Genomic DNA, 57,671 nt, shown 5'->3' with positions numbered 1-57,671 from the left:
CGGTGAACAGGCGCTGATCCGCCATTTGGCCGAGCGCCTGAGCAGCACCCAGGATGGCGGCGAAGAGCAGGTAGTGCGGCTGGAGAGCGACGAGCAGTTGGTAAAAGTGGTGACTATCCACAAGTCCAAAGGCTTGGAGTATCCACTGGTGTTTTTGCCCTTTATCTGCAGTGCACGGCCGGTGGACGGCAGCCGCGTGCCGGTGACTTGGCACGACGCTGACGGCCAAGTGCGGCTGTCGATGGCGCCGGACGACGAAGCCATCGCCGCCGCGGACGATGAGCGCCTGGGCGAGGATCTACGGTTGCTCTATGTGGCCCTCACGCGCGCCCAGTACGCATGTTGGCTGGGTGTGGCCGACCTCAAGCGCGGCCGCGAGAGCAAATCCGCCCTGCACCGTTCGGCAATAGGCTACCTGTTGGGCGGCGGTGAGCCTTTGGCCGAATCCACCGAGCTTGGTGCCTGGCTGGCTGACGTTCAGGCGGGCGATCCGGCGCTGGCGCTGCTCCCCGTACCCGAGGCCAGCGAGCAACTGTATGTGGCCCCCCGCAACGAGCGCCAGGCGCAGCCCGCGCGTGAACCAATCAGGCGCGCGGCAGAGCATTGGTGGATCGCCTCCTACAGCGCCCTGCGCATCGCTGACACCGTCGATGGCGGCCAGGCACCGGACAGCTTGCAAGCGCAGAACCTGATGGATGACGAGCCCTTGGGCAGTGCCCTCACAGTGGCGCCGATGCAGGGCTCTATTCATCAGTTCCCACGAGGGCCGCACCCTGGGACGTTCCTCCACGGGCTGCTCGAATGGGCCGGGCGCGAAGGCTTCGGCGCACTCGGCGCGCAACCGCAAGTGCTGCGCGACACTCTTGCCCGGCGCTGTGCCACCCGCGGCTGGAGCGGCTGGATACCGACCCTGGAGCAGTGGCTGAGCGGCCTGCTGCACGCGCCCTTGCCCTTGGGCGAAGGCCATGAGATGCGCCTGCACGAGTTAGCCACCTACCGTTACGAAATGGAGTTCTGGTTCGCCAGCCGAGACGTGGACGTTCACCGCCTGGACGCGTTGGTGCGCCAGCACACCCATGGCGGCGCAGCGCGGGCGGCGGCCGAAGGGCATCGGCTCAATGGCCTGTTCAAAGGCTTTATCGACCTGTGCTTCGAACACGAAGGCCGGTATTACGTAGCCGACTACAAGTCCAACTGGCTAGGCGCAGACGACGCCAGTTATTCACCCCAGGCCATGGAGTTGGCGATCCTCGAACACCGCTACGACCTGCAATACGTGCTCTACCTGCTGGCGCTGCATCGTCAGCTTCAAGCGCGTTTGCCTGGCTATGACTACGACCAACACATGGGGGGCGCGATGTTCGTATTCCTGCGGGGCTTGAGCGCGCGCAGCCGTGGCGTTTATTTCAGCCGCCCGCCGCGGGCGCTGATCGAACAGCTGGACCTGCTGTTCCAAGGCAAGCTGCTTGAGCCCAGCGCCGGCGCCCAGGCCGACCTGTTCGGAGGCGCACCGCTGTGAGCGATACCATGACCCACGCCGAGGCCGCCATCACGTTGCCCCCGCTGGAATCCACCGAAGGCTTGTTCCGTTTGCTGCACCTCTGGGTTGCACGCGGCTGGCTGCGCCCGCTAGACGAGGCGCTGGTACGCTTCTTTGCAGAACGGGTGGCCATGGCCGACCCGCTGGTGCTGCTGGCCGCCGCGCTTACCAGCCATCAACTGGGCCACGGCCATGTGTGCCTGGACCTGGCGCAGGCCCTGCTCGAGCCGGACTTCGCGCTCTCCCTGCCACCCGAAGGCGAGGCCAGCCTCAACAGTGAGGTGTTGCCTTCCGTGGTGCTCGCTCGGCTTGACCTGGCCAGCTGGCGGCAAGCGCTGCTGGCGTCGCCGCTGGTGGCCGAAGGCACCGGAGGCGAGCGCAGCCGGCCGCTGGTGCTCAGCGGCAACCGGCTGTACCTGCGACGCTACTGGAACTACGAGCGCGCGGTGGACGTGGCGCTACGGCGGCGGCTGGCCGAGGCCTCGGAAGCCCCCGCGGACCTGCCCGAGCGCCTGGGTGCGCTGTTCCCGGAGCAGGTGCCAGGGCATGTGGATTGGCAAAAGCTCGCCTGCGCCCTGGCCACCCGCGCGGCGCTCAGCATTATCACTGGCGGGCCGGGCACCGGTAAAACCACTACCGTGGTGCGCCTGCTGGCGCTGCTGCAGGGCCCGCGGGTAGAGGCCAACCGGCCGCTGCGGATTCGCCTTGCCGCGCCCACCGGCAAGGCGGCCGCCAGGCTGACCGAGTCCATTGGCTTGCAAGTGCAAGGCCTGAACGTGGCGCCCGCGGTCAAGGCGCGCATCCCCACCGAGGTGACCACAGTGCATCGCCTGCTCGGCAGCCGGCCCGGCACCCGGCACTTCCGCCATCACCGAGGTAACCCGCTGCCGCTGGATGTGCTGGTGGTCGACGAAGCCTCGATGATTGACCTGGAAATGATGGCCAACCTGCTCGACGCCCTGCCGGCCAGTGCCCGGCTGATCCTGCTGGGCGATAAAGACCAGCTCGCCTCGGTGGAAGCCGGCGCGGTGCTTGGTGACCTGTGTCGGGATGCCGAGCAAGGCTTCTATACCGCGCAAACCCGTGCCTGGCTCGAAGCCATCGCCGGAGAAAGCCTGGCTGCGGCCGAGCTGAGCGAAGGTCGTGCCGACGAACATGCGCTGGCTCAGCAGCTGGTGATGCTGCGTTACTCGCGGCGCTTCGGTGAAGGCAGCGGGATCGGTGAGCTGGCCCGCTGCGTCAACCAGCAGCGGCCGGAAGATGCCCGTCGGGTGCTGGCGGACCGCGCCTTCGAGGATGTTGCTACCTGCCGCCTTCAAGGTGAGCACGACCAGGCACTGGAGCGGCTGCTGCTCAACGGCGCGGCCCGAGGCACGAGTGGCGCGCGCGGCTACCGTTTTTACCTGGGCGTGCTGCGTGAGCAACGCCCGGCCGCCACTGCTGACCTGGCCGACCCCGCCTGGCTGGCCTGGGCCGGGAACGTGCTGCAGGCCTTCGACAGCTTCCGCCTGCTCTGCGCCGTGCGTAAGGGGCCTTGGGGCGTGGAAGCGGTCAACCAGCGCGCCACCCGCGCGCTCTACGCCAGCGGCTTGATCGAGAGCGACCACCATTGGTACGAAGGCCGCCCGGTATTAATGACCCGCAACGACTATGGCCTGGGCCTGATGAACGGCGACATCGGCATTGCCTTGCGCCTGCCTGAAGCCGAAGGCTCGTCACGGCTGACCCTGCGCGTGGCGTTCCCGCGCAACGATGGCCAGGGTGGCGTGCGCTTCGTGCTGCCCAGCCGCCTCACGGACGTGGAAACCGTGTACGCCATGACGGTGCATAAGTCCCAGGGCTCGGAGTTCGAACATACCGCGCTGGTGCTGCCCGACGCGCTGAACCCGGTGTTGACCAAGGAGCTGATCTACACCGGGATCACCCGCGCCAGGCGCTGGTTCAGCTTGATCGAGCCGCGCCCGGGAGTGTTCGAGGAAGCCGTGCGGCGCAGGGTGCGCCGGCTCAGCGGCCTGATGCTCGAGCCCGCAGGTTAAGCGCCAGCGCGCCGTCTTCGTCCAGGCCAATGAAGCGCCGCACCCGCCGCGCGTCGGCGTGGGTGCGTATCGCCTGGGGCGGGCCGTCGAAGGCGATGACGCCGTTCTCCATGAAGATCACCCGGTCCGAGATCGACAGGGCAAAGTCCATTTCGTGGGTCACGATCACCAGCGTCATGCCCTCGTTGGCCAGGTCGCGGATCACCTTCAGCACTTCGCCTACCAGCTCCGGGTCCAGCGCGGACGTGGGTTCGTCGAACAGCATGATCTGCGGGTCGAGCGCCATGGCGCGGGCGATAGCGACCCGCTGCTGCTGCCCACCGGACAGCTGCTGCGGATACTTGTGGGCGTGGGCCAGCAGCCCGACCTTGTCCAGCAGCGCCAATGCCCTGCGCTCGCTTAGCGCCCGTGGCTGGCCGTGGTAGCGCGGCGCGAGCGTGAGGTTGCCCAGCAGGGTGCGATGGGGGAACAGGTTGAAGCTCTGGAACACCATGCCGATGCGGCGAATGCCGCAGCGGACTTGCGCAGTGTTGAGTCTGTTTCCTGCGTTGATATAGCTCTGGCCGAACAGCACGATCTCGCCCTGGTCGATGCCTTCCAGGCCATTGATGGTGCGGATCAGCGAAGTTTTACCCGAGCCAGAAGGGCCAATGATCGAAATCACCTCGCCGGCGCCTATGCTCAGGTCGATGCCCTTGAGCACGGGATGGTCGTCATAGCGCTTGTGCAGGTTGCGCAGCTGCAAGGCGGGCGCCGCACCTCGCCCGGGGGCTGGCTTGTCGGCTGGGGTAGCGGGCGGTTGTGCACCGCGCAACTCGGCGACCGCCGCCTCGCTTAGGGTTCGCGGGGTGCGCCGGCTCAGGTCCAGCGAGCGTTCCAGCCACTGCAGCAGCCAGCCAAACACCGTGACGATCAACACGTAATAGGCGGCCACCGCCGCCAGTGTTTCCATGACCAGGAAGTTTTGCGCATACAGCCGTTGGCCCACCGTCAGCAGTTCGGTGAGGGAAATCACCGACACCAGCGAGGTGAGCTTGACCACCGTGATGTATTCGTTGATCAGCGTGGGCAGTGAGATACGAAACGCCTGCGGGATCACGATCAACCGTTGCAGCCCCATGGTATGGATGCCCAAGGCGCGGCCAGCCTCCCGCTGCCCTTTGAGCACGGAGATCAGCCCACCGCGGTGGATCTCGGCCATGTACGCCGTCTCGGTGACCACCAGCGCCAGCAAGCCGGAGTAGAAGGGTTGTGACAGCAGCGGGCCGCTGGCCGGGAACAGCTGCGGCAGGTTGTACACGAACACCACCAGCACCAGCAGCGGGATGCTGCGGAAAAACCATATATAAGCGCTGGCCGGCAGGCGCAGCAGCGGCGAAGGCGAGAGCTTGGCCGAAGCCACCAGCAACCCCAGCAGCATTCCGAGCAGCCAGGCGAGGGTGCTCAACGCGATGACTGTGACGCAGGCTTTCCAGAAATCGGCCATGGAAAACAGCGAAACGAAGTAACTCCAGTCGAAGGGCATAGGCACCTCAGGTGCCGCCCCCGGAAGGGCGGCCGATGAACATCAGTTAACCGCTTCCAGGTCGTACTTTTTCAAAATGGCTGCGTATTCACCGTTCTCTTTGCTGGTTTTCACCGCCTGCAGCAGGGCGGAATAGGTGTCAGCGTTGCCTTTCTTCACATAAATGCCCAGGGTTTGTGGGTACACCAGCTTGTCTGAAGTGACCACCACGCGGCCATTGGTGCGCTGGGCGATCATGTGCGCCGCGCCGGCGATCTCCACCTGGGCCTGCACGTTCTTCGACAGCAGGGCCTGGGTCACTTCCGGCGCCGAAGGGAATTCACTCACGCTGATCTCGCCTTTCTGGTTAGGCACGCAGTAGCTGGTGGACAGCTCGCGGAACTTGGCCACCCAGGTGGTGCCTTGCTCCAGGCCGATTTTCAGCCCGCACAGGTCTTCCGGGGTTTTCGGGCTCAGCTCGCTACCCTTGGGCACCATGATCGCCGCGCCCGTGTTGGCATACGGGATCGCCTGCGCTTGGGCTTCTCGCTCCGGGGTGATGTACATGCCGGAGATGATCGCGTCGTAGTGCCCGGCGTTGAGCCCATTGATCAGGTTCGGGAACTTGGTGTCGACGAAGTCTGCCTTACCGCCCATGGCCTTGGCCAGCGAATGCGCCAGCTCTGGGTCCGAGCCAACCACCTGCTTGTTCTCGTCGTAGGACTCGAACGGCGGGTAAGTGATCTCCATGCCCACCTTGAGTACGCCAGGCGTGGCGGTGGGCGCTGCCAGGGAGGCGGTGGCGCACAGCAAGCCTGCGGCGAGCAGGCCGAAACGGGTGACGTGATGCATGGGCGAAGGCTCCTGGTGTTCGAGTAGTAATGGCTGGGCGATCACAACGCGGCTGCCTGGTTCTTCAGGTGGCCGAAACTGGCGGGCTTGCGCGCATGGCTGGGCAGCTGCAACTCCCCTGCGGCAACCTTGCGGCGCAAGTATTGGTAGGTTTGCAGGGCTTGGCCCCACATGTGCTCGCCAATAGGCAGCGCTTCGTATTGCTGATGGCCCTTGGCGAAGTTGGGCAGCGGGGCGATGTGCGTGTGGTAGTCGCAGGCGTAGAACAGCGGGAAGGCATAGCGCTCCGCCGCCACCTTGCGTACTCGGTGGGCGGTGGCGACAAAGGCCCCGGCGGTCATCACTTCGAGCATGTCGCCGATGTTCACCACGAACGCCCCAGGCATGGGCGGCGCGTCCACCCATTCACCCTGGTCGTTCATGACTTCCAGCCCCGGCTGGTCGGCGTGCAGGATCGTGAAGCACTCGTAATCGGTATGCGCGCCGATGCCCGGGGCGTCCACCCGCCGCGCATCGAAAGGGTAATGGATCAGCCGCAGCTTGGACGGCGGGCGGCTGACCATGGGGGCGAAATAACCTTCAGCCAGGCCCAGGGCGAGTGCGAAGCCGCTGAACAGCTTGCCGCCCAAGGCGAACACCGCGGCGTAATACGCTTGTACCGCCGCCTGGAACCCGGGTACCTCAGGCCAGTGGTTGGGGCCCAGCAGCGGCGTGCGTGCGAGGAACAGCGGGTCGTCCGCCGGCACCTCGAAGCCGATGTCGAACGCCTCTTTGTGGTCGGGTTCGCCTTCGCCATACACCTCTTCACCCTTGGGCACGAAACCCTTGTGGCTTTCCGAGGCGCCGATGTAGTGCTGCATCTTCGCCTCGAGCGGTTGCGCGAAATACGCCTTCGCCGCCTGCTGCAGCCCGCTGACCAACGCCGGGTCTATGCCGTGCCCGGTGATGTACAGAAAGCCCACCTCGCTGGCGGCCCGGCCCAGCTGCTCGGCGACGGCCAGGCGGTGTTCGAGCTCAACGCTGAACAAGCCTGCGATGTTCACCACGGGGATACTGCTGAAATTGGCGTTGCTCATGCCGCTTGGCCCTCCTCGAGAAAGCGTTGGAAATGCGCGCGCTCGGCGTTGGCCATCCACTGGTTCACGGCCCAGAGGTCTGCTACCGGCACGTTGGTGAAAGGCAAATGATGCAGGTAGCCGTCCGCGCCGAACTCAGGCGTAAGCGTGGTGACGGTGCGGCCGCGGGCCTGTTGTGCCCGCCACACCGCCTCCCAGTGGCGCTGGTGGAAGGCCAGCGCCGTGGCGTATTCCGGCGCGCCTGGGTGCGGCACCTGCGGGCCTTGGTCGTAACCGACGCGCGCCTGTATATGCTCCACCCGCTCAACGAAAGGGCTGAGGTCATCGGCGGGGTCGTCCAGCAGGCGCTCACAGCACACCACCCAGTGGCTGATGTCGCTGGTGAAGCGCAAGGCCGGCAATTGGTGGATCAGTTCAAGGGTGACCCAGGGGTTGAACAACGAACGCGCCCGGTGGGTTTCTACCAACACCGGCACGCCTTGTTCATGGGCCATGGCCAGCAGCTCGCCAAAGAACTCGACCTGCTGCCCGAGTGGCCAGCGGTCATTGCCGGCCAGCACGTTGACGAAGCGCGGCGCCAACTCCGTGGCCCAGCCCAGCTTGCGCCGAAGGTCATCCAGGTGCTCGGCTGGCAGCGCGGCCTGCTTGGGCAGCACATCGTAGGCGGTAAAAACAGTCGCAATATAGGGCACGCCATTGCTGGCGAGAAAGGCAGCGAACTCACGGCGTTGGAGGGCATCCAGCGGTAACCGCGCCTCCATGCCCTGGAAGCCCGCGGCCAGCAGCTCGTCCAAGGCTTGCGCCTTGCTGGCGGTATAGCCCCAGAGGGAGCGGAAGATTTCCAATTGCATCGGTACACACTCTCGGCTGGCGGCTACGCGGGCCCACGGGCAGGGCCGCGGGCGGTGAGGGCAGTAGCAAGCGAAAACCGAGGCCAGGCCTCTGCGGGCCCGATCCGATGGGCTGATGTTAGGCAGTACGCAGCGGGAGAATGAATAGGCTGCGGCAAATGATTAGTTCAGGGTTTTGTGAAGTGATGAGCGCCTTGGAGGCCGTGATGCCACTGACTAGGCCCAGCCGTTGTTTAATCCGCAAACCGCAGGGCTTGCGTTTCGCCCAGCAAAAACGGGCGGTTGAGTTCCGTCTCCGCCCGTATGTAATCCCACAACAAGGTAATCCGCTTCAACTTGCGCAGGTCCTCCCGGCAGTACATCCAGAACTGCCGAGTGATGTTCACCTTCTCGGGCAGCACCGGCACCAGCTCGGGTGCTTCGGCGGCGAGGAAGCACGGCAAGATGGCCAGCCCGTGGCCCTGCCGGGCGGCGATCATCTGGGCGACTACGCTGGTGCTGCGCAGGCGCGCGCTGGCGGCCGGTAGCAGGTGGTTGAGGTAAAGCAGTTCGGAGCTGAACGCCAGGTCATCCACATAACTGACGAAGGGGTGTTCCGGCAGTTGCGATAGCTCGGTGATGGGCGCGTGGCGGGCGAGGTAATCGGCGGTAGCGTAGAGGCGCAGGCGATAGTCGGTGAGCTTGCAGCACACATAAGGGCCGTGCTCGGGGCGCTCAAGGGCGATCACGATGTCTGCTTCACGCTTGGACAGGCTGATGAAATGCGGCAGCGGCAGGATGTCCACCGAAATGGCCGGGTGTTGCTCCACGAAGCGGCTGAGCAATGGGGTCACGAAAAAACTACCGAAGCCTTCGGTGCAACCCATGCGCACATGGCCGGAGGGCGCGAGGCCCGAGCCCGTCACTTGCTCACAGGCCATGTGCAGGGTGCTTTCGATGGCCTCGGCATAGCCGAGCAGGCGCTGGCCCTCGGTGGTGAGGCTGAAGCCATTGGTGCGGGACTTTTCGAACAGCAGGGTGCCGAGCGACGCTTCGAGTGCGTTGATCCGCCGCGACACCGTGGTGTAGTCCACGCCCAGCCGCTTGGCCGCGCTGCTGGCCTTGCGCAGCCGTGCTACCTCGAGAAAAAACTTCAGGTCGTCCCAGTTCAGCCCTGCCAGGGACGTAATGTGTTTTTGCATGATGGTCCGGCTTATATCTTGGTTTTTGTTGGAAGTTTGCATACCTATACTTCAAGCAGGCCCCATACGCCAGTTTTCGCCCATCCTTATCCTGCGAATAACAACAATCACGCGGAGGTTTACATGAATGCGTCACTTCCATCCGACACCCAGGCTGCCACGGTCAAGCTGCTGATCGACGGCGAATGGGTCGAGTCCCGAACGACCCACTGGCAGAACGTGGTCAATCCCGCGACCCAGCAAGTGCTGGGTCGTGTGCCCTTTGCCACGGCAGAGGAAGTGAATGCCGCCGTGGCCGCCGCCGAGCGCGCGTACGTGCAATGGCGAGCCACCCCGATTGGCGCCCGCATGCGCATCATGCTCAAGCTACAGGCGTTGATTCGCGAGCACAGCAAGCGCATCGCTGCCGTGCTCAGCGCCGAGCAGGGCAAGACCGTGGCCGATGCCGAGGGCGATATCTTCCGTGGGCTGGAGGTGGTCGAGCACGCTTGCTCGGTTGGCAGCCTGCAAATGGGCGAGTTCGCTGAAAACGTGGCGGGCGGCGTGGACACCTACACCCTGCGCCAGCCCATCGGTGTGTGTGCCGGCATCACCCCGTTCAACTTCCCGGCGATGATCCCGCTGTGGATGTTCCCCATGGCGATCGTGTGCGGCAACACCTTCGTGCTCAAACCTTCCGAGCAGGACCCGCTTTCCACCATGCTGCTGGTGGAGCTGGCCTTGGAGGCCGGTGTACCCCAGGGCGTGCTCAACGTGGTGCATGGCGGCAAAGAAGTGGTCGACGCCATCTGTACTCACCCTACGATCAAGGCAGTGTCCTTCGTGGGCTCCACCGCGGTGGGCACTCACGTGTACGACCTGGCGGGCCGGCACGGCAAGCGCGTGCAGGCGATGATGGGGGCGAAAAACCACGCCGTGGTGCTACCGGACGCCAACCGCGAGCAGACGCTCAACGCCTTGGTGGGGGCAGGCTTCGGCGCGGCTGGGCAGCGCTGCATGGCGACCTCGGTGGTGGTGATGGTGGGCGAAAGCCGCAAGTGGATACCGGACCTCAAAGCCTTGGCGCAGCAGCTCAAAGTGAACGCCGGCAGCGAGCCGGGCACCGACGTAGGGCCGGTGATTTCGCCCCGGGCGAAGGCGCGGATCGAAGAGCTGATCGAGAGTGGCGTGCAGCAAGGCGCGCGGCTGGAGCTGGACGGCCGCAACGTGAGCGTGCCGGGCTATGAGCAAGGCAACTTCGTGGGCCCCACGCTGTTCACTGGCGTGACCACGGACATGCGCATCTACACCGAAGAGATCTTCGGCCCGGTGCTGGTGGTCCTCGAAGTGGACACCCTCGACGAGGCGATCGCGCTGGTCAACCGAAATCCCTTCGGCAACGGTACCGGCCTGTTTACCCAGAGCGGGGCAGCGGCGCGCAAGTTCCAGAGCGAGATCGACGTGGGCCAGGTGGGCATCAACATCCCTATCCCGGTGCCGGTGCCCTTCTTCAGCTTCACCGGCTCGCGCGGTTCCAAGCTGGGCGACCTCGGGCCTTATGGCAAGCAGGTGGTGCAGTTCTACACCCAAACCAAAACCGTGACCGCGCGTTGGTTCGACGACGCCAGCGTGAACACGGGCGTGAACACCACCATCCATCTGCGCTAAGGGGTAGGCCATGCGAATTGCATTTATCGGTTTGGGCAACATGGGCGGGCCGATGGCGCGCAACCTGATCAACGCCGGCCACCGGCTGGTGCTGGTGGACCTCAACCAGGCCGTGCTGGCCGAGCTCGGGGCGCTCGGCGCCGAGGTGGCGCAATCGCCACGGCAAGCCGCGGAGCAAGCGGAACTGGTGATCACCATGCTGCCGGCGGCGGCTCACGTGCGGGCCGTGTTCGAGCAGGAAGACGGTGTGCTGGCCGGTATCCGCGCTGGCACGCCCGTGGTGGATTGCAGCACCATCGACCCGCAGACGGCCCGCGACATGCACGCCGCCGCTGCCAAGCAAGGCGTGGATTTCGCCGATGCGCCCGTGTCGGGTGGCACTGGCGGAGCACAGGCAGGCACCTTGACCTTCATGGTCGGCGCCAGCGAGGCGCTGTTCGCCACGCTGCAGCCCGTACTGGCACAGATGGGCAAGAACATCGTGCACTGCGGCGAAGTCGGCACTGGCCAGGTGGCGAAGATCTGCAACAACATGCTGTTGGGCATCTCCATGATCGGCGTGGCCGAAGCGATGGCGCTGGGCAGTGCCCTCGGCATCGACACCCAGGTGCTCGCTGGCGTGATCAACAGCTCCACCGGCCGCTGCTGGAGCTCTGAAGCCTATAACCCCTGGCCCGGTATCGTCGCCACGGCGCCAGCCAGCCGCGGCTACAGCGGTGGCTTCGGCGCACGGCTGATGCTCAAAGACCTGGGCCTCGCCACGGAGGCGGCCAAGCAGGCCAACCAGCCAGTGGTGATGGGCGCGCTGGCCCAGCAGCTGTACCAGGCGATGAACTTGCGCGGTGACGGCGGGCTGGATTTCTCGGCGATCGTGAAGGGGTATCAAGGCGAGTAGGGCTGGGCACAGGCTCCGTTCGCGGGCTATCGCCCGCTCCTGCACGTCAATGTAGAACCTGGCGAAGCCTGGGAACTCGCGGCCTGAAAGCGAGTTCGCGGGCTGGCGCCCCCGCCCGCAAGAGAAGCAGGACCGGGGCCGGCCATTCAGCGAAGCCCGCGAAGAGGCTGCCTTAACCTCGCGCCGACGACGGGCTGAGCATACGAATACGCTGGATGTCGAAGTCCCGCTCCAGATAATCCATGCGAGTGTCGAAAAACGCCTTCATGTGCGCCAGGCCTGAGTGCACGTCCAGCGCCTCCTTGCTCGCCCACACTTCGAAGAACACGAACAGGCTAGGGTCCTGCTCGTCTTGCAGCATGTGGTATTCGACACAGCCAGGCTCGCCGCGGCTGGCGGCAACGTATCCCAAAAACAGCGCTTTGAACGCCTCCGCCTGCTCAGGCCGGGTTTTGGCGTAAAGAATAAAGCCGTAAGCGTCGCTCATGTGTGCACCTCGCAAATGTAGGTGCCCAGGCTAGCGCAACAATCCAGTTAATATCTTTGCGTTTACGGAACAAGCCAATTGCGCCAACGCGGGTTTTTCTGCGATGGCTGCCTGCGTAGCCTGCGCCTCATTGATTTCTTAGTGAGGTTGTTCCATGAAGGTTCTTTTGCTCAACGGCGGCAAGCAGTTTGCGCACTCCGACGGCCGTTACAACGAAACCCTGCACGACGCTGCGCTGGCGTGGCTCGATCATGCCGGCCACGAAGTGCAGACCACCTTTATCGACGGTGGCTACGACATCGAGTCCGAGGTGCAGAAGTACCTGTGGGCCGACGTGGTGATCTACCAGATGCCCGGCTGGTGGATGGGCGCGCCTTGGACGGTCAAGCAGTACATCGATGAAGTGTTCACCCTGGGCCACGGCAGCCTCTACGCCAACGACGGCCGCACCCGCTCCGACGCCTCCCAGCGCTATGGCAGCGGCGGCTTGATCCACGGTAAGCGCTATATGATTTCCGCCACCTGGAACGCACCGCAGCAGGCGTTCGATGACCCGCAAGACTTCTTCGAAGGCAAAGGCGTGGATGCCGTGTATTTCCCCTTCCACAAGGCCAACCAGTTCCTTGGCATGCAGGCGCTACCTACCTTCCTTTCAGTGGATGTGATGAAGCGGCCAAACATCGAGGCAGACGTAGCCCGCTATCAACAGCATCTGGAGACTGTGTTAAAAGGGCTGTGAACACCACCAGAGCCCTGTATGTGAAAGCCCGATCGGACGAACTGCAACTCTTTATCGCGGTTATCGAAAGCGGCTCCATTTCCGCCGCCGCCGAACAGGCCGGGCAGTCTCCCTCAGCGGTCAGCCGCACGCTGGCGCGGCTTGAAACCAAGCTGGGGACCACCCTGATCAACCGCACCACCCGGCGGATGAGCCTGACCGAGGAGGGCAAGTATTTCTTCGAGCGCGCCAAGGCCATCCTGCAGGACATGGAAGCCCTCGAAGAGCACCTTGCCCTGCGCCAGCAAGCGCCGTCCGGGCGGTTGCGCATCAATGCCGCGTCGCCGTTCATGCTGCATGCGGTGGTGCCTCACGTGGCGGAGTTTCGCCAGCGCTACCCCGACATCCTGCTCGAACTCAACACTAACGATCTGATCATCGACCTGCTTGAAGAAAGCACCGATGTGGCCATCCGTATCGGCGCCCTGGCCGATTCCACCTTGCACGCGCGGCACCTGGGGAGCAGCCCGCTCAACCTGCTGGCCAGCCCCGCTTACTTGCAGCGCCATGGCATGCCCCGGTGCGTGGAAGACCTGCTCTCGCACACGCTGTTGGGCTTTACCCGCAATGAAGGGCTCAACCAGTGGCCGCTGCGCCATTCCGGCGGTGACCGCTGGCCGATCAACCCCGCGCTCGGCGCCTCTAGCGGCGACACTCTGCGCGAGTTGGCGCTCGCCGGCGAAGGCATCGTTTGCCTGTCGCACTTCATGACCCACCACGACATCCGTGACGGCCGCTTGCAGGTGCTGCTCGCCGACTTCAACAGCGGCCACCGCCAGCCGATTCACGCGGTGTATTACCGCAACACCCAGCTGGCGCTGCGCATCCAGTGCTTCCTGGACTTCATGCAAGACAAGCTCAGGATCTACGCGCAGTAGCCTGCTTTTTTGCTGGTGCGGGATTTATGAGCCTTAATTGAAGCCAGAATCCCCCACCACAAGGACAGCCGATGCGTCTTGTACTGTGCAAAACCCTAATAACAACAGTGGCGCTGGTAGCAGCAACGGGCAGTTGGGCGAGCGCCTTACCCGCGGGCGCGGTCGCCTCGCCGGACCGCTATGGCGCGGAGGTCGCCGAGGCCATCCTCAAGCGTGGCGGCAATGCGGTCGATGCCGCCGTGGCCACGGCCTTTACCCTGGCGGTGACCTACCCCGAGGCCGGTAACCTGGGCGGTGGCGGCTTCATGACGCTTTTCGTCGACGGCAAACCCTACTTCCTCGACTACCGGGAAACCGCGCCAAAGGCGGCCAGCCGCGACATGTATCTCGATGCCAAGGGCGAAGTGGTGCCGGACCTCAGCCTGGTCGGCGCCAAGGCGGCCGGAGTGCCGGGTACGGTGATGGGCCTGTGGGAGGCGCACAAGCGCTTCGGCAAGCTGCCCTGGTCCGAGCTGCTGACCCCCGCCATCGGCTATGCCAAGCGTGGGTTCATCGTGGCCGAGGGGCAGTACCAGTACCGCGAAGACGCGCTGGGCCTGTTCAAGGACAGCACCAACTTCCGTGATTACTTCGGCGCGATGAAAATCGGCGAGCGCTTCACCCAGCCCGAGCTGGCACAGACCCTGGAGCGCATCGCGAGCCATGGCGTCAGTGAGTTTTATCGCGGCAAGACGGCCCGCCTGCTGGTCGCGCAGATGCAACATGACAAAGGCCTGATCACCGCTGCGGACCTGGCCGGCTACAAGGCCCACTGGCGTGAGCCGCTGCGCATAGACTGGCGCGGAAACGCCATCTATACCGCGCCCCTGCCAAGCTCCGGCGGCATCGCCCTGGCCCAGTTGCTCGGGATCAAAGAGCGCCGTGGCAGCGACTTCGAAGGGGTGCCGCTCAATTCGGCGCGTTACATCCACCTGCTGGCGGAGATCGAAAAGCGGGTGTTCGCCGACCGCGCCGATTACCTTGGCGACCCGGACTTCAACAAGGTGCCGGTGAGCAAGTTGATCGCCCCAGCCTACCTGGACCAACGCGCCGCGCAAATAAACCCCAAGGCCATTTCCCCCACCGAGCAGGTGCGCCCGGGCCTGGAAACCCACCAGACCACGCACTTCTCGGTGATCGACAAAGACGGCAATGCCGTGAGCAACACCTACACGCTCAATTTCGACTACGGCAGCGGCGTGGTGGTCAAGGGCGCGGGCTTCTTGCTCAACGATGAAATGGACGACTTCAGCGCCAAGCCGGGGGTCGCCAATGGGTTCGGCGTAGTGGGTAGCGATGCCAATGCCATCGCCCCGGGCAAGCGGATGCTCTCCTCGATGAGCCCGACCATCGTCACCCGCGATGGCCATGTGAGCCTGGTAATCGGCACGCCCGGTGGTTCGCGGATCTTCACCAGCGTGTTCCAGGTGCTCAACAACCTCTACGACTATCACCTCTCTCTGGTGGAGGCAGTGACCGTGCAGCGTGTGCATCACCAATTGCTGCCCAAGGACACTATCTACTACGACGCCATGGCGCCGCTAACCGGGCAGGTGGCAGACGACCTCAAGAAGATGGGCTACACCCTGGAAGACCAAGGTTGGCTGATGGGCAACGTGCAAGCCATCCGGGTGCAAGACGGCCAGCTGGAGACGGCGAGTGACCCGCGCGGGCGGGGAGAAGGGCGGATAGTGAAGTGAAGGGTACGGCCACCGCCGCTTTGAGCGGTGGCCGCGCTGTGCATCAGGCGATCGGCTGGCTGCTCCACTCGCCGTTCACCAAACGCTGCAGGCCCAGCGGGTTGGCGTTTTGCAGAGCCTCCGGCAAAAGCGCGTCCGGGTAGTTCTGGAAGCAGATCGGCCGCAGGTAGCGGTCGATCGCCAAGGTGCCCACCGAAGTGCCGCGCGCATCGGAGGTCGCCGGGAAGGGGCCGCCATGCACCATCGCTTCGCACACTTCCACGCCGGTTGGGTAGCCATTCACCAGAATGCGCCCCACCTTGTGCTCAAGCAGCGGCACCAACCACTGGTAGGCCTTCAAGTCTGCGGTTTCGCCGATCAGCGTGGCAGTCAGCTGGCCGCGCAGGCCCAGCAGTGCTTGCTTGAGCTCGGCATCGTCAGCTACTTCCACCACTACGGTTGTGGGCCCGAACACTTCTTCCTGCAACAGCGCATCGCCGGTGAGCAACAGCGACGCGTCCGCTTTGAACAGCTGCGCCTGGGCCTGGCCGCCTTCCTGGGCGTTGCCGGCCAAGTGAGTGATGCCCGGATGGTCGTGCAGGTGCTGCACGCCGTGGCTGTAGCTGCGCAGCCCGCCGGCGTTGAGCATGGTCTGCGGCGCCTGGCCGGCGATTTCCGCTTTCAGCGCATCCAGGAACTGGCTGAACTCGGCCGATTTAACGCCGATCACCAGCCCAGGGTTGGTGCAGAACTGCCCGGCACCCATGCACACCGAGCCTGCCAGCTCCTTGGCTACGGTGGCGCCACGGGCTTTCAGGGCTTCGGGCAGCAGGATCACCGGGTTGATGCTGGACATCTCAGCGAACACCGGGATGGGTTGCGGCCGCTCGGCAGCCATCTTGCACAATGCGGTGCCACCGCCCAGTGAGCCGGTGAAGCCAACCGCTTGAATAGCCGGGTGTTTGACCAGTGCCTCGCCCACGCGGTTGCCGAAGATCATGTTGAACACGCCCTTGGGCATGCCGGTGCGCTCCGCGGCGCGCGTGATCGCGGTGCCGACCAGGTCTGCGGTGGCCATGTGGCCGCTGTGCGCCTTGACCACCACCGGGCAACCGGCGGCGAACGCCGAGGCGGTGTCGCCGCCAGCGGTCGAAAACGCCAGCGGGAAGTTGCTGGCGCCGAACACTGCCACCGGGCCCACGCCGATGCGGTATTGACGCAGGTCCAGGCGGGGCAGTGGCTTGCGCTCAGGCAGTGGCAGGTCGATGCGGGCGCCGAGGAAGTCGCCACGGCGCAGCACCTTGGCGAACAGGCGCATCTGCCCGCTGGTGCGGCCACGTTCGCCCTGGATGCGTGCGGCGGGCAGGGCGGTTTCACGGCAAACGATGGCGACAAAGTCTTCACCGAGTGCATCGAGCTCGTCGGCGACAGCTTCAAGGAACTCTGCGCGCCGCGCGGGGCTCAACTGGCGGAACTCGCTGTAGGCGCTTTCTGCGGCCTTGGCGGCGTAATCCACTTCAGCGTCGGTGGCCTGATAGAAGGTATAGGGCAGCGCTTCGCCGCTGCTGGCGTCTATGCTCTTGAGGCTGGGGTCGCCAAGGGCACTACGGGCACCGTTGATGAAGTTGTGTCCGAGAACGTCAGGCATTGTTGTCTCCTTGTTCGGTTAACGGGGAAGCGTGAGGTGCCGGAGCGGGAGGGTGAAGCGATGAAAGACTTCGGCATGTCGTTGCCGGACATCATACAACTGCATGGGGATATGTCCAAGCCGATGCGCGAACCGCATTCACTATAGAAGCAAGCACCCGCTATTGTTTAACGCAACAAGGCTGGTTTTGACGCAGATGTACCAAAGGGCTGGCGTAGTGCCATCTACTCTGTTTACAGTGCCGCTGGTCCGCCCCCGCAGGCATTCAACCGGGACGAAAATCTCAATGGCTGTTGTACCTTTGCTGATTTGTGACGACTCCAACATGGCCCGCAAGCAGCTGCTACGGGCACTGCCCGATGGGCTCGGGGTGTCGGTAACGCAAGCCGAGAACGGCCGGCTTGGCCTGGAGGCCATTCGCAATGGCCTGGGCGAAGTGGTGCTGCTGGACCTGACCATGCCAGAAATGGACGGCTACCAAGTGCTTGCCGCCATCCGCGAAGAAGGGCTTAAAACCAAAGTGATCGTAGTGTCTGGCGATGTTCAAGACGAAGCGGTTCGCCGCGTGCTGGCCCTTGGGGCGACTGCATTTCTGAAAAAGCCCGCTGATGCCGAACAACTGCGCAAGGCGTTGGGGCAATGCGGGCTGGTGGGCGAGGGCGAGGCCCCTTCTGGGTTCGCCGCCGCCGACATGATGATCAACTTCAACGACGCCTTCCGGGAAACGGTCAATGTGTCCATGGGCCGCGCCGCGGCGCTATTGGCCAAGGTGTTGAATGTCTTCGTCGAGCTGCCCTTGCCCAACGTGAACGTGCTGGAGGTTGGCGAGCTGCACATGGCGTTGGCCGACGCCCAGCGAGGGAACCAGCTCACGGCCATTTGCCAGGGCTATATCGGTGAAGGCATCGCTGGCGAGGCGTTGCTGATGTTCCACGATAGCAGCATGGCGGACATGGCCCGGCTGATGCGCCAGGAACACCGCGAAAGCAGCCAGTCGGAAATGCTCCTGGACCTCTCCGCCTTGCTGATCGGCGCCTGCCTGAGCGGCATGGGCGAGCAGATCGACGTCACCTTCTCGCTTAGCCATCCTCAGGTGCTGGGCGAGCATGCCCGCATCGAAGACCTGATCAAGCTCAACCGGCATCGCTGGAAACAAACGCTGGCGGTGGAAATCAGTTACAGCGTGGAAGGGCACGACATCCATTTCGACCTGCTGCTGCTGTTCACCGAGACGTCGCTGGCTAGACTCCAAGGCAAGCTCGCGTACATGATGAATTGATATGAACAGATCCCTTGACCTTACCGAGCTTCACTGGCTGCTGGCCATTACCCAGAGCATCGACGTGGGCGTGGTCGTTTTCGACCGCAACTTCACCGTGTCGGTCTGGAATACCTTCATCGAAAACCGTTCTGGGGTGCCCGCCAGGGAAGCCCAGGGCAAGCCGTTTTTCGAGCTGTTCCCGGAAGTCGACCAGGCTTGGTTCACCCGCAAGGTAGAAAGCGTGGTCACCTTGGGTTCGCCATCGTTCACCATCTGGGAGCAACGCCCGTACCTGCTGAAGTTCGAAAGCTATCAGCCAATTACCGGCTCCGAGCCATTCATGTACCAGAACACCACGCTGTTTCCGCTGCGCTCGATCAACAACGTGGTCGAGCACATCTGCCTGGTGATCTACGACGTGACGGAAGTGGCGACGAACCGCCGCGAGTTGCAGGCCGTCAACGTGCAGCTGCAAAAGCTTTCCAGCACAGACCGCCTCACTGGCTTGTACAACCGTGGCCACTGGGAGGAGTCGCTCAAGCACGAATACGCCCGGCATACCCGCTACGGCAACGATTGCACCCTGATCATGTTCGACATCGACCACTTCAAGCAGGTGAACGATAACTACGGCCACCCCGGTGGGGACCGGGTGATCCAGCGGGTGGCAGACGTAGTGCGCGAGCACGTGCGGGACTCGGACATCTGCGGGCGCTACGGCGGCGAGGAGTTTGCGCTGCTGCTGCCCGACACGGACAAAGAAGGCGGGCAGATCCTCGCCGAGCGTCTGCGCGCGTCCATCGAGGCGCTGGTAGTCACCCACGACGGGCAGGCCATACGCTTTACCATCAGCCTGGGCGTGGCAGACCTGCAGCGGCCCGCCGCCGATTACCAGGAGCTGATCGAACGCGCCGACCAGGCGCTGTATACCTCCAAACGCAGCGGGCGCAACCGGGTCACTGTGTTCGCCTGATCACGCTGATCAACCCGATCAAACTTTCCGCTTGGGGCCGGGGTCCACCAATGACCTACGGCACCAAGAGGAAACATTGATGAGCCTGTTCAAAGATATTCTGAGCAAACTGGGCATTGGCCACGACGACACCCAGCCTGCGTCCACTACCGCTCCCACCACCGCGCCGGCAGGCAGTGCGCCGCCGGTGAACAACGACGGGCTCGCGCCGAGCATTACCGGCACCAGCGTACCTGCCACTGGCAGCACCGTAGACGTGGGCGCCAAGCTCGATGGGCTGGCCGCCAATAGCGCAGAGAAGCTCAACTGGCGCACCTCGGTCGTGGACCTGCTCAAGCTGCTCGGCATCGACAGCAGCCTGGAACACCGCAAGCAACTTGCCACCGAACTCAACTGCCCGGCCGACAAGCTGAGTGATTCGGCGCAGATGAACATGTGGTTGCACAAGGCCGTTCTGCAAAAAGTCGCCGCCAGTGGCGGTACCGTTCCGCAAGACCTGCTATGAGGAGCACGCCGATGGTTGTCATGGTGAAACGACTCGAAGACCGGGAAACTCCCTGCGAAGCGCAACGCACCGACCCGTCGGCGAAGGCTACCCCAGCCCCTGGCAAGCCCGAAACCAACGGCCGTGATGAGTATCGCCACCGCGAGGGCGAGACGGGCCGCCGGCTGGTGGAGAACACCGGGCGCGGGCGCGCCGAGTACACCGGCCGCCATTGACGTTCGGGTAATACGGCGCCGGGCCGCATGCGGCCCCGGCGCCGCCCTGCGCTGTTCTACGCCGCGCTGCATAGCGGCACATGGAGCCGACAGGTGATCGACCTCGCTTCGGAACCCGAGCAAATCCGCCTGCGATTGCTCCGGGCACTGAACCTGCTGGATACCGAACCGGAGCCGGAATTTGACCGGATCACCCGGCTTTTGGCACGGGCTCTGAATGTACCTATCGCCCTGGTTTCCCTGATTGACGAACACCGGCAGTGGTTTAAGTCTGCGGTGGGCCTCGATGTACGAGAAACGCCGCGGGAAATCGCGTTCTGCGATCACGCCATCCGCCAGCGTGAACCCTTAGTGGTCAATGACGCCACCCAAGACCTGCGCTTTGCCAATAACCCGTTGGTTCGCAGTGCCCCAAACATCCGCTTCTACGCGGGCTATCCGCTACGTACCAGCGACGGCTATGCACTGGGCACGCTCTGTGCCATCGATTCCCGCCCGCGTGAATTAAGCCCGGATCAGCGGCAGATCCTGACCGACCTCGCCGAATTGGTGGTCCGAGAAGTGCGGCTGCGTGAGGCGTCGTTGTTGTCGCGCTCTCACCTGGAGATATCCGAGGCACGCATCGAGACTGCCGAAGATCGTTTTCGCTCGGTGTTCGAGAGTGCTGGGCCGGGCATGGCAGTCTCCGATGCGCTTGGCGGCCTGGTCCGGATCAACCCCGCTTTTGCCGACCTGGTGGGATACTCGCGCGAAGAATTGGTTGGCATGAGCTACAGCGACCTTACCCATCCCGACGACTTGAGCGGGGATCTGGAGCAATGGGAGCGGCTGTGCCGGGGTGAAATCGACCGTTTCGAGCTAGAGAAGCGGTGCGTGCGCAAGGATGGGGAAATCCGCTGGGTACACCTGACCCTGACCCGGCATAACCTCAACAATGGCGCGCTGGATTTCATCCTCGCCGTGGTGACGGATATCCAGGCACGCAAAGCTGCCCAGGGCGCATTGGCGCAGTTGGCCAATGAGCTGGAGCAGCGGGTCGCGGAGCGCACGCACACGCTGCATCAGCGCGAAGCCGAACTGTCCGCAGTGCTTGAGTACACCCAGGACGCCTACGTACGCACCGATGAGCAGGGCCGGATTCTGTCCTGGAATCGGCAGGCCGAGGCCACTTTCGGTTGGTCCCGAGACGAGGCCGTTGGCCAGTTGCTCGAAGAGCTGCTGATTCCGCCAGAACTGCGCGAGCGCCACACGCAGGGCATGCGTCGATACCTGCGCACCGGTGAAAACCGGGTGCTGGGGCGGCGCCTGGAGCTTCAGGCCCTGCGGCGAGACGGCCAGACCATTCCGGTCGAGGTGCATATCAATGCCCTGCACGTTGAGCAGGGGGTGTTTTTCAACGCGTTCTTGCACGAGATCACCGCCCGCAAGGCCAAGGAAGAAGCTCGCGAGCGTCAGGCCCTGCAAGACCCCTTGACCGGCGTAGCCAACCGCCGGGCGTTGAACGAATGGCTACCCCGGGCAATGGGTGGCGTGGCCGCGGAGGCCTACACCCTGAGCGTGCTGTTTATCGACCTGGACGGCTTCAAGGCGGTCAACGACAACCTGGGGCACGATGCCGGCGACGTGCTGCTCAAGGAGATCGGCCAGCGCATGGTGCGCTGCCTGCGCGGTAGCGACCGAGTGTTCCGCCTGGCGGGGGATGAGTTCGTGGTAGTGCTGGCGCACCTGGCCGACCCCACCCTGGCCAGTGGCGTGGCACGCAAGCTGCTGAGCGCCATAGCCAGCCCAGTGATGCTGGGCGAGCGGAGCGTGGAGGTCAGCGCCAGCATTGGCCTGACCCTGCATGAGGTCGGCGACCCGCGCAGCGCCGAACAGTTGATCAAAGACGCCGATAGCGCCATGTACGCCGCCAAGCAAGGTGGGCGCAACCGCGTGTGCCTGTTCGAGCGAACGCTGTAACACCGAATGGCAAAGCCCGCGAATCAGCGGCATGACGTTCGCCGGCGAGCGCCAGCTCCCACCCAACCCCGGCCACCTGTAGGAGCGGGCAAAGCCCGCGAATCAGCGGTATGACGTTCGCAGGCTAGCGCCAGCTCCCACCCAACCCCGGCCACCTGTAGGAGCGGGCAAAGCCCGCGAACCGGCGGCGTGACGTTCGCCGGCTAGCGCCAGCTCCCACCCCAACCCGGCCACCTGTAGGAGCGGGCAAAGCCCGCGAACCAGCGGCGTGACGTTCGCAGGCTAGTGCCAGCTCCCACCCCAACCCCAGCCACCTGTAGGAGCGGGCAAAGCCCGCGAACCGGCGGCGTGACGTTCGCAGGCTAGCGCCACCCCCCACCCAAACCCGACCACCTGTAGGAGCGGGCGAAGCCCGCGAACCAGCGGCATGACGTTCGCAGCCCGGCGCCAGCTCCCACCCAAACCCGGCCACCTGCAGGAGCGAGCAAAGCCCGCGAACCAGCGGCCTGTCGTTCGCAGGCTAGCGCCAGCTCCCACCCAAACTCCAGCCACCTGTAGGAACGGGCAAAGCCCGCGAACCAGCGGCCTGTCGTTCGCAGGCTAGCGCCAGCTCCCACCCAAACCCGGCCACCTGTAGGAATGGGCAAAGCCCGCGAATCGGCGGCCTGGCGTTCGCAGGCTGGCGCCAGCTCCCACCCCAACCCGGCCACCTGTAGGAGCGGGCAAAGCCCGCGAACCGGCGGCGTGACGTTCGCAGGCTGACGCCAGCTCTACTCAAACCCGGCCACCTGCAGGAGCGAGCAAAGCCCGCGAACCGGCGGCCTGTCGTTCGCAGGCTAGCGCCAGCTCCTACCCAAACTCCAGCCACCTGTAGGAGCGGGCAAAGCCCGCGAACCGGCAGCGTGACGTTCGCAGGCTAGCGCCAGCTCCCACCCCAACCCAGCCACCTGTAGGAGCGGGCAAAGCCCGCGAATCAGCGGCATGACGTTCGCAGGCGAGCGCCAGCTCCCACCCAACCCCGGCCACCTGTAGGAGCGGGCAAAGCCCGCGAACCGGCAGCGTGACGTTCGCAGGCTAGCGCCAGCGCCTACTCAAACCCAGTCCTCTGTAGGAGCGTGCAAAGCCCGCGAACGCGGCTGCCGACCAGAACACAGCTGCCAGCCCAATTGCTGGTTCGCGGGCTGGTGTCCGCCCCTTCGAGAGAGGCGCAAAGGCATACGCCTGGTTAGAACGGCCGGCTTCCCGCCAGGCTGATCCGCTTCATCCGCCGCTGTTCCTTGGCCGGGAAGGCGTTTCGCGCATGGAGCACCGCCTGGTTGTCCCACCAGATGATGTCCCCCGGCTGCCAGGCGTGGCTGTAGTGAAAGCGCGGCTGTTCCAAATGTTCGCGCAAGCGCTCGATCAGCGCCTGGCCGTAGGCGGGGTCTGCCCCGGGGATTTCCACTTCTGTAGCCACGCCGAGGAACAGCAGGCGCTTGCCGCTTTCTGGGTGGGTGCGCACCAGGGGATGCTCGGTGCCTTGGATGGCCGGCACCTCAGGGGTGCGGTAGCGCACGAAGCTGCCGTTGTACCCGCCGGTTTTCAAGCGAATGAACGGGTTATAGGTGATCAGCCTCAGCGGGTCGATCTCCCGGCGGGTGGCTTCGTTAAGGGTTTCGTAGGCGAGTGCCAGGTTGGTGAAGCGGGTTTCGCCACCAGTGGAAGGTACGGCCTGCGCGTACAGGAAAGACCCCGACGACGGCGTGGGCGTCCAATGGTGGTCGGCATGGGCCGGTATCGCGGTATTGCCTAGCTCGCCGCCCTCGCTGTTGGCCACCTTCACGATCTCGGGCGCCTTGCCGTCGGCACCCGAAGACAGCACCGGGATGTTGGCAGGGGGCTGAAACACCGCGCCGAAGTGCGTGGCGAAGGCCAGGTATTGCGCATCGTCCAGCTGCTGCCCGCGGAACAGCAGAATATGGTGATCCCGCAGCGCCTGCTTGAGCTGCAACACCTGCTCAGGTCGCAGGGCCTTGGCGTCGAAGCCGCTGACCAGGGCGCCGAGCGGGGCGTCCAGCGGGGTGATGTCGAAGCGCTCGGGCGGCGCTGGCTGTACCCTGGCTGACGTCAGGGTAGAAACTGCAACGTTCATCGGTAGTGCCTCCGCAAAAGGGTTGAACGGGCTTCAGCCCTTACGGCTGGTGTGGCTGCGTTGGCCATCGAGCGCCACCGGCACGTCGCCGGCCAGGGTGACCCGGCGCACGATGCGCGGCTGGGTGCCGTAGTCGTCCACGGCGTAATGCTGGGTGGCGCGGTTATCCCAGATCGCCACGTCACCTGCCTGCCAGCGCCAGCGCACGGTGTTTTCCAGCCGGGTGACATAGCCCTGCAATACCGTGAACAGGTGGTTGGAGTCGGCCTGCGAAAGCCCTTTGAGCCGCTTCACAAAGTGGCCGAGCAGCAGGGTGCGTTCGCCGCTCACCGGATGCACCCGCACCACTGGATGCTCGGTTTCATAAACGGTGGACGCGAATACCGTGCGGTAGCGCTCCAACCGCTGTGCGGTGGCCCCGGGGCGAATGCCGGCGTAGTCGTACTCGTTGCTGTGGATCGCCCATAACGTATCGGCCAGGCCGCGCAAGGTTTCTGGCAGGTCGTCATAGGCGGTAGCGGTGTTTGCCCATACGGTATCGCCGCCAGCGTCCGGCGCCACCACGCTGCGCAGGATGGACGCTTTCGGGTAGGCATCCACGAAGGTCACGTCGGTGTGCCAGGAGTTGGCCCTGGCGCCCTCGGCACCGTCGAGCTCCAGTAGGTAGCGGGTGCCTTCACGCACCGGCACGGTCGGGTGTGCGACCGGCTCGCCGAGCAGGGTGGCGAAGGCTTCCTGGCCGGCGTCGTCCAGGTGATGCTGCTGGCGGAAGAAAATCACTTTGTGCTGCACCAGCGCGGCCTGGATCGCCGCCACGGTGGCGGTATCCAGGTCGCCGGTCAGGCGGATGCCGCGGATCTCCGCGCCGATACGGCCGGCGACGGGATGAACGCTCAAAGCAGCAGTGGAAGCAGGTGGAACAGCGACGGCGGCGATGCTCATGGATGGCTCCTCGGGTGGTTGGGCGGTGGTTCGGTACAGCGTTTAGAAGTCGTAGCGCGCCGTCGCACCCAGCGTGCGCGGCGGGCCTTCGGAAGCGGTGTAGGCGCCATTGAGGTAAGCGAAGGCGCTGAGGTAGTAGTCCCGGTCGGTGGCGTTGCGTACCCAGAGGGACACGTCCAGCTGGCCGTCGCCCAGGTCGCGGCGCACCCCGGCAGACAGGTTGAGCAGGCCGTAGCCGTCGATGCGCGACAGCGAGGAGTTGTCCAACGAACCCTCGGCCCACGAGCGGTAGGCATAGCTGGCGCTGACGTAGGGTTCCACGCGGTTGGGCAGCTGCCACTTGTATTCGCCGTTGAGGTTGGCGATCCACTTGGAGGCGCCCACCACTCGATCACCCGTGAGGTCGCACGTGGCGGCGGCGTTGACCGTGGTCACCTCGCCAGGGCAAGGCGCGTCCTTGAAGCTCAGGTAGGTCACGTCGTTGTACGAGCCGCTGAAGTTGAGCGTGAGCCCGCGCAAGGGCAGGGCGGTAGCTTCCAGCTCCAGCCCGCGGGAACGCACGCTGCCGGCATTGGCGAGCATCTGCACCACTGTGGCTGCACCCGCTGGCTGATACAGCGTGGTCGCCTGGTAGCCGTGGATGCCCGTCCAGAATAGGTTGGCGTTGAGTAGTAGGCGGTTGCTCAGCAAGCGGCTTTTGAGCCCCAGTTCGGCATCGTTGGCGCGCTCCGGCCCCACCACCAACGAGCTGGCCCCGGCCACCGGCGCGCTGCTGACCGCCAGGTTCACCCCACCAGACTTTTCCCCGTGGGCGAGCGACGCATAGCCAAGCACGTCATCGCTGAGCCTGTAGCTCAGGCTCAGCAAGGCCGAGGGAGCCGCGTTGTGCAGGTTCAGGTCGCCGGAGTCGTAAGCGCCCAGTTGCGATGCGCGCACGGCCGCGGCGGCCCCCGTCACGGCCGCACCGCCCACGGGGGCGAAGCGGGTGATCGAGGCGGTTTTCTCCTCATAGGTGCCGCGCAGGCCAGCGGTGAAGTCCAGGCGGTCGGTGAAGTGCCACGTGCCTTGGGCGAAGGCGGCGTAGCTGTCGGTTTCGATCTTGCCGTTGGCCTTGGTGCGGGTGTTGTTCAGGGCATTGAGGTTGCTGCCCAGCAGGAACGAGTCCGCCGCCGGGCCGTAATCGGTAAAGGTACGGTTGCCCAGGTTCTGGTCGAACACATAGGCGCCCACCACGTAATCGAACAATTCGCCCTTGGGCGAGGCCAGGCGCACTTCCTGGGAGAACTGGCGATCGTTGACCTCGACGCCGGTGTTGAGGATCGCCGGCACGTTGAGGCTTTCATCGTTGGCCGGGGTGAAGTGCCAGAAGCGGTAGGCGCTGATGGATGTTAGCGTGTAGCCGCCGGCCAGGTTCCAATTGGCCTCCACCGAGCTGCCGCCCTGATGCACGCTCACATGCTGGCGGCCGTCGATGTTGACCTTTTTATCGTCCGGGTCCCGCTGCGGTGTGGCGCCGACCAGCGCCGCGCGCTGCCAGTACCGCGCAGGCGCGCCATAAACCACCATGGTGCCGGTGCTGGAATCCTCTTCGTTGTAGTCGTTGATCCAGCGCAGGCTGAAGTCATCGTTGGGCTTGAACAGCAGTTGCCCGCGAAAGCCCTGGCGTTCGCCGCCGTTGAGGCGGTGGCCGTCGTACACATTCTTGATGTAGCCATCGTCGCGCGTGCGATAGGCCGACAAGCGCCCGGCGAGGGTCTCGGTCAGTGCCCCGTTGACCGTGCCGCGCCCCTGGAAATACCCATAGTCCCCGCCCGAGACCTCCACCGTGCGCTCGGTTTCGAAGCTTGGGGCGCGGGTGCTGATGTTCACCACGCCAGCAGTGGTGTTCTTGCCGAACAACGTGCCTTGAGGGCCACGCAGCAATTCGAGTTGCTCGATGTCCAGGAGGTCGAACACGGCCATGCCCGGGCGGCCGAGGTACACGTTATCCAGGTAAATGCCCGCGCTGCCCTCCAGCCCGTCGCTGGCCGGGTTATTGCCAATGCCGCGCACCGCCACGCTGGATTGCCGTGCATGGATAAAGGCAACGTTCACGCTGGGCAGCAGTTGCTGCAGGTCTTGAACCTTGGTGATGCGCTGGGTTTCCAGGGTGGCGCCGCTGACGGTGGTCATTGGGGTGGGCACGTTTTGCGCGTCTTCCTCGCGGCGGCGTGTGGTGACCGTGACTTTTTCCAGCGCTGTGCCTGGGGCCGCGGCTTCATTGGGCTCGTCGGTGGCGGCCATGGCACTGCCTGCGGCGGTGAGCAGCCACAGCGCCAAGGTGCAATCCAGGGCGGCAAACGGGGCGGTGAAGGGTGTGGTGGCCAGGCGGTTCAAGCGCATGCAGTTCTTCCTTGAGGCGTTTTTTTGGCAACGGCTACCCGCGCCAGCAGCCGCTGGTGGGTTCAGGGGTGGTGATCGGTGGGGGGGCTAGCGGGCAGCCTGAGCCGCGCCGGAGGCTTGCAACGCGGCATCCAGGAAGCGCGGCTGTGCCCATTCGGTCACCTGGAAGGGCGCGCGAATCAGCCGCTGCTGGCCGGCGAAGTCCACTGCTGTTTGCAGCCTGCCGAGGAAGTCCTGGTCAAGCTTGGGGTCGAACTGACGGCTGAAGTCCTCGCCCTCCACATCGGTGGCGAGGATCACCGCCGGGTAGTTGGCCAGGCGCGACACCAGCTCTACATAAGCTTGCTTGTGGCCCGGTTGTGCCAGCCAGTTCAGCGCCTGTTGCTGGGCGCGCAGCAGGCGCTCGGTGACTTGCGGGTAGTGGTCGATGAACTGCCCCGTGCCCACCAGCACGCCTTGCAGGTCACCCGCGCCGCCCAGGTCGGCGGTGCTCAGCGGCAGCTCGGCCAACCCCCGCTCGCGCAGAGCGATCAACCCGGCGTTACCCCAGGTGGCGTCGATCTGCCGCGCGGCCAAGGCCGCGTTGGCCGCGCTGAAGTCCAGGTTAACCACCTTCAGGTCCCGCTCGGACAAGCCGCGGCTGGCCAAGGCGGCGTCGAACGAGAGCTGGCTGGCGGTGCCACGGAAGACCGCCACTTGCTTGCCCTTGAGGTCTTCGAGGGTTTTCACCCCGGAGCCGGGCACCACGCCCAGGTAGCTCTTCACCCGGCGGGCGGCGCCGCTGAGCAGGCGGGTATCCAGGCCACTGGCCTTGCCGATGATGGCAGCAAGGTCGCCTAGGTAGGCGAAGTCCACCTGGCCGTTGGCCAAGGCCTCATTGATCACAGGGCCCGCGCCTTTGAAGAACAGCCACTGCACCTTAATGCCATCGGCGGCGAACTCTTTTTCCAGCAGTTGCTGGTCGCGCAGCACGTCCACCACACCGCCACCGCTGTGGTCCGTTCCTGCGCTGAGGTCTGGCACGGCTATGCGGATTTCCGTTGGCAGGTCTTGCGCATAGGAAGGGCCGGCCAAGGCGCTCAAAACGCCGCTCAACACGACTGGGGCAAAGGAACGAAGCAAGCGGGCGACGGCGGGCATGGGCGGGCTCCAGAGAAACGAGAGCCGCTAGATACGCATATGGGTTAATAAGCGTTAAATATTAAAAAATCACTTTTCGCTGCCTTTCTCGCATAAGCCGCTCCGCACGGGCGTTTCAAGGCAGGTGCGCGCCGGGCATAAATAATATTCGTCAAAGGCATTAGCGTTGCGCTTGGGAACGCGCTTGAAATACACGGCTGAGCAAGCGCAGCGCTCGCCTCTGATCCGGTTTATGCGTGCGGGTGCAACCCACAGTGAATACCCCAACTACCCTAGGGTCGATACCAGTACGGCTATCACCTAGGGCTTCCCATGTCTGACCACAGCGAACTCGCCAGCCTGCCCGCCGCCGACCTGTACGACCTGGTGTTCCACAATAGCGGTGACTACGCCGTTATCGTTTCAGACCTCGACGGCATCATCGTTGCCTGGAACGAAGGCGCGCAGAAAGTGCTCGGCTGGAACACGGAGGAGGCGGTCGGCCAGTCCGTCGACCTGTTTTTTACCTCGGAAGATCGCCAGGCCGGCACAAGCACCTGGGAGATGCACATCGCGGCCACCAAGGGGCGGGCGCTGGACGAGCGCTGGCACGTGAAGCGGGACGGGAGCTACTTCTGGGCGTTGGGGGAGCTGATGCCACTGCGCCGCGATGGCCGTTTACTGGGTTATTCGAAAATCCTCCGGGACCGGACTCAGGAGCGTCTAGTGTCCGAGCGGCTGCGCTTGACCCAAGAGGCCGGCGGCATCGGCAGTTTCGAGATTTTCCCGGAGGAGGGCTTGATCAGCGTATCGCCTCAGTTCTGCAAGATCTGGGGGATCGCCGAGCGTAACCTTTACCCCATCAAGCAATTGCTCTCCCTGGTGCACCCGGATGACCGGCCCAACCTATTGACCGACGCGACGGCGCTCTCGGCGCAAGCCTTGCAGTATCAGGAGTACCGCATTTTCTATGGGGCCTCGGCCGAAGAGCGCTGGATCGCCCGCCGGGGAGAGCCCATCGCCGTCGATAACCTGCACGCCACCCGCTACCTGGGCCTGTGCTACGACATCACCGAGCGCAAGCGCGCGGAGCTGGCCATCCGCGCCGCCGAAGCCCGCTGGCGCACGTTGTTCGAAGGCATGGTGGATGGCTTCTATGTGGCGCAAGCCATCCGCGATGACCGCGGCAACATGACGGACTTCCGCTACATCGAGGCGAACCCGGCGTTCTGGGTGCAACTGGGCCTGGCCCCGGGTGTCGAGGTCGTGGGCCGTACCGCGCTGGATCTGCTCCCAGACCTGAGCCGAGCCCAATTGGGCATTTACGAAGCGCTTTTGCATAGTGGTGAGCGCGCTCATTTCGAAATCTGCCTGCCCGGGCGCGAGCAACGCTGGTTCGAAGAACGTGCCCGGCGCCTTGACGGCGACCGCTTCGCAGTCGCGTTCATCGAAGTTACCCGGCGGCGCGAGGCGGAGCTTTTGCTCGCGCAGAGCGAGGCCCGGTTCAGGGCCATCACCCACTCCATCGAGCAAATGGTCTGGACTACCTCGGCCCAGGGCACGCCGGAATTTTTCAACGACCGATGGTACGACTACACCAGGGCCAGCGACGTCCCGGCCAGCCAGAACGACTGGCTACGGCATGTTCACCCAGGCGATCGCAAGCGCGTGCAAAAAGCCTGGAACTGCAGCCTGGCCACCGGCGCGCCCTATCACAGTGAATTCAGGCTGAACCACCGCGTGGCCGGCTATGGCTGGGTGTTGTGCCGAGCACATGCGGTGCGCGCTCAAAACGGCGCCGTTACCGGATGGTTCTTGTCGGCAACCGACATTGGTGAAATCGTCAAGGCGCGGCAGATCCTGGCGCAAACCAAAGATGACCTGCAGCGTGAGGTCGCTGAAAAAACCATGCAGCGCGACCGCGTATGGCGGCTGAGCCACGACTTCATGGTGGTGCTGAGCACCGACGGCACCCTGCTCAGTATCAACGATGCCTGCGATAACGCCCTTGGCTGGGGCGCCTATAAACAGCGCGGCACGTCGATCATCGAGGCCATCCACCCCGAGGACAGAACCCGGGTGATGCTTGAGCTCAAGCGCCTGCACCTGGGCCAGAGCACGACCAACTTCGAACTGCGCGCCCTCAACAAGGTGGGCGCCTATCGCCTGGTTTCCTGGGCGGCCGTTGCCTACGAAAAAGAGATTTACGCCATAGGCCGGGACATCACGGACCTGCGGGAAACCGAAGAGCGTCTGCGGCAGACCCAGAAAATGGACGCCATCGGCCAGCTCACTGGGGGCATCGCCCACGACTTCAACAACATGCTCACCGCGATCCTCGGCTCGCTGGAGCTGATGAAGCGCCACATGGAGGCCGGGCGCACCGTCAACCTGGGGCGCTACCTGGATGGCGCCACTACCTCGGCTCACCGCGCGGCGGCGCTGACCCAGCGCCTGTTGTCCTTTTCTCGGCGCCAGCCGTTGGAGCTCAAGCCGGTGTCGGTCAATAAACTGGTGGTGTCGCTGGAGGACCTGATGCACCGCACCCTCGGCGAACACTACAAACTGACCACCACCCTGGAAACCGGGCTGCCCTCGGCGCTGTGCGATGGCAACCAGCTCGAGAACGCGCTGCTCAATCTGGTGATCAATGCCCGGGATGCCATGCCGGAGGGTGGGGCTATCGAGATTTCCACCTTCCTGACCCTCGCCGAGCACATCAGCCAGGCAGCCAATGCCGGGCTTGAGCCGGGCGAGTACATCGCCGTTTGCGTGAAGGACAGCGGCTGCGGGATGCCCGAAGACGTGCAAGCACGTGCCTTTGAGCCCTTCTTCACGACCAAGCCGGCCGGTAAGGGTACAGGGCTGGGTTTGTCGATGATCTACGGCTACGTGAAGCAAGCCAAAGGGCATGTGGCTATCACTTCCAAGCCGGGCGCAGGAACGCATGTGTGCCTCTATTTGCCGCGCTCAACACCGCCGCCCCCCGCTGCCATGGCGGGTTAGCCACAGGTGCCAACCTGCGTGGACAGCCCTTGTACGACCACCGCTTAAACCTATGCCAGAGCTGCCCGAAGCTGTACAAAACGCGCAGCTCGTCGGGCGCATTAAGAATGTTTCACTTCGCTGGATCATACCTTCATGATCAAGCAAACCGCGCTGCCCAAAACCGCCCATCCCGTCGTCCTTATCGTTGAGGATGACGAACTGCTGCGCGAGTTGTTAGTGGAGGTGATCTCCGAACTGGGCTGTACGGTACGGGCGGTAGGAACGGCCGACGATGGGCTCTGCGCCATCCAGCAGCATCGGGATGTGGGCCTGGTGCTGACCGACGTGATGACGCCCGGGAGCATCACCGGCCTGCAACTGGCCACCGCCTTGCATACTCACTGGCCGGAACTGCCAGTGATCGTCACCAGCGGCTACAGCGCCCAACTGTTCTCCGATTTGCCACCCAGCGCATGCTTCCTTGCCAAACCCTGGAGCCTGGACGCCATTCTGAGCCTGGTACAAGGGCGGTTGAACGGGGAGTGACAGTGCTGCCGTTCATTGCGAGCGTGGGCACACATGCCCGTGCACTTCCAGTGTCAGGTGCTCGATGCGCTCCGCCAGCTGCTGAGTGAGCTCAGTCAGCCGAGTGTTCTGCTCCATCAACTCGATCAGCCGCACGCTGTTGCGCTCGGCCAACGCCTGACGCTCTTCGGCAGCCACCGCCAACGCCTCGCGATGCTGCGCGTCGGCTTCTGCGTTGGCCTTGTCGCGCGTGGCCTGGCGCGTCTGCGCCAGCAGAATGAGCGGCGCGGCATAGGCGGACTGAAGGCTGAACGCCAGGTTGAGCAGGATGAACGGGTAAGCATCGAAATGGCTGAACCCGAGAGTGTTCAGCGCCACCCACAGCACCACGACCAATGTTTGCGCGCCTAGAAACGCCGGCGTACCGAAAAACCGAGCAAACGCCTCCGCGCGCAGGGCGAAACGGTCGTTGCCGAACGCTGAGGCCAGGTGAGCGTGAGGGCGGTGATAGCGGAAGTGGTCGGGCGCTGGAGTGTTGGGTTTTTCCAAGGGCTGTTTCATCGTGCGCTCTTTAAACGGAGGGCGGTGCCTGAGGCATCAAAGGTAATGCGGCCACAGCGTTAGCTCAATGCCAAACCTGCCCTCTTGCATGGCAGTAGGGCTTGCCGCGATGGCGCGGCCAGGCGCCCAAAACCTCTCCTCTCTGCATGGGGGCACTGATGTGATGACGCCCGCCCAGCCAAGCGGCATGAGCGCCATGCGGCTAAGCGGTGACGGACGGCATTGTGAGGTTAATGTGCAGGGGGCATACGCGGCGTAGCGGAGCGCTTAAAAAGCGAGCTGACTTCGAAAGCGTCAACGAGGGGGCTGCCAAGCGGCGCTCTAAAGCGCCGCCCGGCCAAGCGGCTTACTTCTGAGCGCGGGCTTGATCGCGCAGCGCTTTGATCTGGTCGTGGTTACGCAACACACCGTCGTACTGCTTCTGGATCACCACGCGGGCGTCCTGGGCAAGGGAGGTATGCTCCAGCGCTTTGCTGTACTGCTTCTTCGCTACGTCTTCGCCGCGCTCCGCTTCGTTGAGGAGGGCAACGTCGTCGTGGCCGGTAAGCGCCGCCTTCACGTCGAGCCAGCCGCGATGCAGGTCACCCGCCAGGCTGGTGTCCGTTTCGGCTTCACCGCCCAAACGCGCCACCAACTGTTGTAGCTCTGCCGCAGCCTGTGCGGTATCCGTGGCGCGGCTGCTGAACACAGAACGCAGATGCTCGTTCTTGGTGTGCTCAGCCAGGTCTTTGAAACCCGCTTCCCCATTCTTCGACGTTTGGATCAGGTCGTTAAGCAGTTCGATAGTTTCTTTCTGGGTATCAGTCATTTTCGTCACTCCGAATGGACGGCCCATGGGGGCCTGATAGGCAGCCATTGAGAACGCTCAAAACACGCTCAGGTGTTTAGGGCGCGGGTGTAAAGGAAGGTTCAGACGAAGTGACTGGGCGGTAACCAAGGCGTTTGGCGCGCGGCTGCGGCCCGGCCCCGGCGGATGTTGGTAGGAGCAAGCAGTGGCCTAGAAACCTGAACAGCCACGTGCATTTCCCTCCGCTCGCCTTTCGCCTCAGCGGCGCCGGCTTCCATGGCGACCCGAATAGCGGCTATTCAGGGTGCTTCCTAAAATTCCAACTCAAAAGGAACCCCGGGAGAACGGAATGCTAGGCAACATGATGGAAGTGCCATTGAATGTGCTCAGCATCATCCGGCACGCGGCGTGCAATCATCCCCCAGGTCGAGATTGTCAGCTGAGCGCGCTCTTTATCGGCGTCGATAAACATTGGGGTGAGCGTGGCGAGTCGCTTTCGCTGTTCTGTCAGTGATTGCTGAAGGATTGAACATTCCTCCGCACAAAGCTGAGTCTGCTGGCGCCACATTTCTTCCGGCGTGGGTTAGCCCCAGCCAGCCGGCGGGGTCTAGGCCATCTTTGGTCATTATCGTGCTTCTGTTGCTGTATGGGTATACAGTAATAGAGAGTGGAGAGGATGGTCGATGGGTAGGGGATGAATGGCCCCAGCTAGGACGGCATGGTGTCGGCGGGAAGTGCCGGGGAGTATGTTGCTGAAATGTTGCTGAGCGGTAACTGAATCCACCTGAATCCACAGCAACCTTCAACGACTTTCTGAAGCCCAGATGCAGAGAAACCCGCACTGGGCGGGCTTCTTAGGTCTTTCAAGTGGTGGAGCCGGGGGGATTTGAACCCCCGTCCGCCAGTACTCCGCTGTCGGTACTACATGCTTAGCCCGTTCTACTAAGTTAACCCGCGGCCGCCCGAGGGGCAGGGTGCTTTGGGCGAGTCGTGTAAGTTTTAGGCGCTTCGTCCACGACGTACTAGGCGACGATCCTGTTCTATCTGACAGTCGGTTTGGGTTTACAGGCATCCCCTAGCGACTGCTGGTACCGAAGTAACCAGAAGCTCAGGTTCTAGTCACCGCAATTAAGCGGCGAGTGCGAATTCCTGGCCGTAGTTTTCGTCATTGGCAACTATAAAAGTTGCAACAGTGGATTTACGAGTTCTGTTACCAACTCGGCATGCACCTAGAGTTTCATCACCGGCGTCGAATCCTGATCGGCCCCGCACCTGCCACCAGAGGCGACAGGTTTGCGTAGCATACGCCGTTACGCGGGGAAAGTCGACCGTGGGCGTAACGGCGGGGCATCAGTTGCCGGCGGCGCCGCCTTTTTTGGTGTAGTTGTCCAACTGGGTGATGATCTTGCCAGTGCGGGCCACGCAGTCTTTCTCTTTGCCAGCCTTGTGGTCGTTCTCAGCCAGGGTGATCTCGCCGCGCATGGTTTTGTCCAGGGCCGGGTTGGTCTGCGCGGTGGTCGCCAGGGTGTCATGGATCTTCTGCAGGTTGGCAGAGCACAGGTCGCCCGCGGCGAAGGTCGGCGCGGCCAACAGGGCGGAGGCACAGAAGGCGATTGCAGGGAGGGCAAAACGGGTCATGGGCATTTCTCCTTCAAGGGGTAGGCACGCTCATTGGCCATTGCCAATGCGCCAAATTCGCCCGCGCGGTTGGGCTTACTTCATGGACTGCGGCGGTTGCCGACAGTTTCTATTTTTTTGTGCACGAATTAACACGGCATCGTTCTGGGGGCCTCGCGTAAGGGCGGGTTTTCCACCGGCGCTTGCTTAGCGCGAGTGACCCGGTCCACCAGGTACACCAAGCTGTGGTAGTCGATGCCGGAGTGGCCGCTCAGGCCTATTTCGCAGGTGCGGCTGGTGGAGATGCCTTCGGCGCAGTGCTGCACGGCCCCTTTCAATGAGCGCAGGGCGTGGGCATTGAGCTCTGGCTGGGTGAAGCCCTTGTCGCCGGCGAAGCCGCAGCAGTGGATGCCTTCGGGAATGATCACCTCTTGGCTGCAGCGGCGGGCGATGTCCAGCAGGGCCTGGCTTTGGCCCAGGTGCTGGGTGCTGCAAGTGACGTGCACGGCAATGGGCGCTGCCTGGGGGGTGAAGTCCAGCTTGCTGAGCAGGTGGCTGTGGGTAAACCGTACCGGGTCGTGCAGGTCCAGGCGGGTGTCGGCCAGGTTGCCGAGCAGGCGCAGGGCGCAGGGGCTGGTGTCGCAGTAGATCGGGTCCAGCCCGCCGCGGCTGGCACGCAGCAGGGCGCGGATCAGTTCCTGGCGCTTGGCCTCGCCCTGGCTGGCGTAGCCTTTGGAGTCGAACGGCTGGCCGCAGCAGAGGGAATCGAGGCCTTCGGGGAACACCACCTGGTAGCCGGCTTTTTCCAGCAACTGGCGGGTTTTGTCGATTAGCGGGGTTTGCTCCTTGTCGCCCATGGCGGGGCCCATGGCGCGAGACACACAGGCCGCGAGGTAGACCACCCGTGGGCGGTCGTCCGTGCTGGGCGCGGTGAAGGTGAGCGGCGGTTGCGCCTGGGGCAGGGCGGGGGACCATTGGGGCACGGCGCCGCGGCTGAGCATGCGCAGCCCGGCGGCGTAGCGCGCCATGCGGGGTGCGCCGAGCAGGCGTTGGGCGCCGGTGGCGGCGCGCAGGCCCCAGCGGGCCCCGGCTAACACCGTGGCGAAGTGGTCGGCGGCCCAACTGGCGGCTTGCGGATGATGAGCGGTGGTGCCGCGCAGCTTTTTGACCAACTCGCCGGTGTTGATGCCAACGGGGCAGCGTTGAGCGCACAGGCCGGTGGCGGCGCAGGTGTCGATGCCGTGGTGCTGGAACTGGCGCTCCAGCGCTTGGGTGTTGTGCCCGTCGCGCTTCTTCGCCTGGATGTCGCGCCAGATGACGATGCGCTGCCGCGGGCTGAGGGTCAGGTTATGAGAAGGGCACACCGGCTCGCAAAAGCCGCATTCGATGCACTTATCCACAATGGCGTCGGCGGCAGGCAGCGGCTTCAAGTGTTTGAGGTGGATCTGCGGGTCTTCGCTGAGCACCACATCCGGGTTGAGGATGCCCTGCGGGTCGAGCAGCCGCTTGAGCGTCCACATCAGTTGATAAGCCTGGGGGCCCCACTCCAATTCCACAAAGGGCGCCATGTTGCGCCCGGTGCCGTGCTCGGCCTTGAGCGAACCGCCGAACTCCACCGCCACCAGCTGAGCCACGTCCGCCATCAAGGCGTCGTAGCGTGCCACTTCTTGCGGCTGGCTAAAGCCTTGGGTGAACACGAAGTGCAGGTTGCCCTCCAGCGCGTGGCCAAACAGGATGGCTTCGTCGTAACAGTGCTTATCCAGCAGCGCCAGCAAGCGGTTGACCCCTTCGGCCAGGCGCTCCACCGGGAAGGTCACGTCTTCGATGATCACCGTGGTGCCGGTTTCCCGCACTGCGCCCACGGCGGGGAAGGTGCCTTTGCGGATGGCCCAGAGGCGCGCGTTTTCCACCGGGTCTGTGGTGAAGTCGATGCGTTGCTCGACCTCGCCCTCGCTTTCGAAGCGGGCCAGCACGGCCATGGCCTGGCTGACGTGGCCTTGCAAAACCGCCGGGGACTCGGCGGCGCATTCGATGAGCAAGGCGCAGGCGCCTGGGGATAACTCGCGCACGAACGCCGGCATGCCGGGTTTGTGTTGCACCGAGCGCAGGCTGCGGCGGTCGAGCAGTTCCACCGCCGCCACCGGCTGGCTGCGCAGTGCGGTCACCGCGTTACAGCACACCTCCACGCTGGGGAACACAATCAGTGCCGAGGCTTTGTGCGGCAGGTCCACCACGGTGTTGTAGGTCACCGCGCTGATAAACCCGAGCGTGCCTTCGGAACCCACCAACAGATGGCTGAGGATCTCCAGCGGGTCGTGATAATCCACGAGGGCATTGAGGCTTAGGCCGGTGGTGTTCTTGAGCCGATACTTGTGGCGGATGCGTGCCGCCAACGGTTCGTCCGCGCGCACGTCTTCTGCCAGCTGTTGCAGGGCACTCAGCAACCCGGCGTGGCTGTGGCGAAAGGCAGCGACGCTGGCGGGGTTTTCGGTATCCACGCAGGTGCCGTCTGCCAGCACCAGGCGCAGGCCGGCGAGGGTGTGGTAGCTGTTCTGCGCGGTGCCGCAGCACATGCCGCTGGCGTTGTTGGCGACGATGCCGCCGATCTTGCAGGCGTTGATCGAGGCAGGGTCTGGGCCGATCTTGCGCCCGTAGGGGCTCAGCCAGGCGTTGGCTTGCGCGCCGATCACCCCAGGTTGCAGGCGGATCTGCTGGCCATGGTCGCGAATCTCGCGGCCGTTCCAGTGGTCGCCCAGCACCAGCAACACCGAGTCGCTGATGGCTTGGCCGGAGAGGCTGGTACCGGCAGCGCGGAAGGTCACTGCCACGCGCTCTGCGGTGGCCGCCTTGAGCAGCCCTACCACCTCCGCTTCCGACTCCACCCGGATCACCAGTTTGGGCAGCAGCCGGTAGAAGCTGGCATCGGTGCCATACGCCAGGGTCGCCATGGGGTCGTCGAAGCAGCGCTCGGCGGGGATCAGCTGCTGCACTTGGGCAAGGAACGCGACGGGCAGGCTCATTGGTCCTCCAGGATCAACACCACGAGGTCTTTCGGGCCGTGGGCGCCGTAGGCCAGCACCTGTTCGATGTCGGCGGTTTTCGACGGGCCAGACACCAGCAGGGCATTGGTGGGCATGTGCCCGGCCCAGTTGAAGCGCTGCATCACTTCATAGAAGTTGCTGTGGATTTCACTGGCCTTGAGCAAGGCGAAGTGCACCGGTGGCACCAGGCTCATCAGCCGCGGTTCGTCCGCGGTAGGCCAGAGGATCAAGCTGCCGGTAGCGGCGATGGCGCCCAGGGTGCCGGTTAGGCTGGCGGGGGTGTGGTCGAACAGCTCGGTTTTCCATTCTTCTATGGGGCGGTCGTAGGCCGTGGTGCTCGGCACGCCCGGTTGCCCTTCCCAGGCGCGTAGCAATTGCTGACCATGGGGCGTGCGCGGGGCAATCAGCAGGCTGTCGATCTGCCGCTCCCGCAACAGGTGCGCCAGCAGCGAGGGCCACTGCTCGGCAGCGGTGAGGTGCACCTCGGTGTGCACGGTTTCCATCAGCTGGCGCAAGCGGCCGACTCGCTCGGCGGCTGGGTACTGCCAAGGCGCGGTCACTAGCGCCTCGTCGAAGTTATCCACAATCGGCGAGGTGCCTTCCAGGCTGCGGCGAAGCTTGCCGAGGATGTTGTCGCGGGCTGTCATGGCGTTTCTCCGTTTTTGCCCGTGTGCAAATGCTCGGCCGCCAACTCGTGCAGCGAGCGCGCCGCCGGTTGTGGCGCGCTGTGGTTCTGCGTCCAGGGGCCCACATTGGCCGGGGTGAGCTTGCGCAAGCGCGTGGCCACGCGCAGGAAGGCGCGGTACAGCCGTGGCGAGCTGTTGAGCTTGGCCCAGGCATTCCAGGCCAGGTGCTCCGTGCGTGAGTACTTGCTGCCTTGGCCGCGCAGCAAGGGTTTGCCGGTGGCGGGCGCTTTTACGTTTTCCTCGCGCAAGCGCCGCAGCAATGCCGGGATCGGGATCTTCACCGGGCACACCTCGCCGCACGCGCCGCACAGCGACGAGGCGCTGGGGTGGTCCGGTACCGTGTGCAGGCCAACCAGGTGCGGGGTGATGATCTTGCCGATCGGCCCGGGGTACACCTGGCCATAAGTGTGCCCGCCCACCCGGGTATACACCGGGCAATGGTTCATGCAGGCGCCGCAGCGGATGCAGTTGAGGGTCTGGCGCAGCTCGCCGTCGGCGAAGGCTTGGCTGCGGCCGTTATCCAGCAACACCAGATGCACTTCCTGCGGGCCGTCCAGCTCGCCGGGCTTGCGCGGGCTGGAGATCATGTTCACGTAGGTGGTGATCGGAATGCCCAGCGCCGAACGCGTGAGCAGCGACAGCAGCGGCACCACGTCGCGCAGGTTCTCCACCACTTTTTCGATGCCGGTCACAGCGATATGCACGGGCGGCACGCTGGTGACCATGCGGCCGTTGCCTTCGTTTTCCACCAAAAGCAGGGTGCCGGTTTCCGCCACGGCGAAGTTCACCCCGGAGACGCCGATGTCCGCTTCGAAGAACTTCTGCCGCAATACCCGGCGGCCGATCTGGATGAGCTGGTCCACGTCCCGGGTGTATTCCACGCCCAGTTTGTTCTCGAACAGCGACGCCACTTGCCCGGCGTTTTTGTGGATGGCCGGCATGATGATGTGCGAGGGCTTTTCGTGGTCAAGCTGAACGATGAACTCACCCATGTCCGCTTCCAGGCATTCGATGCCTCGGGCGGCGAGCACGTCGTTCATCTCCATCTCTTCGCTGACCATGGACTTGCCCTTGATCACCTGCCGCGCTTCGTGGGCGTCGACGATGCCCAGCACGATCTCGTTGGCCTGCTCGATGGTTTCTGCCCAATGCACCTGGATGCCTTGGCGGGTGAGGTTGCGCTCAAGGGTTTCCAGCAGGTCGGGCAACTTGGACAGGGCGCGGGCGCGAATGGCGTTGCCCAGCGCGCGCAGTTGCTCACGTTCGTCTGCGTCGGCGAAGGCCAATGCGCGTTTGGTCATGAGCGAATCCATGGCGCTACGAAAGTTGCCGCGCAACTGCGCGTCGCCCAGCGCTTGGTGCGCGCGCTCGCGGAAGCCCCCATGCAGCTCCACGGCGGGAATACGGCCCTGCCCACTCACAGGTCACCTCCGGTGCGTTGCCAGAGGAAGCTCGCCAGGTGCCGGCCGCGCAACGCCTGCTGTTGTTTTTCCAAGGCACCGTTGAGGTTCATGAGGCAGCCACAGTCGGCGGTGATCACCTCGTTGGCACCGGAGTCGATCAGGTTGCGGGTTTTGTCCGCGACCATGGCGCCGGAGATGTCTGGCATGCGCACGCTGAAGGTGCCGCCAAAGCCACAGCATTCGCTTTCGTGGCTGTGCTCCACGCGTTCAACCTGGGCGAGCTGGCCGAGCAGGGCGCGGCCATGCAAGTGGGTGTTCATTTCCCGCCGTGCGGAGCACGAAGTATGCAGCGCCACCTTGGTCGGTGGGCCTTGGTCGCGCAGGCTTACCCGGCACACGTGCAACAGGAACTCGGCCAACTCGTAGGTGCGCGCGGCCAGCGCCTGGGCTTGGGCCAGGCGCGCGGGGTCGTCCGCAAACAGCGCTGGGTAATACTCGCGGAACATGCCCGCGCACGAGCCGGATGGCACAACCACCGGCCAGGGCTCGGCGAACAGTGCCAGCTGCGCGGCGGCAACCGTGCGCGCCTGCTCGGTGTAGCCACTGGTATAGGCCGGCTGCCCGCAGCAACTTTGCCCTTGCGGATAAGCCACGGCGATGCCCTCGCGCTCCAGCAGGCGAATGGCGTCCAGCCCCGCCTGCGGGAAGAACAGGTCCACCACGCAGGTGCCGAACAGGTACACCCGCTCCGGCTTGCCCTGCGGGTATTCACGGGGCGGCGCCAGCGGCGGGGCTACTCGGGTAGCGTTAGGCACGGCGTTATAAAAGAGCTCGCTCATTGGGCAGGTCTCCGCAAGAATCTTTCAGTAAAGCCTCAATGCACCAAAATGCCGGTGAACCAGTACGCCTGGGCCAAGGTGATCAGGCCCACCACGGCGGCGAAGAACAGGCTGTGCTTGAGGGTGAAGCGAAACAGGTCCGATTCCTTGCCCACCAGCCCGGTGGCGGCGCAGGCCACGGCGATGGACTGCGGCGAAATCATCTTGCCGGTCACGCCGCCGCTGGTGTTGGCGGCTACCAGCAAGGTGTCGTTCACGCCGATCTGGTGCGCGGTGGTGGCCTGGAGCGAGCTGAACAGCGCGTTGGACGAGGTATCTGAACCTGTGAGGAACACGCCTAGCCAGCCGAGGAAGGGCGAAAAGAACGGGAAGGCTGCGCCGGTGCCGGCCAATACCAACGCCAGGGTCGAGGACATGCCCGAGTAGTTGGTAACGAAGGCGAACGCCAGGACCATGCCGATGGAAAGAATCGGCCAACGCAACTCCTTGAGCGTTTCAAGGAAAGTGGTAAGACCAATTGAAGGTCGAATGCGCAGCACCAGCATGCTCGCTACCGCCGCTAGGAAAATTGCCGTGCCGGTGGCGGAAATCGGGTCCAGCTTGAAGATCGCCGGCATCGCGGTAGGTGTGGCGACGATGGGTGCGGTCTTGATCACCAACTGGTCCAGGTGCGGTACCGGAACGCTCAGCACCCAGCGGTACAGCGCGCCGCCCGAGGCGAACAGGGCCTTGAACGCCTTGAGCGTCCAGAGGGTGACTAACACCGTGAGGATCAGAAACGGCGACCAGGCTTTGAGTATCGCGCCCAGCGGATAAGGCGAGGGTTGCCGCGAGGGCGACCGGGTGGCGGCGGCACCCGCGCTGGCCCCTGCCAACTGGGCGCTGCTGGCGGCTGGTGCCCAGACCTTGAGGAACAGCGCCAGGGAAATCAAGCTGACCAGCGCCGAGGTGATGTCTGGCAACTCCGGCCCGATGAAGTTGGAGGTCAGGTATTGGGTAATGGCAAAGCTTGCGCCTGCCACCAGCGCCGCTGGCCAGGTTTCCCGCACGCCACGCCAGCCATCCATGATGAACACCAGCCAGAACGGCACGAACACGGACAGCAGCGGCAGTTGGCGGCCGGTCATGGCACCGATCTTGAAGGCGTCGATCCCCGTGACCTGCCCGGCAACGATGATCGGGATGCCTAGCGCGCCGAAGGCGACCGGGGCGGTGTTGGCGATCAGGCACAGGCCAGCGGCATACAGGGGGTTGAACCCCAAGCCCACCAGCAGCGCGGCGGTAATTGCCACCGGCGCGCCGAAGCCTGCCGCGCCCTCGAGGAAGGCGCCGAAGCAGAAGCCGATCAACAGCACCTGCAGGCGTTGGTCTTCGGTGAGCGACAGCACCGAGCTGCGGATGATTTCGAACTGGCCGCTCTTGACCGTCAGCTTATACAGGAACACCGCCGCAACGATGATCCAGGCGATCGGCCACAGGCCGTACAAAAACCCATAGCCGGCCGCTGCCAGGGCCATGTCCACCGGCATGCCAAAGGCAAGCGTGGCCACCAGCAGCGCCAGCAGCAGGGTCAGCCCGCCGGCCACATGACCTTTAAAGCGGAGCCAGGCCAGGGCCAGGAAGAAAAACGCAATCGGGATCAGCGCGGCTGCCGCAGACAGCCCAAGGCTGCCCAATGGGCTATAGAGTTGTTGCCAGGTATGCATGGTTGGGGCCCCTAATTGTTATTGGTCAGGCTCTCTTGTAAATTGGTAATACCAATTTACACGTTGTGTTGGCTAGGTTAGGGTGCCTATAGGGGAGCTGTCAATTGCCTGGGCCTAAGGTCGTATAGGCGCGAGGGCCGGCCATCCGCCGAAGCCTGCGAACCATTAGAATGGCGACCGGGCACAACAGATCGAAGGCGTGGAGATACCAGATGGGTTTTGATCAGGTTCGGCAGCGGCGTTTGTCCGATGACATCGTCGAGCGGCTGGAGGCAATGATTCTCGAAGGCACCTTACGCGCCGGCGAGCGCCTGCCTGCCGAGCGGGTGTTGGCCGAGCAGTTCGGGGTGTCCCGCCCTTCGCTGCGTGAGGCGATACAAAAGCTGGCCGCCAAGGGCATTTTGGTCAGCCGCCAGGGTGGCGGTAACTACGTGGTGGATACCCTCGGCGCTACCTTCAGCGACCCGCTGCTGGAATTGCTGGAGCACAGCGCCGACGCCCAGCATGACTTGCTGGAGTTCCGCCACACGCTCGAAGCATCCTGCGCGTATTACGCCGCGCTGCGGGCGACCGAACTCGATCGCGAGCGGCTTACCGTTGCCTTCGAGGCGCTCCAGCAATGCTATGCCCACCCCGGTGAAGCCAGCCGGGCGGAGGAGGGCGCGGCCGATGCGCGCTTTCACCTGGCGATTGCCGAAGCCAGCCACAACGCCGTGCTGCTGCACACCATCCGTGGCCTGTTCGACCTGCTCAAGCGCAACGTGGTGACCAACATCGGCGGGATGTACAAGCAGCGCGAGGAAACCCGCGAAATGCTCATCAGCCAGCACCGTGAGCTGTACCGGGCAATCATGGACGGCCAGGCGGAGGTGGCCAGAGAGGTATCTAGCCGGCACATCCTGTATGTGCAGGAAGTGCTCGCAGAGGTCCAGCAACAGGCGCAGCGGCTGGCCCGGGCGGAGCGGCGCAAAGGGATGTAGCGCCAGGGAGACGCGCCTGCTCCCGGGCATGGCCTGCGGGAACTCGTTATTTGCATAACCAATGGAAGGACCGATGCGTATTCCGGATATGAACCTGCTGGTAGCGCTGGAGGCGCTCCTCGTTGAGGGCAGCGTGGTGGGAGCCGCCCGCCGCATGAACCTGAGCCCTGCCGCCATGAGCCGAACGCTTACCCGAATCCGTGGCGCGGTCGGTGATCCTATCCTGGTGCGCGCCGGCCGAGGGCTGGTGCCTACGCCCAAGGCGCTGGCGCTGCGCGATCAGGTGCGCGGCATCCTTGAACAGGCGGCGCACGTGTTCAACTGCCCAGACAGCGTGGACCTGATGTCCTTGGAGCGTTCGTTCAACCTGCGCGCCAATGACGTGTTCATCGCGGCGTTTGGGGCGCAACTGCTCGACGCCCTGCGCCAGGAGGCGCCCCGCACCGTGCTGCGCTTCGTGCCGGAGGGCGCTGGTGACGACGAAGACGAAGCGTTGCGCGATGGCCGGCTGGACCTGTACATCAGTGCAAGCCGCGACCTGGGGCCGGAAATCAAGATCCAAAGCCTGTTCGCCACCACCTTTGTAGGCCTGGCCCGGGCTGACCACCCGCTGTTCGATGATGAAATCACCCCGCGGCGCTTCGCCGCCTACGAGCAGATCAGCGTGTCCCGCCGTGGCCGCGCCCAAGGGCCCATCGATAGGGCCCTGGCGGATATGGGCTTGCAGCGGCGGGTGGCGTTGATCACGCCCAGTTTCCATTCGGCGATGTTCTCGCTCCCCAGCTCAGACCTGCTGCTGCCCTTGCCCGAGCACTTGCTGGTGAGTGTGGCGGGCCTGGCCCTGCCGCTGCGCTCGTTTCGGATTCCCATGGCGTTGGCCCCGGTGAACATCATGCAGGCGTGGCATCCACGGTTCGATAACGACCCGGCGCACCGCTGGCTGCGGCAAACCCTGAAAGCCTTCTGCAGCCGCCATAGCCCCTGATAGCGGTTGGATTGCGTTTGGTGCAGCAAAGAGCTGCCGATAAGTAACTATTCGTCAGCAATAGTGCTTCCTACACTCGCCGGGAACCTTGTTGGAGCCCTGCGATGACTTTTGCGCACCTCATTTCCACTGCTGCCGCCTTGGCGCGGAGGCCGGTATGACCAGCCTTGCCGCCGCACCCGCGGCGCCTGCTGCTGCGGCCGCCCCGGCCACGCCCCAGCCGTTTGGCCCACGGATCGTGATCGGGTTGTTGGGCGTGTTGTTGGCGGTGCTCTGCGCCGGGCTTAATGAAATGGTCACCAAGGTCGCTATGGCCGATATACGTGGCGCCCTGCACATCGGCGCGGACGAGGGCAGTTGGCTGGTGGCGCTGTACTCGGCTACCTCGGTCTCGGCCATGGCGTTCGCCCCCTGGTGTGCAGCGACCTTTTCGCTGCGCCGGTTCACGCTCTGTGCGATCGGCGCCTTCGCCATGCTGGGCTTGCTGTGCCCGCTGGCGCCCAACCTCGAATGCCTGATGCTGCTGCGGGCCGCGCAGGGCTTCGCCGGGGGCGCGCTGCCGCCAATGCTGATGAGCGTGGCCCTGCGGTTCCTGCCGCCGAACATCAAGCTCTATGGTTTGGCCGGCTATGCGTTGACAGCGACCTTCGGGCCGAGCCTGGGCACGCCCCTGGCCGGCCTGTGGACCGAATACGTGAGCTGGCGCTGGGCGTTCTGGCAGATCATCGGGCCCTCGCTGCTGGCCATGGCGTGCGTGAGTTGGGGCTTGCCGCAAGATCCGCTGCGTCTGGAACGCTTTCGTCAGTTCGACTGGCGCGGCCTGCTGCTGGGCTTGCCGGCCATTTGCGGCATCGTCATTGGGCTGTCCCAGGGGGAGCGGCTGGATTGGTTCGAATCCCCGGTGATCGCCGTAGCGCTGGGCGGCGGATTGCTGTTGCTGGTGCTCTTTCTGATCAACGAATGGTCACACCCGCTGCCTTTTTTCAAGCTGCAGATGTTGGCCAACCGCAACCTGACCCACGCGCTGATCACCCTGGGCGGGGTGCTGGTGGTGCTCTCCGGCGTGCTGATCATCCCGAGCAGTTTCCTCGCTCAGGTTCACGGCTACCGGCCCGTGCACACTGCGCCGGTCATGCTGCTGGTGGCGCTGCCACAACTGCTGGCGCTGCCCCTCACCGCGGCGCTGTGCAACTTCCGCGCGGTGGATTGCCGCTGGGTGCTGGCCGCTGGGCTGGCCCTGCTGGCTGCCAGCTGCATCGGCGCCAGCCAACTGACCGGCGAATGGATACGCAGTAACTTCTACGTGTTGCAACTGTTGCAGATCTTTGGCCAGCCGATGGCGGTGATCCCGCTGCTGATGCTTGCCACCGGGGGCATGACGCCCCAGGACGGCCCCTTCGCCTCCTCCTGGTTCAACACCATCAAGGGCCTGGCCTCCGTGGTTGCAGGTGCGCTGATCGACGTGCTGACCACTCACCGGCTGCACTACCACTCCACGATGCTGGTAGACGCCCTGGGCAATGCGCCGCAGATCGACGACAGCCTGCCGGACCTAGCCAGCCGTCTGCACCAGCAGGCAGTGGTATTGGCCAGCGCAGACCTCTACCTGTACATGGCCGGCGTGGCCCTGGCCATGGTGCTGCTTATTCCCATCGTGCCAACCCGCATCTATCCGCCCCGCGCGGTGGCCTGACTTTTCTCGAACAGTGAGCCCCTCATGAACAGAACCCAAAGGATTTCCCTGGCGGCGGCTGCCGTGGTCGTTGCCGCCGGGCTGTATGTCACCGTCGCCTGGCTCGGCGAAGGCGCCGCGCAGTCCACGGACGACGCCTATGTGTCGGCGGATTACACCCTGGTGGCACCGAAAGTCGCAGGCTTTATCACCCAGGTGCTGGTGGAGGATAACCAGCGCGTTCAGGCCGGCCAGTTGCTGGCGCTGATCGACGATCGGGATTACCAGGCGGCCCTGGCTGCAGCCAAGGCCCAGGCAATGGTGGCCCAGGCGCGCCTGCAGGATGCCGACGCGATGCTCGACCGCCAAGCGGCGGTGATCGAGCAGGCGCAAGCGGAGCTGGGCGCCGACCAAGCCGAGCAGGCGTTCGCGGACCACGAGCTGACGCGCTATGAGCGGTTGGCCCAGGAGGGTGCCGGCACCGTGCAGAACGCCCAGCAGGCGCGCAGCCGGGTCGATAAAGCCCGCGCCAGCCTCGCCCGTTCCAAGGCCTCGCTGCTTGCCGCGCGCAAGCAGGTCGATGTGCTGCGCGCCCAGGTCGCCAGTGCCGAAGGCGAGCAGCAGCGGGCCCAGGCCGCGCTCGACCAGGCCCAGCTGGATGTGTCCTATACACGGATCACCGCGCCCATTGACGGCATGGTCGGCCAGCGCGCGGTACGCGTGGGTGCTTACGTCACCCCAGGCTCGCGCATCCTTGCGGTGGTCCCGCTGGATAAGGCCTTCGTGATCGGCAATTTCAGAGAAACCCAACTGACGGACGTCACGGCTGGCCAGCCGGTAGAGGTCAGTGTGGACACTTTCGCCGGGCAAACCCTGCGCGGCCGTGTAGAAAGCATTGCCCCGGCCACTGGGGTGACCTTCGCCGCCGTGCGGCCAGACAACGCCACGGGCAACTTCACCAAGGTGGTGCAGCGCATTCCGGTAAAGATCGTGCTGGACCCTAACCAGCCGTTGCTCGAACGGCTGCGGGTGGGTATGTCCGTGGTTGCCCGGATCGACACCAACGCCAAGGCAGACACGAAGGTGCGGGAGATCAGCACGCGATGAGAACCCTGGCCGCTGTTACCTTTGCCATCACCCTGGCCGGCTGCACCCTGGGGCCGGACTTCAAGCCACCGTCCGACTCGCCGCCGGCGGCGTGGCCGCCGCTGCAAGCCTCCGCCGCCGCCAGCCAGCCGACCGCCGAGCAGCTGGATATCGACTGGTGGCAGCGCTTCGATGACCCCTTGCTCACCCGGCTGATTCAGCGGGCGGTGGCTAACAACCTGGACCTGCGCATGGCCGCAATGCGTGTGCTCCAAGCCCGCGCCTCGCATCGCAGCCTGGTTGCCGAGCGCTACCCTAGCCTGGATGCAGCAGGCCAGGCCGACCGGTCGCGCAACAGCGCCAACGGCTTGAGCGACCCGTCCAACGAGAATGGGCGCCACGCCTACAACTATTGGGACCTAGGCTTGAGCGCGGCGTGGGAGCTGGACCTGTGGGGGCGCGTGCGGCGCCAGGTAGAGGCGGCGAATGCCACCCTGGAAGTGGCCGAGAACGATCGGCGCGGGGTATTGCTGAGCTTGCTCGGTGACGTTGCCCATCACTACATCCAGTTGCGCGAAGCCCAGGCCACCTTGGCGGTCACCCAAGGCAACCTTGAGGTGGCGCGGCACAGCCTGCGCCTGAGCCAACAGCGTTTCGACGATGGCGTGGCGACCCGGCTCGATGTCGCTCAGGGAGCTTCACAGGTGGCGGCCATCGAGGCGCGGGTGCCGGCGCTCGAACAGCGCCGTGGCGATGCAGTCGAGGCCCTGAGCCTGCTGCTGGCCGAACCGCCCCGCAGCCTGGACGCCGAGCTGTCAGCGCCAGGCGCGATACCTGAAGGCCATGGCCGCTTCGCCATGGGCTTACCCTCCGAGCTGGCCCGTCGGCGCCCGGATATCCGCCAGGCGGAGGCGCAATTGCATGCCGCCACCGCGTCGATTGGCGTGGCCCAGGCGGACTTCTACCCGAGCATCCGACTGTCGGGCGACCTGGGCCTGCAATCCTTGCAGCTGTCCAGCCTGGGCGACTGGGATTCACGGCGCTTCGCCTTTGGCCCGGTGCTCAGCCTGCCGCTGTTCGAAGGCGGGCGGCTCAAGGGCGCGCTGGAACTGCGCGAGGCGCAGCAGCAAGAAGCGGCGCTCAACTATCGTAAGAAAGTGCTCACCGCCTGGCATGAAGTGGACCAGGCCTTGCGCGGATACAACGCCAGCCAACTGCGCCGCGACGCCTTGGCCGAGGCGGTGCGCCAGAGCCGGACGGCGCTGGACACGGCCCAGCGGCAGTACGTGGAGGGCGCGGTGGATTTTCTTAACGTGCTGACCTTGCAGGGCAACCTGCTGACCAACCAGGAGCAATGGGTGGCCAGCAACGCGCAAACCTCCGATGCCTTGGTGGCGCTCTACAGCGCCTTGGGTGGCGGCTGGCAGGCGTTCGACGAGGGGCCGCACACCGCGGCCCGCTGAGCGGCCGTTCTTGAGCCCGGGCCAGCTGGCCTGGGTTTGCATTTCAACCGGAAAAAGGAAGCGATACCAATGAATGTCTCCTTGCATGGCAAGCGTGCCCTGGTTAGTGGTTCCACCGCCGGTATCGGCTTGGCCATCGCTTTCGGCCTGGCCGAGGCCGGCGCCGAAGTGATAGTCAACGGCCGCAGCCAAGAGCGCGTGGATGCAGCCATCGCGACCATCCGCGCCAAGCTGCCGGGGGCCAGGGTCCAGGGCGTGGCCGCGGACCTGGGCACGGCCGAGGGCGCCGCGGCGCTGTTCGAACAGGTGCCGCAAACCGACATCCTGGTCAATAACCTGGGGATCTTCGAACCCAAGGGTTTTTTCGACATTACCGACGAAGAGTGGCGGCGCTTTTTCGAAGTGAACGTGCTTAGCGCGGTTCGGCTCTCGCGCTTCTATGCGCCCGGCATGGCGGAGCGCGGCTGGGGCCGGGTGCAATTTCTGTCGAGTGAGTCTGCGCTGCAGATCCCTACTGAAATGGTCCACTACGGCACCACCAAAACAGCGCTTTTGGCCGTTTCTCGTGGGCTGGCCGAAACCCTGGCCTGCACCGGGGTGACCGTCAATGCGATCCTGCCGGGGCCAACCCGTTCCGAGGGCGTGGGCGGGTTCTTCGCGCAGATGGCTGAAGAGCAGGGCGTCGAGGTTGAGCAACTGGAAAGAGACTTCATCGCCGAGCACCGCCCCAGCTCGCTGATCGGCCGCCTGGCGACGGTGGAGGAGGTGGCGAACCTTTCGGTATACCTGGCGTCGCGCCAGGCCAGTGCAACCACGGGTGCGGCCATGCGTGTGGATGGCGGCGTGGTGCGCGCTATCGCTTAAGGGAAGCAGCGTGCCTTGAAGGCTAGAGGCGTGGGGGGAGGATCAATCCTCGCCCTTGCCCTTGTTACGCACGGCCCGCTGCATTTCGCGGTTGGAGTCGCGCTCGCGCTCGGTATCGCGCTTGTCGTATTCCTTCTTGCCCTTGCCCAGTGCGATCTCGCACTTGATCAGGTGCTTGCTCCAATACAGCGCCGTGCACACCGCGGTGTAGCCCTTTTGTTGCACGGAGGCATGCAGGCGCTCGAGCTCTTTCTTGTTGAGCAGCAGCTTGCGGGTGCGGATAGGGTCCGCGATGACGTGAGTGCTGGCGGTGGTGAGCGGCGTGAAGTGGGAGCCGAACAGCCAGGCTTCGCCGTCTTTGAGCAGCACGTAGCTGTCGACCAGCTGCGCCTTGCCAGCCCGCAGGCTTTTCACTTCCCAGCCGGCGAGTACCAGCCCCGCCTCGAAGCGTTGCTCGATGAAATAATCGTGGCGCGCTTTTTTATTCAGCGCGATCGTCCCTGTGGGATGCTTCTTTTGCTTGGCCATAGGGCGCGCATTATAGGGGCAAGTTTGCCTGGCGGCTACGGTTGCGAAGTATTTCAACGGCTTGGCTTAGCTTGAGGTGGTGCGGCTAATCCCGGACAATGCGCGCTCATTTTTTTACACATGGGCGAGTAAGCGGATGTCGAGTGAAAAGGTGTCCGTCCATGGAAGCTGGGCGAGCCGCTGGGTGTTCATCCTTGCCGCTACCGGCTCTGCGGTCGGGCTGGGCAGTATCTGGAAATTCCCTTACATGGTCGGGGTGTACGGTGGCGGCGCCTTCGTGCTGATGTTCCTCGCCTGCATCGCCTTGATCGGCGTGCCGGTCATGCTGGCCGAAACCCTCATCGGCCGCCGCGCACGCCAGAGCCCGGCCAACGCGCTGGCGGTGCTAGCCCGGGAGGCGGGCCACCGCACCACCTGGTCCTGGGGCGCCTTCGCCGGCATGCTCACTGCCTTGCTGATCCTTTCTTTTTATAGCGTGGTGGGTGGCTGGTCGTTCGATTACATCTTCGACATGGCCAAGGGCGATTTCGAAGGGGTCACTCCCGATCAGGTCGGCGCTTATTTCGGCAATGTCATCTCCGACCCGCTGCGGGTGATCTTCTGGCACAGCGTGTTCATGTTCACCTCGGCAGTGGTGATCGCCAAGGGTGTGGTCGGTGGGTTGGAGCGTAGCCTGCGGGTGATGATGCCGCTGCTGTTCCTGCTGCTGGTGATCCTGCTGGGGTATAGCCTCACCACCGGGCACTTCATGGACGGCCTGCATTTCATGTTCGACTTCGACGCCAGCAAGGTCCTCGACGGCCTACTGCCGGCGATGGGGCATGCGTTCTTCTCGCTCAGCGTTGGCGTGGGCTCGATCATGATCTACGGCGCCTACATGCCCAAGAGCGCATCCATCGGCGGAACCATCGTTTCCGTGGCGCTGCTCGATACCTTCGTGTCGCTGCTGGCTGGCGTGGCGCTGTTCCCGATCGTATTCGCCGCCGGGCTGAACCCGGGCGAAGGGCCGGGCCTCATGTTCGTGACCTTGCCGTTCGCCTTTGGCAGCGTGCCCTTTGGCCAGTTGATGGGCGTGGTGTTCTTCATTCTGGTGGGCGTCGCCGCCTGGAGTTCGGCGATCTCGCTGCTCGAGCCCATGGTTGCCTACCTGGTGGAGCGCAAGGGGCTCTCCCGCGGCTGGGTCGCCACGCTGCTGGCCGTCGCCTGCTGGCTGTTCGGCCTGGGCACGGTGTTCTCCTTCAACATCTGGAAGGAAGCGAAATTTTTCGTGAACGATGCCGCGGGCTTCCACCTCTATCAATGGGGCGCCCAGGCTGGCTTGGACTTTTTCGGAGTGATCGATTTCTTCACTTCACGGATCATGCTGCCACTGGGCGGGCTGTGCTTCGTACTGTTCGCCGGGTGGGTGATGGGGCGCGGGGCTGTACGTGATGAGCTGGCGATCCGCAATCCGGTGCTGTTCGAACTCACCTTCTTTTTGATGCGCTATGTGGCGCCGTGCGGCATCCTCATCGTATTTGCCGCTCAGCTTTGGAAGTGACGCGTTCATGACTACCCATATTCAACGCTCCGCACTGCTCCCGTACCCGGCCCAGGCGCTCTACGATCTGGTCAATGATGTGGCCCGGTACCCAGAGTTCCTGCCGTGGTGTTCTTCCACCCGGGTTATCGAGAGTGGCGCGGATTTCATGCGGGCAAGCCTCGAAGTAGCGAAAGGCGGCCTAAGCCAGCGGCTGGTTACCCGCAACAGCCTGGTGCCTGGCGAGCGAATCGAGATGAACCTCGAGGAAGGCCCATTCACCCAGTTGCATGGCATCTGGGTGTTCAAGCCATTGGGCGAAAAAGCCTGCAAGATCAGCCTGGACCTGTCTTTCGACTACGATGGCCCACTGGTGCGCGCGACCCTCGGGCCGTTGTTCAACCAGGCGGCCAATACCCTGGTGGACGCGTTCTGCCAGCGGGCCAAGCAGCTTAACGGCTGAGATCCTTGAGGGCCTCTATAGGGGCCCGTGGCAGCCAGCGAAGCTGGTGAACCGGGTATGACCTTAATTAGATGAGTGCTAGCTAGCGCTCGCGCCTACAAGTAGGGCGAACGCTAGTTCTAAAAGCGAGGGATTACTGCGGGGATGATTCGATCGGGGCGGGGCTAGGAACGGCCTGCGGCTTGGCCTGGTCCACGTCACGTTGGATCTGGTCAAGCAGCGAACCGGGCTTGGCCGGCGTTTCGGGCTGCTGCGGCTGCGCGGGAGCATTTTGCTCTGCCGGGGTTGCGGTGTTGTCCTTGCCGAGGATCGCATCGTCGCGGCTCACACCAGGCATGAAGTCGCCCGACAGGCTAGCCAGTTGATCCTGCTCATTGAAGAACACGCTCACCCGTTCCTGCTGCCGGCGAGCGCCACCTTGCTGCATGCTGTAGAGGTAGTCCCAACGATTGGGATGGAAGGTATCCACCAACATCGGGTTGCCCATGATAAACCGCACTTGCCGGCGGGTCATTCCAGGCCTCAACTGGTCTATCATGTCCTGCGTGACGACATTGCCCTGCTGGATGTCGATCTTATAAACCCCGGGGAACGAACAACCGGCGAGTGCGAGCAGGCCCACGAACGTGAGGCTGGTAAGCAAGTGCTTGGTGTTTTGCATCGGTGGGCGACTTCCACTATCTTGGCTGGGTCAACAAAGCCCCGATCATACCCGCATTGAATCAAGCTGCGAAGCAGCATCGGCGAGAAAGCTGACCATGGTTGAAAACAACGAATTACGAAAAGCAGGACTGAAAGTGACCCTTCCCAGGGTCAAGATCCTGCAAATGCTTGACTCGACCGAACAACGCCATATGAGTGCAGAGGACGTCTATAAGGCCCTCATGGAAGCGGGAGAAGACGTTGGGCTGGCAACGGTGTATCGGGTATTGACCCAGTTCGAAGCAGCCGGGCTTGTGGTTCGCCACAACTTCGACGGCGGCCACGCGGTATTCGAACTTGCCGATGGCGGCCATCATGACCATATGGTGGATGTGGACTCAGGCGAGGTGATCGAGTTCTTCGATAGCGAAATCGAAAAGCGCCAGAAGGAGATCGTTGCCGAGCATGGTTTCGAGCTGGTGGATCACAACTTGGTGTTGTACGTGCGCAAGCCGAAGTAATCTGCCGTTGAAACGCAAAACCCGCCATCCAGGCGGGTTTTTTATTTGGAAGGCGTCGAATTCGCCTGCCGGTCCTACCCTTTGGCGCTGACCACCATCTTGCGGGCGTGAGCCAAGGATTCCTTGGTCAAGTCGACACCACCGAGCATCCGCGCGACTTCCTCGATGCGCTCGGCCTTGGCCAGGCTGCGTACCGCTGTACGGGTTTCGTCGCTGCCCCGCAGCTTGTGCACGAACAAGTGCTGGTGCCCTTGGGCGGCAACCTGCGGCAGGTGGGTGACGGTCAATACTTGGCCGCGATCCCCTAGCCGGCGGAGCAGCTGGCCGACGATTTCCGCGGTGGGGCCGCCAATACCGACGTCGACTTCGTCGAACACCAGGGTCGGCGTGCGCGACGTTTGCGCGGTGATCACCTGGATCGCCAGGCTGATGCGAGACAACTCTCCTCCCGAGGCCACCTTGGCCAAGGACTTGATCGGCTGGCCCGGGTTGGCGCTAACCTTCAATTCCACGGCTTCCAGGCCATTGGGGTGAAGGTCGCTGCCGTCGTGGGGCTTGAGCTCAATGAGGAACCGGCCCCCGGGCATGCCGAGCCGATGGATTTCTTCCTCCACGGCTGACGCCAGCCGTTGCGCCGCTTCGCCGCGTAGCGCGCTCAACTCGCCTGCTTTTTCCTGGTAATGACGGGCGAAGGCCGCAAGCTCCCCCTCCAGGCGTTCGATGGATTCGTCGCAAGCCGCCAGGCTTTCCACTTCATCGAACAGCTTCTGATGAAGGGCGACCACCTCCGCAGGCTGCACTCGATGTTTGCGCGCCAGGGTATAGATGGTATCCAGGCGTTCCTCTATCAGCTGCAGCCGGGCAGGGTCCGCCTCGAAGTTATCGACGAAGCGGTTAAGTTCGCCCACGGCCTCTTCTACCTGAATCTGCGCACTTGAGAGCAGGTTGGCGGCCTCTTGCAATGCCCGTGGCGGGTTGGTCACGGCGGTAAGGCGATTGAGGCAGGCACCCAGCGCATCGAGAATGTTCCCCGAATCGCTGTCCGCGCATTGCTCCACGACCTGGCGGCTGGTTGCGAACAGCCCTTCGGCGTTGGCGAGGTTCTTCTGTGCTTGCTCCAGCTCGTCCAGCTCGTTTTCGCCCAGCGCGAGGTTTTCCAGCTCTTCGAGCTGATAGCTGAGCAGTTGATGGCGTGCCCGCTGCTCGTCGCTGGTGCTCGACAGGCGATTGATTTCCTGGCGGGTTTGCCGCCACCGCTGCGCGGCGAGCCCGACCTGGCGGGCAAGGTCGCTGGCGCCGGCGAATTCGTCGAGCAGCCGGCGGTGGGTGTCTGGCTTGAGCAGGGACTGATGCTCGTGCTGGCCATGGATGTCGATGAGCAGCTCGCCCAGTGCTTTCAGGTCTCCGAGCGGGCTCGGGGTGCCGTTGATGTAGGCACGCGACCGGCCCTCGCTGGTGATCACCCGGCGCAAGATGCAATGGGCATCGGTGTCCAGGTCTCGCTCGGCCAGCCAGGCGCGGGCGTCGGGGATTTCGCTGACGTCGAAGGTCGCCAGGATATCAGCCTTGTCGGCCCCCGGCCGGACCACGCCGCTGTCGGCGCGGTCGCCCAGTGCGAGCCCTAATGCGTCGAGCATGATCGACTTGCCCGCACCTGTTTCACCGGTGATCACGCTCATGCCGCGTTCCAGTTCCAGGTCCAGGTGTTCGACGATGGCGTAGTTATGAACGGACAGGTGCACCAGCATGGTCACGATCCCCGAAGTGAAAGGTCTGGTTATTTATACAGTGCTTTGCGGCCGCCTGACAATGCCCTCTGTCGACCGCTCGGGCAGGTCGCGAAGAATTTGCTCGCGGCCATGCCTTGAACCGGGCGCTGGCGGCCCCATATAGCGGGCAACATGGGCGAGGTATCACTCGCCGTCGTATCCAAAGGAGAACCCCATGGCTGAAGAAAAGACTCTGGACGAACAGAACCCGGACGCGACCCCGGCGCCAGAAGCCACCGGCGATGACCTTGCCGCCCAAGTGCAAGCCCTCGAAGAGCAGTTGGCCGCAGCCAAGGATCAATCCCTGCGGGTGGCCGCCGACCTGCAGAACATTCGCCGCCGCGCCGAGCAAGACGTAGAGAAGGCTCACAAGTTCGCGCTGGAGAAATTCACCAATGATCTGCTGCCGATCGTCGACAGTCTCGAGCGTGGCCTGGAGCTGTCCAGTTCGGATGACGAAGCCATGCGCCCGATGCGCGAAGGCATGCAGCTGACGCTGAAGATGTTCGCCGACACCCTCAAGCGCTACGGCGCCGAGCCGGTCGACCCGCATGGTGAGCCGTTCAACGCCGAACATCATCAGGCAATGGCGATGCAGGAAAGCAACGAGGTGGAGCCCAACACCGTGCTCAAGGTGTTCCAGAAGGGTTACCAGCTCAACGGCCGGCTGTTGCGCCCCGCCATGGTGGTGGTCAGCAAGCCTGCCGCGGCGGCGTCACCTTCGATCAATGAAAAGGCTTGAAATCTTTAAAACGGCCCCCATTTAGTCGTCAAGCGTTCGAGTGCTACCGCGTACAGCCACCACTGGCGCGGCAACCTAATTCAAAGTTTCGGGAGAGTTTCATACATGGGCAAGATTATCGGTATTGACCTGGGGACGACCAACTCCTGTGTCTCCGTGCTTGAAAACGGTAAGGCCAAGGTCATCGAAAACGCCGAAGGCGCGCGTACCACCCCTTCGATCATCGCGTACGCCAACGATGGCGAAATCCTGGTTGGCCAGTCCGCCAAGCGCCAGGCCGTCACCAACCCGCACAACACGCTTTATGCGGTAAAGCGGCTGATCGGCCGTAAGTTCGAAGAAGAAGTCGTTCAGAAAGACATCAAGATGGTGCCGTACAAGATCGCCAAGGCGGACAACGGCGACGCTTGGGTCGAAGTGAATGGCCAGAAAATGGCACCGCCGCAGATCTCGGCCGAAGTGCTGAAGAAAATGAAGAAAACCGCCGAAGACTACCTCGGCGAAGCGGTAACCGAAGCGGTGATCACCGTTCCCGCTTACTTCAACGACAGCCAGCGCCAGGCGACCAAAGACGCCGGCCGCATTGCCGGGTTGGACGTCAAGCGCATCATCAACGAACCTACCGCGGCCGCCTTGGCCTACGGTATGGACAAAGCCAAGGGCGACCACACCGTCATCGTTTATGACCTCGGTGGCGGCACCTTCGACGTCTCGGTGATCGAGATCGCCGAAGTCGATGGCGAGCATCAGTTCGAAGTGTTGGCCACCAACGGCGACACTTTCCTTGGTGGTGAAGACTTCGACATCCGCTTGATCGACTACCTCGTCGACGAGTTCAAGAAAGAAAGCGGCATGAACCTCAAGGGTGATCCGCTGGCGATGCAGCGCCTGAAAGAATCGGCTGAAAAGGCGAAGATCGAACTGTCGTCCTCGCAGTCGACCGACGTCAACCTGCCATACATCACCGCTGACGCTACCGGGCCGAAGCACCTGAACGTGAAGATCTCCCGCGCCAAGCTGGAATCGCTGGTCGAAGACCTGGTTCAGCGCACCATCGAGCCTTGCCGCATCGCGCTTAAAGATGCCGGCATCGAAGTGGGCAAAATCGACGACGTCATCCTGGTCGGTGGCCAGACCCGTATGCCACTGGTTCAGAAAACGGTCAGCGACTTCTTCGGCAAAGAAGCACGCAAGGACGTCAACCCTGACGAAGCCGTTGCCATGGGTGCCGCCATTCAGGGCGCCGTGTTGGCTGGCGACGTGAAAGACGTACTGCTGCTGGATGTCAGCCCGCTGACCCTGGGTATCGAAACCATGGGCGGTGTGATGACTCCGCTGATCGAAAAGAACACCACCATCCCGACCAAGAAGTCGCAGGTGTTCTCCACGGCCGACGACAACCAGAACGCAGTAACCATCCATGTGCTGCAGGGTGAGCGCAAGCAAGCCTCGCAGAACAAGTCTCTGGGCAAGTTCGACCTGAGCGACATTCCGCCAGCTCCACGTGGCGTTCCACAGATCGAAGTGACCTTCGACATCGATGCCAACGGCATTCTGCACGTGGGTGCGAAGGACAAGGCGACCGGCAAGCAGCAGTCGATCGTGATCAAGGCCAACTCTGGCCTGTCCGAGGAAGAAATCCAGCAGATGGTGCGGGATGCCGAGGCCAACGCCGAGGAAGATCGCAAGTTCGAAGAGCTGGCTGG

The 57,671-nt window shown here is 63.9% G+C and carries 46 protein-coding genes, 1 other RNA gene and 1 pseudogene (2 of these 48 cut by a window edge); 25 read left to right on the top strand and 23 right to left on the bottom strand.

Translation table 11 applies throughout. From position 1 onward, the window contains the following. Together recB and recD are read left to right on the top strand one after the other, a co-directional pair. Positions 1-1,519: the 3' portion of an exodeoxyribonuclease V subunit beta gene (gene recB / locus OGL93_RS19460; RefSeq protein WP_263264523.1), read on the top strand. The gene continues 2,165 nt to the left of window position 1, outside the view; only the last 1,519 of its 3,684 coding nucleotides appear in the window; its start codon lies off the left edge, out of view; the stop codon is at positions 1,517-1,519. A gap of 8 nt (positions 1,520-1,527) precedes the next feature. Beyond that, positions 1,528-3,576, top strand: coding sequence for an exodeoxyribonuclease V subunit alpha (gene recD, locus OGL93_RS19455; RefSeq protein ID WP_263264530.1), 2,049 nt, complete (start codon positions 1,528-1,530; stop codon positions 3,574-3,576). Here recD and OGL93_RS19450 read toward each other — a convergent pair. The 5 genes from OGL93_RS19450 to OGL93_RS19430 all read right to left on the bottom strand — a co-directional run bounded on the left by OGL93_RS19450 (position 3,545) and on the right by OGL93_RS19430 (position 9,040). Continuing rightward, positions 3,545-5,101, bottom strand: a complete 1,557-nt coding sequence (locus OGL93_RS19450; RefSeq protein ID WP_263264522.1) for an amino acid ABC transporter permease/ATP-binding protein — start codon at positions 5,099-5,101, stop codon at positions 3,545-3,547. The two genes, recD and OGL93_RS19450, sit on opposite strands and share 32 nt — an antisense overlap. Before the next feature lie 42 nt (positions 5,102-5,143). Beyond that, on the bottom strand, positions 5,144-5,932 hold the full coding sequence (locus tag OGL93_RS19445) for an ABC transporter substrate-binding protein (protein ID WP_263264521.1): 789 nt from the start codon (positions 5,930-5,932) through the stop codon (positions 5,144-5,146). A gap of 41 nt (positions 5,933-5,973) precedes the next feature. Further along, a complete protein-coding gene (locus tag OGL93_RS19440) occupies positions 5,974-7,008 on the bottom strand; it encodes a 2-oxoglutarate and iron-dependent oxygenase domain-containing protein (protein ID WP_263264520.1) in 1,035 nt (344 codons plus the stop codon). Further along, positions 7,005-7,859, bottom strand: a complete 855-nt coding sequence (locus OGL93_RS19435; protein ID WP_263264519.1) for a sugar phosphate isomerase/epimerase — start codon at positions 7,857-7,859, stop codon at positions 7,005-7,007. The genes OGL93_RS19440 and OGL93_RS19435 overlap by 4 nt, the downstream gene beginning before the upstream one ends. Before the next feature lie 233 nt (positions 7,860-8,092). Next, positions 8,093-9,040: a LysR family transcriptional regulator gene (locus tag OGL93_RS19430; protein WP_263264518.1), complete on the bottom strand. Its 948-nt coding sequence runs from the start codon at positions 9,038-9,040 to the stop codon at positions 8,093-8,095. A 123-nt stretch (positions 9,041-9,163) separates the two neighbouring features. Here OGL93_RS19430 and OGL93_RS19425 point away from each other — a divergent pair, with 123 nt between their 5' ends. Both OGL93_RS19425 and mmsB read left to right on the top strand, forming a co-directional pair. Then, positions 9,164-10,687 (top strand): CoA-acylating methylmalonate-semialdehyde dehydrogenase, encoded by a 1,524-nt coding sequence (locus tag OGL93_RS19425; RefSeq protein WP_263264517.1) that lies wholly within the window; start codon positions 9,164-9,166, stop codon positions 10,685-10,687. A gap of 10 nt (positions 10,688-10,697) precedes the next feature. Further along, a complete protein-coding gene (mmsB, locus tag OGL93_RS19420) occupies positions 10,698-11,582 on the top strand; it encodes a 3-hydroxyisobutyrate dehydrogenase (protein WP_263264516.1) in 885 nt (294 codons plus the stop codon). Between the two features lie 172 nt (positions 11,583-11,754). Here mmsB and OGL93_RS19415 read toward each other — a convergent pair whose 3' ends face one another. Further along, positions 11,755-12,069 carry a putative quinol monooxygenase gene (locus OGL93_RS19415; RefSeq protein ID WP_263264515.1) on the bottom strand — a complete coding sequence of 105 codons (315 nt, stop codon included), beginning with the start codon at positions 12,067-12,069 and terminating at the stop codon, positions 11,755-11,757. 154 nt (positions 12,070-12,223) lie between these two features. Here OGL93_RS19415 and OGL93_RS19410 point away from each other — a divergent pair, with 154 nt between their 5' ends. The 3 genes from OGL93_RS19410 (at position 12,224) to ggt (ending at position 15,464) form a co-directional block, all read left to right on the top strand. Then, on the top strand, positions 12,224-12,808 hold the full coding sequence (locus OGL93_RS19410) for an NAD(P)H-dependent oxidoreductase (protein WP_263264510.1): 585 nt from the start codon (positions 12,224-12,226) through the stop codon (positions 12,806-12,808). 20 nt (positions 12,809-12,828) lie between these two features. Continuing rightward, positions 12,829-13,725 carry a LysR family transcriptional regulator gene (locus OGL93_RS19405; protein ID WP_263264508.1) on the top strand — a complete coding sequence of 299 codons (897 nt, stop codon included), beginning with the start codon at positions 12,829-12,831 and terminating at the stop codon, positions 13,723-13,725. Between the two features lie 71 nt (positions 13,726-13,796). Next, the gene (gene ggt / locus OGL93_RS19400) at positions 13,797-15,464 is read left to right on the top strand and encodes a gamma-glutamyltransferase (protein WP_263264506.1); all 1,668 of its coding nucleotides are present in this window, start codon (positions 13,797-13,799) and stop codon (positions 15,462-15,464) included. A 43-nt stretch (positions 15,465-15,507) separates the two neighbouring features. On the opposite strand, the gene OGL93_RS19395 is transcribed toward ggt, so the two are convergent. Beyond that, a complete protein-coding gene (locus tag OGL93_RS19395; RefSeq protein WP_263264504.1) occupies positions 15,508-17,091 on the bottom strand; it encodes an aldehyde dehydrogenase (NADP(+)) in 1,584 nt (527 codons plus the stop codon). Positions 17,092-17,377: 286 nt separating this feature from the next. Between OGL93_RS19395 and OGL93_RS19390 the strand changes: the two genes are divergently transcribed. From OGL93_RS19390 to OGL93_RS19370, 5 genes are all read left to right on the top strand, one after another. Further along, the gene (locus OGL93_RS19390; RefSeq protein ID WP_263264502.1) at positions 17,378-18,370 is read left to right on the top strand and encodes a response regulator; all 993 of its coding nucleotides are present in this window, start codon (positions 17,378-17,380) and stop codon (positions 18,368-18,370) included. Position 18,371: 1 nt separating this feature from the next. Next, entirely contained in the window at positions 18,372-19,325 is a 954-nt protein-coding gene (locus OGL93_RS19385) for a sensor domain-containing diguanylate cyclase (protein WP_263264500.1), read from the top strand. 79 nt (positions 19,326-19,404) lie between these two features. Next, the gene (locus OGL93_RS19380; RefSeq protein ID WP_263264498.1) at positions 19,405-19,830 is read left to right on the top strand and encodes a DUF3597 domain-containing protein; all 426 of its coding nucleotides are present in this window, start codon (positions 19,405-19,407) and stop codon (positions 19,828-19,830) included. Positions 19,831-19,841: 11 nt separating this feature from the next. Then, positions 19,842-20,045, top strand: a complete 204-nt coding sequence (locus OGL93_RS19375; protein WP_263264497.1) for a hypothetical protein — start codon at positions 19,842-19,844, stop codon at positions 20,043-20,045. 93 nt (positions 20,046-20,138) lie between these two features. After that, a complete protein-coding gene (locus OGL93_RS19370) occupies positions 20,139-22,004 on the top strand; it encodes a PAS domain S-box protein (RefSeq protein ID WP_263264496.1) in 1,866 nt (621 codons plus the stop codon). 1,225 nt (positions 22,005-23,229) lie between these two features. Here OGL93_RS19370 and OGL93_RS19365 read toward each other — a convergent pair. The 4 genes and pseudogenes from OGL93_RS19365 to OGL93_RS19350 form a co-directional block, all read right to left on the bottom strand. Next, positions 23,230-24,135, bottom strand: a complete 906-nt coding sequence (locus OGL93_RS19365; RefSeq protein ID WP_263264495.1) for a TauD/TfdA family dioxygenase — start codon at positions 24,133-24,135, stop codon at positions 23,230-23,232. Between the two features lie 33 nt (positions 24,136-24,168). Continuing rightward, on the bottom strand, positions 24,169-25,077 hold the full coding sequence (locus tag OGL93_RS19360; RefSeq protein WP_263264494.1) for a TauD/TfdA family dioxygenase: 909 nt from the start codon (positions 25,075-25,077) through the stop codon (positions 24,169-24,171). Positions 25,078-25,119: 42 nt separating this feature from the next. After that, positions 25,120-27,318, bottom strand: a pseudogene (locus OGL93_RS19355) (TonB-dependent receptor); the annotation flags it as partial. 228 nt (positions 27,319-27,546) lie between these two features. Then, complete coding sequence (locus OGL93_RS19350; RefSeq protein WP_263264493.1) at positions 27,547-28,599, bottom strand: ABC transporter substrate-binding protein; 1,053 nt, start codon at positions 28,597-28,599, stop codon at positions 27,547-27,549. A 312-nt stretch (positions 28,600-28,911) separates the two neighbouring features. Here OGL93_RS19350 and OGL93_RS19345 point away from each other — a divergent pair, with 312 nt between their 5' ends. Both OGL93_RS19345 and OGL93_RS19340 read left to right on the top strand, forming a co-directional pair. After that, on the top strand, positions 28,912-31,584 hold the full coding sequence (locus tag OGL93_RS19345; protein ID WP_263264492.1) for a PAS domain S-box protein: 2,673 nt from the start codon (positions 28,912-28,914) through the stop codon (positions 31,582-31,584). A 135-nt stretch (positions 31,585-31,719) separates the two neighbouring features. Continuing rightward, entirely contained in the window at positions 31,720-32,112 is a 393-nt protein-coding gene (locus OGL93_RS19340; RefSeq protein ID WP_263264491.1) for a response regulator, read from the top strand. Positions 32,113-32,124: 12 nt separating this feature from the next. Here the strand turns inward: OGL93_RS19340 and OGL93_RS19335 are convergent, their stop codons facing one another. The 9 genes from OGL93_RS19335 to OGL93_RS19295 form a co-directional block, all read right to left on the bottom strand. Beyond that, positions 32,125-32,652 (bottom strand): DUF1003 domain-containing protein, encoded by a 528-nt coding sequence (locus tag OGL93_RS19335; RefSeq protein WP_263264490.1) that lies wholly within the window; start codon positions 32,650-32,652, stop codon positions 32,125-32,127. 346 nt (positions 32,653-32,998) lie between these two features. Further along, positions 32,999-33,460, bottom strand: a complete 462-nt coding sequence (locus tag OGL93_RS19330; protein ID WP_263264488.1) for a PA2169 family four-helix-bundle protein — start codon at positions 33,458-33,460, stop codon at positions 32,999-33,001. Between the two features lie 847 nt (positions 33,461-34,307). Then, positions 34,308-34,707, bottom strand: a transfer-messenger RNA (tmRNA) gene (ssrA, locus tag OGL93_RS19325). Positions 34,708-34,789: 82 nt separating this feature from the next. Further along, positions 34,790-35,077, bottom strand: coding sequence for a hypothetical protein (locus OGL93_RS19320; protein WP_263264487.1), 288 nt, complete (start codon positions 35,075-35,077; stop codon positions 34,790-34,792). A 128-nt stretch (positions 35,078-35,205) separates the two neighbouring features. Beyond that, on the bottom strand, positions 35,206-38,076 hold the full coding sequence (locus OGL93_RS19315) for an FAD-binding and (Fe-S)-binding domain-containing protein (protein ID WP_263264486.1): 2,871 nt from the start codon (positions 38,074-38,076) through the stop codon (positions 35,206-35,208). Beyond that, complete coding sequence (locus tag OGL93_RS19310) at positions 38,073-38,744, bottom strand: lactate utilization protein C (RefSeq protein WP_263264484.1); 672 nt, start codon at positions 38,742-38,744, stop codon at positions 38,073-38,075. The genes OGL93_RS19315 and OGL93_RS19310 overlap by 4 nt, the downstream gene beginning before the upstream one ends. Next, the gene (locus OGL93_RS19305; RefSeq protein ID WP_263264483.1) at positions 38,741-40,204 is read right to left on the bottom strand and encodes a LutB/LldF family L-lactate oxidation iron-sulfur protein; all 1,464 of its coding nucleotides are present in this window, start codon (positions 40,202-40,204) and stop codon (positions 38,741-38,743) included. The genes OGL93_RS19310 and OGL93_RS19305 overlap by 4 nt, the downstream gene beginning before the upstream one ends. Beyond that, positions 40,201-41,025: a (Fe-S)-binding protein gene (locus tag OGL93_RS19300; protein WP_263264482.1), complete on the bottom strand. Its 825-nt coding sequence runs from the start codon at positions 41,023-41,025 to the stop codon at positions 40,201-40,203. Before OGL93_RS19300 ends, OGL93_RS19305 begins: the two co-directional genes overlap by 4 nt. A gap of 35 nt (positions 41,026-41,060) precedes the next feature. Further along, a complete protein-coding gene (locus tag OGL93_RS19295; protein ID WP_263264481.1) occupies positions 41,061-42,731 on the bottom strand; it encodes a lactate permease LctP family transporter in 1,671 nt (556 codons plus the stop codon). A gap of 212 nt (positions 42,732-42,943) precedes the next feature. On the opposite strand from OGL93_RS19295, the gene OGL93_RS19290 reads away from it, so the two are divergent. The 6 genes from OGL93_RS19290 (at position 42,944) to OGL93_RS19265 (ending at position 49,781) form a co-directional block, all read left to right on the top strand. Then, a complete protein-coding gene (locus tag OGL93_RS19290; RefSeq protein WP_263264480.1) occupies positions 42,944-43,711 on the top strand; it encodes a GntR family transcriptional regulator in 768 nt (255 codons plus the stop codon). Positions 43,712-43,784: 73 nt separating this feature from the next. Beyond that, positions 43,785-44,696 (top strand): LysR family transcriptional regulator, encoded by a 912-nt coding sequence (locus tag OGL93_RS19285; RefSeq protein WP_263264479.1) that lies wholly within the window; start codon positions 43,785-43,787, stop codon positions 44,694-44,696. A 157-nt stretch (positions 44,697-44,853) separates the two neighbouring features. Beyond that, positions 44,854-46,389, top strand: coding sequence for an MFS transporter (locus OGL93_RS19280; protein ID WP_263264478.1), 1,536 nt, complete (start codon positions 44,854-44,856; stop codon positions 46,387-46,389). 24 nt (positions 46,390-46,413) lie between these two features. Continuing rightward, entirely contained in the window at positions 46,414-47,475 is a 1,062-nt protein-coding gene (locus OGL93_RS19275) for an HlyD family secretion protein (protein ID WP_263264477.1), read from the top strand. Further along, entirely contained in the window at positions 47,472-48,917 is a 1,446-nt protein-coding gene (locus tag OGL93_RS19270; protein WP_263264475.1) for an efflux transporter outer membrane subunit, read from the top strand. Before OGL93_RS19275 ends, OGL93_RS19270 begins: the two co-directional genes overlap by 4 nt. 69 nt (positions 48,918-48,986) lie before the next feature. Beyond that, entirely contained in the window at positions 48,987-49,781 is a 795-nt protein-coding gene (locus OGL93_RS19265; RefSeq protein ID WP_263264474.1) for an SDR family oxidoreductase, read from the top strand. A gap of 42 nt (positions 49,782-49,823) precedes the next feature. Here OGL93_RS19265 and smpB read toward each other — a convergent pair whose 3' ends face one another. Next, on the bottom strand, positions 49,824-50,309 hold the full coding sequence (smpB, locus tag OGL93_RS19260) for an SsrA-binding protein SmpB (protein WP_263264473.1): 486 nt from the start codon (positions 50,307-50,309) through the stop codon (positions 49,824-49,826). Positions 50,310-50,445: 136 nt separating this feature from the next. Between smpB and OGL93_RS19255 the strand changes: the two genes are divergently transcribed. Both OGL93_RS19255 and OGL93_RS19250 read left to right on the top strand, forming a co-directional pair. After that, positions 50,446-51,849 carry a sodium-dependent transporter gene (locus OGL93_RS19255; RefSeq protein ID WP_263264472.1) on the top strand — a complete coding sequence of 468 codons (1,404 nt, stop codon included), beginning with the start codon at positions 50,446-50,448 and terminating at the stop codon, positions 51,847-51,849. 7 nt (positions 51,850-51,856) lie between these two features. Next, complete coding sequence (locus OGL93_RS19250) at positions 51,857-52,291, top strand: type II toxin-antitoxin system RatA family toxin (protein ID WP_263264471.1); 435 nt, start codon at positions 51,857-51,859, stop codon at positions 52,289-52,291. Positions 52,292-52,424: 133 nt separating this feature from the next. Here the strand turns inward: OGL93_RS19250 and OGL93_RS19245 are convergent, their stop codons facing one another. Continuing rightward, positions 52,425-52,952, bottom strand: coding sequence for an outer membrane protein assembly factor BamE (locus OGL93_RS19245; RefSeq protein WP_263264470.1), 528 nt, complete (start codon positions 52,950-52,952; stop codon positions 52,425-52,427). Positions 52,953-53,049: 97 nt separating this feature from the next. Between OGL93_RS19245 and fur the strand changes: the two genes are divergently transcribed. Continuing rightward, complete coding sequence (gene fur / locus OGL93_RS19240) at positions 53,050-53,454, top strand: ferric iron uptake transcriptional regulator (RefSeq protein ID WP_263264469.1); 405 nt, start codon at positions 53,050-53,052, stop codon at positions 53,452-53,454. 74 nt (positions 53,455-53,528) lie between these two features. Here the strand turns inward: fur and recN are convergent, their stop codons facing one another. Next, positions 53,529-55,202, bottom strand: a complete 1,674-nt coding sequence (gene recN / locus OGL93_RS19235; protein WP_263264468.1) for a DNA repair protein RecN — start codon at positions 55,200-55,202, stop codon at positions 53,529-53,531. 196 nt (positions 55,203-55,398) lie between these two features. Here recN and grpE point away from each other — a divergent pair, with 196 nt between their 5' ends. Then, entirely contained in the window at positions 55,399-55,965 is a 567-nt protein-coding gene (gene grpE / locus OGL93_RS19230) for a nucleotide exchange factor GrpE (RefSeq protein WP_263264467.1), read from the top strand. Between the two features lie 105 nt (positions 55,966-56,070). Further along, a protein-coding gene (gene dnaK / locus OGL93_RS19225; RefSeq protein ID WP_263264466.1) for a molecular chaperone DnaK crosses the window boundary here: on the top strand, positions 56,071-57,671 show its 5' portion. The gene runs 316 nt beyond the window's last position; the window shows 1,601 of its 1,917 coding nt (coding positions 1-1,601); its start codon is at positions 56,071-56,073; the stop codon falls past the right edge of the window.

Origin of the sequence: Pseudomonas sp. RIT-PI-S (genome assembly GCF_025642975.1) — a bacterium.
In the GTDB taxonomy this organism is placed as follows: Bacteria; Pseudomonadota; Gammaproteobacteria; order Pseudomonadales; family Pseudomonadaceae; genus Aquipseudomonas.
This window is presented reverse-complemented; position numbering and strand designations above follow the sequence as displayed.

Bases quoted from the DNA above. Each gene is read 5' to 3' on its own strand.
- recD (WP_263264530.1), top strand. From the start codon at position 1,528: ATGACCCACGCCGAGGCCGCCATCACGTTGCCCCCGCTGGAATCCACC.
- OGL93_RS19450 (WP_263264522.1), bottom strand. From the start codon at position 5,101: ATGCCCTTCGACTGGAGTTACTTCGTTTCGCTGTTTTCCATGGCCGAT.
- OGL93_RS19445 (WP_263264521.1), bottom strand. From the start codon at position 5,932: ATGCATCACGTCACCCGTTTCGGCCTGCTCGCCGCAGGCTTGCTGTGC.
- OGL93_RS19440 (WP_263264520.1), bottom strand. From the start codon at position 7,008: ATGAGCAACGCCAATTTCAGCAGTATCCCCGTGGTGAACATCGCAGGC.
- OGL93_RS19435 (WP_263264519.1), bottom strand. From the start codon at position 7,859: ATGCAATTGGAAATCTTCCGCTCCCTCTGGGGCTATACCGCCAGCAAG.
- OGL93_RS19430 (WP_263264518.1), bottom strand. From the start codon at position 9,040: ATGCAAAAACACATTACGTCCCTGGCAGGGCTGAACTGGGACGACCTG.
- OGL93_RS19425 (WP_263264517.1), top strand. From the start codon at position 9,164: ATGAATGCGTCACTTCCATCCGACACCCAGGCTGCCACGGTCAAGCTG.
- mmsB (WP_263264516.1), top strand. From the start codon at position 10,698: ATGCGAATTGCATTTATCGGTTTGGGCAACATGGGCGGGCCGATGGCG.
- OGL93_RS19415 (WP_263264515.1), bottom strand. From the start codon at position 12,069: ATGAGCGACGCTTACGGCTTTATTCTTTACGCCAAAACCCGGCCTGAG.
- OGL93_RS19410 (WP_263264510.1), top strand. From the start codon at position 12,224: ATGAAGGTTCTTTTGCTCAACGGCGGCAAGCAGTTTGCGCACTCCGAC.
- ggt (WP_263264506.1), top strand. From the start codon at position 13,797: ATGCGTCTTGTACTGTGCAAAACCCTAATAACAACAGTGGCGCTGGTA.
- OGL93_RS19395 (WP_263264504.1), bottom strand. From the start codon at position 17,091: ATGCCTGACGTTCTCGGACACAACTTCATCAACGGTGCCCGTAGTGCC.
- OGL93_RS19390 (WP_263264502.1), top strand. From the start codon at position 17,378: ATGGCTGTTGTACCTTTGCTGATTTGTGACGACTCCAACATGGCCCGC.
- OGL93_RS19385 (WP_263264500.1), top strand. From the start codon at position 18,372: ATGAACAGATCCCTTGACCTTACCGAGCTTCACTGGCTGCTGGCCATT.
- OGL93_RS19380 (WP_263264498.1), top strand. From the start codon at position 19,405: ATGAGCCTGTTCAAAGATATTCTGAGCAAACTGGGCATTGGCCACGAC.
- OGL93_RS19375 (WP_263264497.1), top strand. From the start codon at position 19,842: ATGGTTGTCATGGTGAAACGACTCGAAGACCGGGAAACTCCCTGCGAA.
- OGL93_RS19365 (WP_263264495.1), bottom strand. From the start codon at position 24,135: ATGAACGTTGCAGTTTCTACCCTGACGTCAGCCAGGGTACAGCCAGCG.
- OGL93_RS19360 (WP_263264494.1), bottom strand. From the start codon at position 25,077: ATGAGCATCGCCGCCGTCGCTGTTCCACCTGCTTCCACTGCTGCTTTG.
- OGL93_RS19350 (WP_263264493.1), bottom strand. From the start codon at position 28,599: ATGCCCGCCGTCGCCCGCTTGCTTCGTTCCTTTGCCCCAGTCGTGTTG.
- OGL93_RS19345 (WP_263264492.1), top strand. From the start codon at position 28,912: ATGTCTGACCACAGCGAACTCGCCAGCCTGCCCGCCGCCGACCTGTAC.
- OGL93_RS19340 (WP_263264491.1), top strand. From the start codon at position 31,720: ATGATCAAGCAAACCGCGCTGCCCAAAACCGCCCATCCCGTCGTCCTT.
- OGL93_RS19335 (WP_263264490.1), bottom strand. From the start codon at position 32,652: ATGAAACAGCCCTTGGAAAAACCCAACACTCCAGCGCCCGACCACTTC.
- OGL93_RS19330 (WP_263264488.1), bottom strand. From the start codon at position 33,460: ATGACTGATACCCAGAAAGAAACTATCGAACTGCTTAACGACCTGATC.
- OGL93_RS19320 (WP_263264487.1), bottom strand. From the start codon at position 35,077: ATGACCCGTTTTGCCCTCCCTGCAATCGCCTTCTGTGCCTCCGCCCTG.
- OGL93_RS19315 (WP_263264486.1), bottom strand. From the start codon at position 38,076: ATGAGCCTGCCCGTCGCGTTCCTTGCCCAAGTGCAGCAGCTGATCCCC.
- OGL93_RS19310 (WP_263264484.1), bottom strand. From the start codon at position 38,744: ATGACAGCCCGCGACAACATCCTCGGCAAGCTTCGCCGCAGCCTGGAA.
- OGL93_RS19300 (WP_263264482.1), bottom strand. From the start codon at position 41,025: ATGAGCGAGCTCTTTTATAACGCCGTGCCTAACGCTACCCGAGTAGCC.
- OGL93_RS19295 (WP_263264481.1), bottom strand. From the start codon at position 42,731: ATGCATACCTGGCAACAACTCTATAGCCCATTGGGCAGCCTTGGGCTG.
- OGL93_RS19290 (WP_263264480.1), top strand. From the start codon at position 42,944: ATGGGTTTTGATCAGGTTCGGCAGCGGCGTTTGTCCGATGACATCGTC.
- OGL93_RS19285 (WP_263264479.1), top strand. From the start codon at position 43,785: ATGCGTATTCCGGATATGAACCTGCTGGTAGCGCTGGAGGCGCTCCTC.
- OGL93_RS19280 (WP_263264478.1), top strand. From the start codon at position 44,854: ATGACCAGCCTTGCCGCCGCACCCGCGGCGCCTGCTGCTGCGGCCGCC.
- OGL93_RS19275 (WP_263264477.1), top strand. From the start codon at position 46,414: ATGAACAGAACCCAAAGGATTTCCCTGGCGGCGGCTGCCGTGGTCGTT.
- OGL93_RS19270 (WP_263264475.1), top strand. From the start codon at position 47,472: ATGAGAACCCTGGCCGCTGTTACCTTTGCCATCACCCTGGCCGGCTGC.
- OGL93_RS19265 (WP_263264474.1), top strand. From the start codon at position 48,987: ATGAATGTCTCCTTGCATGGCAAGCGTGCCCTGGTTAGTGGTTCCACC.
- smpB (WP_263264473.1), bottom strand. From the start codon at position 50,309: ATGGCCAAGCAAAAGAAGCATCCCACAGGGACGATCGCGCTGAATAAA.
- OGL93_RS19255 (WP_263264472.1), top strand. From the start codon at position 50,446: ATGTCGAGTGAAAAGGTGTCCGTCCATGGAAGCTGGGCGAGCCGCTGG.
- OGL93_RS19250 (WP_263264471.1), top strand. From the start codon at position 51,857: ATGACTACCCATATTCAACGCTCCGCACTGCTCCCGTACCCGGCCCAG.
- OGL93_RS19245 (WP_263264470.1), bottom strand. From the start codon at position 52,952: ATGCAAAACACCAAGCACTTGCTTACCAGCCTCACGTTCGTGGGCCTG.
- fur (WP_263264469.1), top strand. From the start codon at position 53,050: ATGGTTGAAAACAACGAATTACGAAAAGCAGGACTGAAAGTGACCCTT.
- recN (WP_263264468.1), bottom strand. From the start codon at position 55,202: ATGCTGGTGCACCTGTCCGTTCATAACTACGCCATCGTCGAACACCTG.
- grpE (WP_263264467.1), top strand. From the start codon at position 55,399: ATGGCTGAAGAAAAGACTCTGGACGAACAGAACCCGGACGCGACCCCG.